49 protein-coding genes, 1 tRNA gene and 1 pseudogene (1 of these 51 only partly in view) are annotated in these 56760 nt (G+C 72.2%); 17 read left to right on the forward strand and 34 right to left on the reverse strand.

Features of this window, described 5'->3' with window-relative positions; all coding sequences use genetic code 11:
* Positions 1-148: 148 nt before the first annotated feature.
* From AB0435_RS20585 to AB0435_RS20600, 4 genes are all read right to left on the reverse strand, one after another.
* Positions 149-1264, reverse strand: a complete 1116-nt coding sequence (locus tag AB0435_RS20585) for an alpha/beta hydrolase-fold protein (RefSeq protein ID WP_366427623.1) — start codon at positions 1262-1264, stop codon at positions 149-151.
* Between the two features lie 154 nt (positions 1265-1418).
* Positions 1419-2102 (reverse strand): response regulator transcription factor, encoded by a 684-nt coding sequence (locus AB0435_RS20590; RefSeq protein WP_366006048.1) that lies wholly within the window; start codon positions 2100-2102, stop codon positions 1419-1421.
* Entirely contained in the window at positions 2099-3364 is a 1266-nt protein-coding gene (locus AB0435_RS20595; protein ID WP_366006047.1) for a PspC domain-containing protein, read from the reverse strand. Before AB0435_RS20595 ends, AB0435_RS20590 begins: the two co-directional genes overlap by 4 nt.
* Before the next feature lie 95 nt (positions 3365-3459).
* Complete coding sequence (locus AB0435_RS20600; protein WP_366006046.1) at positions 3460-5202, reverse strand: serine/threonine-protein kinase; 1743 nt, start codon at positions 5200-5202, stop codon at positions 3460-3462.
* 133 nt (positions 5203-5335) lie between these two features.
* Between AB0435_RS20600 and AB0435_RS20605 the strand changes: the two genes are divergently transcribed.
* Positions 5336-6640 carry a PspC domain-containing protein gene (locus AB0435_RS20605; RefSeq protein ID WP_366006045.1) on the forward strand — a complete coding sequence of 435 codons (1305 nt, stop codon included), beginning with the start codon at positions 5336-5338 and terminating at the stop codon, positions 6638-6640.
* Entirely contained in the window at positions 6627-6866 is a 240-nt protein-coding gene (locus AB0435_RS20610; RefSeq protein WP_366006044.1) for a hypothetical protein, read from the forward strand. Before AB0435_RS20605 ends, AB0435_RS20610 begins: the two co-directional genes overlap by 14 nt.
* Positions 6867-6906: 40 nt before the next feature.
* Here AB0435_RS20610 and AB0435_RS20615 read toward each other — a convergent pair whose 3' ends face one another.
* From AB0435_RS20615 to guaA, 6 genes and pseudogenes are all read right to left on the reverse strand, one after another.
* Complete coding sequence (locus AB0435_RS20615) at positions 6907-7440, reverse strand: DoxX family protein (RefSeq protein ID WP_366006043.1); 534 nt, start codon at positions 7438-7440, stop codon at positions 6907-6909.
* A gap of 127 nt (positions 7441-7567) precedes the next feature.
* Positions 7568-8593, reverse strand: a complete 1026-nt coding sequence (locus AB0435_RS20620; protein ID WP_366427624.1) for a L,D-transpeptidase — start codon at positions 8591-8593, stop codon at positions 7568-7570.
* Between the two features lie 177 nt (positions 8594-8770).
* Positions 8771-9562 (reverse strand): annotated as a pseudogene (locus tag AB0435_RS20625) (class II aldolase/adducin family protein); the annotation flags it as partial.
* An 85-nt stretch (positions 9563-9647) separates the two neighbouring features.
* Positions 9648-10520: an alpha/beta hydrolase gene (locus tag AB0435_RS20630; protein ID WP_366427625.1), complete on the reverse strand. Its 873-nt coding sequence runs from the start codon at positions 10518-10520 to the stop codon at positions 9648-9650.
* Between the two features lie 104 nt (positions 10521-10624).
* A complete protein-coding gene (locus AB0435_RS20635) occupies positions 10625-11209 on the reverse strand; it encodes a Uma2 family endonuclease (RefSeq protein ID WP_366427626.1) in 585 nt (194 codons plus the stop codon).
* Between the two features lie 135 nt (positions 11210-11344).
* Complete coding sequence (gene guaA / locus AB0435_RS20640) at positions 11345-12949, reverse strand: glutamine-hydrolyzing GMP synthase (protein ID WP_366427627.1); 1605 nt, start codon at positions 12947-12949, stop codon at positions 11345-11347.
* Positions 12950-13263: 314 nt separating this feature from the next.
* Here guaA and AB0435_RS20645 point away from each other — a divergent pair, with 314 nt between their 5' ends.
* Positions 13264-13551: a chorismate mutase gene (locus tag AB0435_RS20645; RefSeq protein ID WP_366006038.1), complete on the forward strand. Its 288-nt coding sequence runs from the start codon at positions 13264-13266 to the stop codon at positions 13549-13551.
* Between the two features lie 639 nt (positions 13552-14190).
* Here the strand turns inward: AB0435_RS20645 and AB0435_RS20650 are convergent.
* From AB0435_RS20650 to AB0435_RS20665, 4 genes are all read right to left on the reverse strand, one after another.
* Positions 14191-15981, reverse strand: a complete 1791-nt coding sequence (locus AB0435_RS20650; RefSeq protein WP_366427628.1) for a GMC family oxidoreductase — start codon at positions 15979-15981, stop codon at positions 14191-14193.
* 24 nt (positions 15982-16005) lie between these two features.
* Positions 16006-17649: a succinic semialdehyde dehydrogenase gene (locus AB0435_RS20655; RefSeq protein WP_366006036.1), complete on the reverse strand. Its 1644-nt coding sequence runs from the start codon at positions 17647-17649 to the stop codon at positions 16006-16008.
* Between the two features lie 166 nt (positions 17650-17815).
* Positions 17816-19477 (reverse strand): serine/threonine-protein kinase, encoded by a 1662-nt coding sequence (locus AB0435_RS20660; RefSeq protein ID WP_366006035.1) that lies wholly within the window; start codon positions 19475-19477, stop codon positions 17816-17818.
* Positions 19478-19701: 224 nt separating this feature from the next.
* The gene (locus AB0435_RS20665; RefSeq protein WP_366006053.1) at positions 19702-19923 is read right to left on the reverse strand and encodes a DUF6255 family natural product biosynthesis protein; all 222 of its coding nucleotides are present in this window, start codon (positions 19921-19923) and stop codon (positions 19702-19704) included.
* Positions 19924-20394: 471 nt separating this feature from the next.
* On the opposite strand from AB0435_RS20665, the gene AB0435_RS20670 reads away from it, so the two are divergent.
* The 3 genes from AB0435_RS20670 to AB0435_RS20680 all read left to right on the forward strand — a co-directional run bounded on the left by AB0435_RS20670 (position 20395) and on the right by AB0435_RS20680 (position 21928).
* Positions 20395-20934, forward strand: coding sequence for a UTRA domain-containing protein (locus tag AB0435_RS20670; RefSeq protein WP_366006034.1), 540 nt, complete (start codon positions 20395-20397; stop codon positions 20932-20934).
* Positions 20935-20942: 8 nt separating this feature from the next.
* Complete coding sequence (locus AB0435_RS20675; protein ID WP_366427629.1) at positions 20943-21710, forward strand: GntR family transcriptional regulator; 768 nt, start codon at positions 20943-20945, stop codon at positions 21708-21710.
* A gap of 145 nt (positions 21711-21855) precedes the next feature.
* Positions 21856-21928, forward strand: a tRNA-Arg gene (locus AB0435_RS20680).
* Between the two features lie 180 nt (positions 21929-22108).
* Here AB0435_RS20680 and AB0435_RS20685 read toward each other — a convergent pair.
* On the reverse strand, positions 22109-22819 hold the full coding sequence (locus AB0435_RS20685) for a helix-turn-helix domain-containing protein (protein ID WP_366427630.1): 711 nt from the start codon (positions 22817-22819) through the stop codon (positions 22109-22111).
* Positions 22820-22921: 102 nt separating this feature from the next.
* On the opposite strand from AB0435_RS20685, the gene AB0435_RS20690 reads away from it, so the two are divergent.
* Positions 22922-24421 (forward strand): MFS transporter, encoded by a 1500-nt coding sequence (locus tag AB0435_RS20690; protein ID WP_366427631.1) that lies wholly within the window; start codon positions 22922-22924, stop codon positions 24419-24421.
* 14 nt (positions 24422-24435) lie between these two features.
* Positions 24436-24861 carry a VOC family protein gene (locus AB0435_RS20695; RefSeq protein WP_366006030.1) on the forward strand — a complete coding sequence of 142 codons (426 nt, stop codon included), beginning with the start codon at positions 24436-24438 and terminating at the stop codon, positions 24859-24861.
* Positions 24862-25006: 145 nt separating this feature from the next.
* Here AB0435_RS20695 and AB0435_RS20700 read toward each other — a convergent pair whose 3' ends face one another.
* From AB0435_RS20700 to AB0435_RS20710, 3 genes are all read right to left on the reverse strand, one after another.
* On the reverse strand, positions 25007-26182 hold the full coding sequence (locus AB0435_RS20700; RefSeq protein WP_366427632.1) for a winged helix DNA-binding domain-containing protein: 1176 nt from the start codon (positions 26180-26182) through the stop codon (positions 25007-25009).
* Positions 26183-26249: 67 nt separating this feature from the next.
* Positions 26250-27542: a M64 family metallopeptidase gene (locus AB0435_RS20705; RefSeq protein ID WP_366006028.1), complete on the reverse strand. Its 1293-nt coding sequence runs from the start codon at positions 27540-27542 to the stop codon at positions 26250-26252.
* Positions 27543-27749: 207 nt separating this feature from the next.
* A complete protein-coding gene (locus AB0435_RS20710; RefSeq protein ID WP_366006027.1) occupies positions 27750-29090 on the reverse strand; it encodes an alpha/beta fold hydrolase in 1341 nt (446 codons plus the stop codon).
* Positions 29091-29259: 169 nt separating this feature from the next.
* Between AB0435_RS20710 and AB0435_RS20715 the strand changes: the two genes are divergently transcribed.
* The 3 genes from AB0435_RS20715 to AB0435_RS20725 all read left to right on the forward strand — a co-directional run bounded on the left by AB0435_RS20715 (position 29260) and on the right by AB0435_RS20725 (position 32907).
* On the forward strand, positions 29260-30621 hold the full coding sequence (locus AB0435_RS20715) for a helix-turn-helix domain-containing protein (RefSeq protein WP_366427640.1): 1362 nt from the start codon (positions 29260-29262) through the stop codon (positions 30619-30621).
* A gap of 389 nt (positions 30622-31010) precedes the next feature.
* Positions 31011-31706, forward strand: coding sequence for a response regulator transcription factor (locus AB0435_RS20720; protein WP_366006026.1), 696 nt, complete (start codon positions 31011-31013; stop codon positions 31704-31706).
* 76 nt (positions 31707-31782) lie between these two features.
* Entirely contained in the window at positions 31783-32907 is a 1125-nt protein-coding gene (locus tag AB0435_RS20725; protein ID WP_366006051.1) for a histidine kinase, read from the forward strand.
* 44 nt (positions 32908-32951) lie between these two features.
* Here the strand turns inward: AB0435_RS20725 and AB0435_RS20730 are convergent, their stop codons facing one another.
* Positions 32952-33320 carry an STAS domain-containing protein gene (locus tag AB0435_RS20730; RefSeq protein ID WP_366006025.1) on the reverse strand — a complete coding sequence of 123 codons (369 nt, stop codon included), beginning with the start codon at positions 33318-33320 and terminating at the stop codon, positions 32952-32954.
* A 395-nt stretch (positions 33321-33715) separates the two neighbouring features.
* On the opposite strand from AB0435_RS20730, the gene AB0435_RS20735 reads away from it, so the two are divergent.
* Both AB0435_RS20735 and AB0435_RS20740 read left to right on the forward strand, forming a co-directional pair.
* The gene (locus AB0435_RS20735; RefSeq protein WP_366006024.1) at positions 33716-34279 is read left to right on the forward strand and encodes a sigma-70 family RNA polymerase sigma factor; all 564 of its coding nucleotides are present in this window, start codon (positions 33716-33718) and stop codon (positions 34277-34279) included.
* Complete coding sequence (locus AB0435_RS20740) at positions 34276-35415, forward strand: maleylpyruvate isomerase N-terminal domain-containing protein (RefSeq protein ID WP_366427633.1); 1140 nt, start codon at positions 34276-34278, stop codon at positions 35413-35415. Before AB0435_RS20735 ends, AB0435_RS20740 begins: the two co-directional genes overlap by 4 nt.
* A 281-nt stretch (positions 35416-35696) precedes the next feature.
* On the opposite strand, the gene purU is transcribed toward AB0435_RS20740, so the two are convergent.
* The 3 genes from purU to AB0435_RS20755 form a co-directional block, all read right to left on the reverse strand.
* Positions 35697-36581 carry a formyltetrahydrofolate deformylase gene (gene purU, locus AB0435_RS20745; protein ID WP_366006022.1) on the reverse strand — a complete coding sequence of 295 codons (885 nt, stop codon included), beginning with the start codon at positions 36579-36581 and terminating at the stop codon, positions 35697-35699.
* Between the two features lie 59 nt (positions 36582-36640).
* Positions 36641-37078, reverse strand: a complete 438-nt coding sequence (locus tag AB0435_RS20750) for a hypothetical protein (protein WP_366006050.1) — start codon at positions 37076-37078, stop codon at positions 36641-36643.
* A 127-nt stretch (positions 37079-37205) separates the two neighbouring features.
* Positions 37206-38642, reverse strand: a complete 1437-nt coding sequence (locus AB0435_RS20755) for a hypothetical protein (protein WP_366006021.1) — start codon at positions 38640-38642, stop codon at positions 37206-37208.
* A gap of 376 nt (positions 38643-39018) precedes the next feature.
* Here AB0435_RS20755 and AB0435_RS20760 point away from each other — a divergent pair, with 376 nt between their 5' ends.
* Positions 39019-39321: a hypothetical protein gene (locus AB0435_RS20760; RefSeq protein WP_116213435.1), complete on the forward strand. Its 303-nt coding sequence runs from the start codon at positions 39019-39021 to the stop codon at positions 39319-39321.
* Positions 39322-39940: 619 nt separating this feature from the next.
* Here the strand turns inward: AB0435_RS20760 and AB0435_RS20765 are convergent.
* A complete protein-coding gene (locus tag AB0435_RS20765) occupies positions 39941-41332 on the reverse strand; it encodes a transcriptional regulator (RefSeq protein ID WP_366006020.1) in 1392 nt (463 codons plus the stop codon).
* 320 nt (positions 41333-41652) lie between these two features.
* Here AB0435_RS20765 and AB0435_RS20770 point away from each other — a divergent pair, with 320 nt between their 5' ends.
* Positions 41653-42333, forward strand: a complete 681-nt coding sequence (locus tag AB0435_RS20770; RefSeq protein ID WP_366006019.1) for a bifunctional DNA primase/polymerase — start codon at positions 41653-41655, stop codon at positions 42331-42333.
* Positions 42334-42366: 33 nt separating this feature from the next.
* Here AB0435_RS20770 and AB0435_RS20775 read toward each other — a convergent pair whose 3' ends face one another.
* The 3 genes from AB0435_RS20775 to AB0435_RS20785 form a co-directional block, all read right to left on the reverse strand.
* Positions 42367-43776 (reverse strand): FAD-dependent monooxygenase, encoded by a 1410-nt coding sequence (locus tag AB0435_RS20775; protein ID WP_366427634.1) that lies wholly within the window; start codon positions 43774-43776, stop codon positions 42367-42369.
* A gap of 122 nt (positions 43777-43898) precedes the next feature.
* The gene (locus AB0435_RS20780; protein ID WP_366427635.1) at positions 43899-44771 is read right to left on the reverse strand and encodes an alpha/beta hydrolase; all 873 of its coding nucleotides are present in this window, start codon (positions 44769-44771) and stop codon (positions 43899-43901) included.
* A 476-nt stretch (positions 44772-45247) separates the two neighbouring features.
* Entirely contained in the window at positions 45248-45940 is a 693-nt protein-coding gene (locus tag AB0435_RS20785) for a metal-dependent transcriptional regulator (RefSeq protein ID WP_366006016.1), read from the reverse strand.
* Positions 45941-46136: 196 nt separating this feature from the next.
* On the opposite strand from AB0435_RS20785, the gene AB0435_RS20790 reads away from it, so the two are divergent.
* On the forward strand, positions 46137-46892 hold the full coding sequence (locus tag AB0435_RS20790; protein ID WP_366006015.1) for an SIS domain-containing protein: 756 nt from the start codon (positions 46137-46139) through the stop codon (positions 46890-46892).
* Between the two features lie 70 nt (positions 46893-46962).
* Here the strand turns inward: AB0435_RS20790 and AB0435_RS20795 are convergent, their stop codons facing one another.
* Positions 46963-48360: a PAS domain-containing protein gene (locus AB0435_RS20795; protein WP_366006014.1), complete on the reverse strand. Its 1398-nt coding sequence runs from the start codon at positions 48358-48360 to the stop codon at positions 46963-46965.
* Positions 48361-48824: 464 nt separating this feature from the next.
* The gene (gene pdxH, locus AB0435_RS20800; RefSeq protein WP_366007710.1) at positions 48825-49448 is read right to left on the reverse strand and encodes a pyridoxamine 5'-phosphate oxidase; all 624 of its coding nucleotides are present in this window, start codon (positions 49446-49448) and stop codon (positions 48825-48827) included.
* 441 nt (positions 49449-49889) lie between these two features.
* On the opposite strand from pdxH, the gene AB0435_RS20805 reads away from it, so the two are divergent.
* On the forward strand, positions 49890-50999 hold the full coding sequence (locus AB0435_RS20805; RefSeq protein ID WP_366007708.1) for a citrate synthase 2: 1110 nt from the start codon (positions 49890-49892) through the stop codon (positions 50997-50999).
* Positions 51000-51056: 57 nt separating this feature from the next.
* Here AB0435_RS20805 and AB0435_RS20810 read toward each other — a convergent pair whose 3' ends face one another.
* From AB0435_RS20810 to AB0435_RS20835, 6 genes are all read right to left on the reverse strand, one after another.
* Positions 51057-51491 carry a DUF1772 domain-containing protein gene (locus AB0435_RS20810; RefSeq protein ID WP_366427636.1) on the reverse strand — a complete coding sequence of 145 codons (435 nt, stop codon included), beginning with the start codon at positions 51489-51491 and terminating at the stop codon, positions 51057-51059.
* A gap of 110 nt (positions 51492-51601) precedes the next feature.
* Positions 51602-52252 (reverse strand): TetR/AcrR family transcriptional regulator, encoded by a 651-nt coding sequence (locus tag AB0435_RS20815; protein ID WP_366007706.1) that lies wholly within the window; start codon positions 52250-52252, stop codon positions 51602-51604.
* A complete protein-coding gene (locus AB0435_RS20820) occupies positions 52240-52980 on the reverse strand; it encodes an enoyl-CoA hydratase family protein (protein WP_366007705.1) in 741 nt (246 codons plus the stop codon). Before AB0435_RS20820 ends, AB0435_RS20815 begins: the two co-directional genes overlap by 13 nt.
* A gap of 18 nt (positions 52981-52998) precedes the next feature.
* On the reverse strand, positions 52999-54156 hold the full coding sequence (locus tag AB0435_RS20825; protein WP_366007704.1) for an acyl-CoA dehydrogenase family protein: 1158 nt from the start codon (positions 54154-54156) through the stop codon (positions 52999-53001).
* On the reverse strand, positions 54153-56120 hold the full coding sequence (locus tag AB0435_RS20830; RefSeq protein WP_366427637.1) for a biotin carboxylase N-terminal domain-containing protein: 1968 nt from the start codon (positions 56118-56120) through the stop codon (positions 54153-54155). The genes AB0435_RS20825 and AB0435_RS20830 overlap by 4 nt, the downstream gene beginning before the upstream one ends.
* 23 nt (positions 56121-56143) lie before the next feature.
* Positions 56144-56760: the 3' end of a carboxyl transferase domain-containing protein gene (locus tag AB0435_RS20835; RefSeq protein WP_366427638.1), read on the reverse strand. The gene runs 982 nt beyond the window's last position; the window shows 617 of its 1599 coding nt (coding positions 983-1599); its start codon lies off the right edge, out of view; its stop codon occupies positions 56144-56146.

Consider the following 56760-nt stretch of genomic DNA (forward strand, 5'->3'; position numbering starts at 1 on the left):
GAAACTGGGGGCAAGCCCCCAGACCCCCTGTCCTCAAACGCCGGACGGGCTGATTTCAGCCCGTCCGGCGTTTGAGGACGCGACCGAAGGGCGCCCCCGCCGCAGGCGGCAACGGACCCGCACCCGGAAACGGCCCGCACCCACCGGCCTACGGCCGGACCCGCTTTGTCAGCCATCGGAAGACGTCCGGCACCTGCCGCTCCCACACCGCCGTGCCGTGGCCGCCCGCCCCCGCCGGTACCTTCACCACGTCCACCGTCGTCGGCGCCTTGGCCGCCTGCTTGAGTGCCACGCCACCCTGGTAGCCGTCGTCCTCCGCGCCGGAGACGAAGAGGGCCACCCGGGGCGGCGTCTTGGCGCGCTGGAGCATCTTCCAGGGGTTGTTCTCGTCGCGCAGCTCGGGCGTCTTGGCGGTCAGGGAGGCCGACTCGCCGGCGGGGTCGTTGTAGCCGGACAGGCTGACGCCGGCGCTGTAGCGGTCGGGGTGGGCGATGGCCAGCTTCGCGGCGCAGTGCGCGCCCGCCGAATAGCCCGCGACGGCCCAGCCGTCCGGCTTCTCCTCCGCGCGGAAGTTGTCGACGACCATCTTGCGGACGTCGACGCTCAGCCAGGTGTCGGCGTTGACCTTGCCCGGGACGTTGGCGCAGCCGGTGTCCACGTCACCGAGCAGGGTGGTGCGCGGGGCCACGATGATGAAGGGCGCGACCTCGCCCTTCTCCATCATCGGCTTGAGCTGCGTGTTGACCTCCAGCGAGCCGAACCACGCCTTCGCCGACCCGGGGAAGCCGGGCAGCACCTCGACGACGGGGAACTTCTTGTCCCGGTAGGCGGGGTCGTCGTACTGCGGCGGCAGCCAGACGTAGACCTCGCCCTCCACTCCCGATATGTGCCCCTTGAGCTCGGTCTGCCGCACGCCGGCGCCCATGCGCTTGTCCGACACGGGCGTGAACTTCTGGAGCACCTTCGGCTCGTCCTGCACGGACCTGCCGCCGGTGCCGTCGGGGCCGAGGTCGGCCGCGGCCCGGACGTGGTTGCCGGTGCCGAGGAGGTCGGCCCAGTTGTCGAAGAGCCCGTTGGCGTTGTTGACGATCACGAACACCAGGGTGATCGCGGTGGCCTGCGCGAACAGCAGCATGAGGAACCGCGTGACGTGGCGTACGGCCTTGGGCCCGCCGATCCTGCCCCAGAGGGCCAGCGGCAGGGCGAGGGCCACCACGACCAGCACGATCGTGGTGAGGAGGAAGGGCGTACCCGTCAGGCTCATCGGGCTCTCGTTTCGGATCGTAGGGCCCGGTCCGGGCCCCGGCCCTACGGGAGTGAGAGCCTCTCGTCCGTTTAGATGGCCTGGGGGCCACGCAGGTTCCCGCCCGCCCGGCCGCCGGGCGACGGCGGACGGACGGCCGGGCGGGGCAGCCGCCTCAGACCAGCCTGCGGGCGGTGGCCCAGCGGGTCAGCTCGTGGCGGTTGGACAGCTGGAGCTTGCGCAGCACCGCGGACACGTGGGACTCCACCGTCTTCACCGAGATGAAGAGCTGCTTGGCGATCTCCTTGTACGCGTAGCCGCGCGCGATCAGGCGCAGCACCTCGCGCTCGCGCTGGGTGAGGCGGTCCAGGTCCTCGTCGACCGGCGGGGCGTCGGTGGAGGCGAAGGCGTCGAGGACGAAGCCCGCCAGCCGCGGGGAGAACACCGCGTCGCCGTCCTTGACCCGGAAGACGGCGTCGACGAGGTCCGTGCCGGTAATGGTCTTGGTGACGTAGCCGCGGGCACCGCCGCGGATGACGCCGATGACGTCCTCGGCGGCGTCCGAGACGGACAGCGCGAGGAAGCGCACCGGGCGCTCCGGGTCGGTCATCAGCGGGGCGCTGCGGCGCAGCACCTCGACACCGCCGCCGCCGGGGAGGTGGACGTCCAGGAGGACGACCTCGGGGCGGGTCGCGGTGATGACGGTGATCGCCTGGTCGACGTCGGCGGCCTCCCCGACCACCTCGACTCCCGTGCGGTCGGTGGCGCCGATCTCCGCCTGCACTCCGGTCCGGAACATCCGGTGGTCGTCCACGAGCACCACCCGCACATGGCGCTCCGCCGTCTCTTCGGTCGTCATGACGCCCTCTCCATTTCCAGCTCCACTTCGGTTCCCCCGCCGGGCACGGACCGCAGTCTCGCCGTGCCGCCGTTGCGCTGCATCCTGCCGATGATGGACTCGCGGACGCCCATCCGGTCGTCCGGCACCGCGTCCACGTCGAAGCCCGGGCCGCGGTCGCGCACGGAGACGAAGACCGTACGGCCCTCGACCTCGGCGTAGACCTGGACGGCGCCGCCCTCGCCACCGTACTTGGCGGCGTTGACCATGGCTTCACGGGCGGCCTGCATCTGCGCCGCCAGCCGCTCGTCCAGCGGACAGTCGCCGACCACGACGACCTCGATGGGAACGCCGTGGTGGTCCTCGACCTCGGCGGCGGCGGCCTTGACCGCGTCGGCGAGGGTGGTGGGCTCCTCCGCCTCGTCCCTGCCGCGGCCCTCGGGCCGGTAGAGCCAAGCGCGCAGCTCGCGCTCCTGGGCCCGGGCGAGGCGGGCGACCTCGCGGGGGTCCTCGGCGTTGCGCTGGATCAGGGTGAGGGTGTGCAGGACGGAGTCGTGGACGTGGGCGGCGACCTCGGCCCGCTCCTGGGCCCGGATACGCATGGTGCGCTCGGCGGAGAGGTCCTGGGTCATCCGTACGACCGAGGGTCCGGCCAGCAGCGCGATGCCGACCAGGACGGCCAGTGCCGCCTGGAGGACCGTGCCCAGGTGCTCGGCCGAGCCCTGGAGTACGACGATGCCGGTGACGCCGACGCCCGCGAGCACGACGCCGGCCGCTCCGCGCGCGAGCGGCAGGACACGCTTGCGGCGGCTGACCTCCATCCAGTGCGCGCGCCGGGCGTTGTCGGCCTGCCGCCAGACGAGGGCGACGCCGGCGCCGACCAGAAGCATCGGCCAGATGTAGGCGTTGGCGCGGCCGAGGTGGAGGTTGTCGACGAAGATCGCGGCGCCGATGACGAGCGCGATCAGCGCGAAGACCTGCCCGCGGTCGGGCTTGCGGGCGAAGAGGCGCCGCGGCCCGTCGGGGGAGGTCTCCACGGGCACGGGGCGGGGGGCGTCGACCCCGCCGACGCCGAGCGGGACGACGAACCAGAAGACGGCGTAGAGCACCGCGCCCATGCCCTGGGCGAGCAGCAGCGCCAGGAAGACGATGCGCACCCACGAGACCGGCACGCCGAGGTGCCCGGCGAGACCGCGCGCCACGCCGCCCAGCATCCGCCCCTCGGCGCTGCGGTAGAGCTTGCGCAGGGGGCGGTCCTCGGTCTGGGGGGTGGCGGTGGTCATGGTCCGATCGTCACACGGGGAGGCGGGCGGGAGCATCAGGGTCGACCCTGACAAGACCCGGGGTCGGGCTGCCGCTGTCGGGCTGCTGCCGTCGGCTACCGCTCGGGGCGGAAGCCGTCGCGGACCACGTCGAACACGGGCCGGTAGCGGTCCCAGTCGGCCGAGGGGGCCGAGAGGTAGATCGCGTACTCGTTGCCGCCCTCCCGGCCGAAGCCGAGGTCGATCGCGCGGTACTCGCGCGCCCGGCCCTGGAAGGTGAACTCCCAGACCGCCGCCGGCTCCCCCCGGAAGGACGTCTCCTGCATGCGTCCCCGTTTGTAGCCGTTGACCTCGGTCTTGATCTGGCCCTCGACGTCCTTCCAGTGCTGGAGGTGGTCGGGCCCCGCGAAGTCCAGCACGTTGATCTTGATGCCGACGCGGGTGGTGCTGTCGAGGTAGTCGACCTCCACCGCCGACTTCTCCTGCCGGGTCCAGCCGTTGGGCACGGGGAAGGACACGCCGAGCTTCTTCTCCTCCACCAGGTGATAGCCCGCCGGCACGGGCGGCGGCGAGAAGGAGGAGGCGGACGGGGAGGGTTTCGGCGTCGTCCCCGTCCGGGGCCCGTCGGACGGGGACGACGCGGCATCCTTGCCGGGCTCGTCACGGGCCACGGCCTCGTCGGAGGTCCCGCCGTCCTGGAAGTAGGCGTAGAGGCCGCCGGCGCCCCCCGCGAGGGCGACCACGGCCACCGCGCTCCACAGGAACGCGCGCCCCTTACGGGCCTTGCCGGCGGAGGGCGCGGGCGGTCCGGCGGGCGCGGCCTCCGTCCTGACCTCGGTCGCCGCCTCGCTCGCGGCGGGAGCGCCGTCCGTGCGGTGCCCGGTCCACGTACGTGCCGCGTCGTCCGTACGGGTCCAGGGACCGGCGGTGTCCGCGAGCGGCGGCTCCTCTTCACGGGCGGGCGGGACCACCGGCTCCGAGACGGCCGGGTGCGTCGCCGTCTCCGACTCCGCGGCCGGCTCCCGCAGGATCTGCTCGGCCAGCTCGGCCGGGGGCCGCAGCGCCGGGTCCTTGGCCAGCAGCGTCTCGACCAGTCTGGTGAGCGGCCCCGCGTGGCGCGGCGGCGGCAGCGGGTCCATGGCGATCGCGTAGGCCGTCTCCACGGCGGTGTCCTTGCGGAACGGCGGGCGGCCCTCCAGCGCCTGGTAGAGCGTGGCGCCCAGCGCCCACAGGTCGGAGGCGGGGCCCGGCTTGGCGCCCTTGACCCGCTCGGGCGCGATGTAGTCGATGGAGCCGACCATCTCGCCGGTCTTGGTCAGCGTCGAGGTGCCGGTGGAGTGCGCGATGCCGAAGTCGGTGAGCACGACCCGCCCGCCCTCGCCGAGCAGGACGTTGCCGGGCTTGACGTCGCGGTGCAGCACCCCGGCCGCGTGGGCGGCGCGCAGGGCGGCGATCATGCCGCGGCCTATCCGGGCGGCCTCGTCCGGGGTGATCGTGCCGCTCTTGAGGACGTCGCCGAGCGTCGTCGACGGCACGTACTCCATGACGATGCAGGGCAGGCCCCGGTCCTCGACCACGTCGTGGACGACGACCACGTTGGGGTGGTTGATCCGGGCGGCGCTGCGGGCCTCGCGGCGGGTGCGCTCGTAGAGCGTGGCGAGCTCGTCCTCGTCCAGATAGAGCCCGACGTGCAGCTGTTTGAGGGCGACCTGACGGTCCAGCAGCGAGTCCTCGGCGCGCCAGACGGTGCCCATGCCGCCCCGGCCTATTCGCTCGAGCAGCCGGTACCGGCCGGCGACCAGCCGTCCCCGGTCCTCCCCCGGCCCGGCCGCCGCGGACCCGGACGCTGACTCAGACACCGTGCACCCCTCCGCTTCCCCCATAGGCGTTCGACCCGCCACGATATCCGGCGCCGTCTCAGGGGTGATCTCAGGGAACGGCCAGGGTCGAGAGGTGTGCCGAAAGCGCGTTCCGGTTGACACCATGTTCTGTATGACCGACACACCCACCACCGAGGACGCGCAGCAGGGCGGCGCGGTTCACGGCTCCCCGCCGGAAGTCCGGCCACCGCTGCGGCGCAGCCGTGAGCACAAGGTGGTCGCGGGCGTGTGCGGCGGTCTCGGCCGCTGCTTCGACCTCGATCCCGTGATCTTCCGAGTGGTGCTGGGCGTGCTCGCGGTCACCGGCGGGCTCGGCCTGATCGTCTACGGTTTCGCGTGGCTGCTCATCCCGCTGGAGGGCGAGGAGGAGAACGAGGGCAAGCGGATGCTGTCGGGGCGCGTCGAGGGCCCGGCCCTCACCGCCGTGCTGTGCGCCCTGGTGGGCTGCGGCCTGTTCCTCTCCATGCTCAACAACAGCGCGGTGATGTCCTTCGCGCTGATGCTGACCGTCGCCCTGGCAGGCGCGGCCTACTGGTCGAGCCACCGCCACGGCCCGGAGGCCCCCGAGGAGACGGCCGCCGCGCAGAAGACGCAGAAGACGGTGGAGGCTCCCCCCGAGACCAAGGCGCCGCCCGCCCCGGGCACACCGTCCTGGTGGCGCGACCCGATCGTCAAGGACGGCACCACGGGGCCCATGGGCACGCAGTCCGGCTATCTGTGGGGCCCGGACGACGGTCCGTACGACAAGGAGACCGCCGAGCGCACCCGCTCCCGCCCGGTCCGCCGCCCCCGCCCGCTCGGCGGCTGGATCTTTCTGCTGGCCCTCCTCCTCTTCGCCCTCGGCACCGGCCTGGCCTGGCACCACCAGCCGCTGGGCACCAGCCTGGAGATCGGCCTGGCCCTCGCCCTGGGGGTCTACGGCCTCGGCATCGCGATCAGCTCGCTGTACGGCCGCACGGGCGGCGGCACCGTCGTCATGGCCGTACTGACGGCGGTACTGCTGACAGGCGCGGCCGCGCTGCCCAAGTCGGTGACCACCGACTGGACGCGGTCCACCTGGCACCCGGCGAACGCTGCCTCCGTGCAGGGCGCCTACCGGGTGGGCAGCGGCGTGGGCGTGCTCGACCTGACCGGCCTCCAGTGGCCGAAGGACACCCCGGTCCGCACGGCCGCCGAGGTCGGCGCGGGACAGCTCAAGCTGGTGGTCCCGGAGGACGTGACGACGAAGCTGACCGTCGACGTGGGCGTCGGCGACATCCGGATGCCCGGCGAGGGCCGCGACAACATCGACGTCAGGCCGAACCAGAAGCAGCACCTGACACTGGAGCCCCGCGTCGGGCAGTCCTCGCGCGGCACCTTGGAGATCCGGTTGAAGGTCGGCATCGGCCAGGTGGAGGTGGACCGTGCGAAGGCATGAATTCGAGCCGGGCAAGGCCGTCGTCGGACTGGTGCTGCTGGGCGGCTGCTTCGCCTATCTCGCCCTGGCCCACGGCTCGTGGCACTTCCCCTCCTACGCTCTGCTGCCCGCGCTGGGCATCGGCCTCTGCGCGGCCGGTCTGGTCTCCTCCCTCGCCTTCGCGGTGCGCCGCCACCGGGCCCGCGGCGGCGACTCTCCCGACCCCCTGGACCGGACCCCGCGCTGAACGCGTCCGCGCGCGGGAAGGGCACAAGGCTGACGCCCCGTCAGCTGAAGAGCCTCCCCCGCCGCCCGTGCTCCCGGCGGCCGCGGGACCATATGGCGTCGACGGACAGATAGGGCGCGCCCGCGAGCACCAGGGGCAGCCAGGCCATGAGATAGGCGAGGTCGTTGCCGTAGTAGTACGGCGTGGACGACCAGCTCACCGTCATCCACAGGCTCAGCGAGATCAGGGCGCCGCCCGCCGCCGCGACCCGGGCGAGCACGCCGAGGAGGGTGCCTATGCCCACCGCCAGCTCGCCGAGGGCTATCGCGTAGCCGAAGCCGACCGGGCTCTTCAGCGCGAGGTCGACCAGGGCCGGGATCGCGCTCGAATCCCGCACCGAGTGCAGCAGCTCGCCGAGGGAGCCCGCCCCGCTGCTCGCGAGGAAGGCCGAGTCGGTGAGCTTGTCGAGCCCCGCGTAGATGAAGGTGACGCCGAGGAAGATCCTCAGCGGCAGCAGGGCGTACCGCGAGAGCGTGGACCGGCGCCGCTCGCCACCGCCGCCGCCCACCGCCTCCCCGCGACCCAGGAATGACATACCGTCCGCCGCCTCTCCGTCTCTGTCGTCATCCGACCATACGTACGGGAGGCGGTGCGTGTTCACCCCTGTGGATAACCCGCCTGTGGACAACGCATCGGCGTCACCCACAGGGCTGGCGGATTTCTCAGCCGGTGCGGACGCCCAGCGCGCTGCCGTCCAGCCACTCCTGCCAGCCGAGGTTCCAGTCGCCGTAGCCGTTGCCGAAGCGGTCCATCGGCTTCGGCTTGGAGCTGCCGGTGACCTGCACGACGTCGCCCTTGAGGCTCAGCCCGTACAGCCACTTGGCGTCCGCGGTCGACATGCCGATGCAGCCGTGGCTGACGTTCTCCTTGCCGAAGGACTCGGCGTTGTCGGGGGCCGCGTGCACGAACTCGCCGCTGATCGTCTCGCGCATGCTGAAGTCGTACGAGCCGTAGAAGCCGTCGGGGTGGCTGCGCGGGATGCCGATGGACAGCGAGTCCATGACGACCCGGCCCTCCTTGGCCAGGATGGTCTTGATGCCGTCGCGGGTCTGGAAGTCCTTCGACTCGTCGCCGCCGCTGATGGGGATGGTCCGCAGCGTCTCGCCGTTGCGGACGACCGTCATCCTGTGAGCCTTGAGGTCCACGGTGTTGATCATCGAGTCGCCGACGGTGAAGGACACCGTCCGGTCGCCGCCGCCCGCGGCCGTCCCCTCGGCGAGCTTGACGCCCGCGAGGCGCGCGTCGAGCGTGACCTTGGTCCCGGCGGGCCAGTACTTCTCGGGACGGAAGTGGACGCGGGTGTCACCCTTGGTCTCGTTCCAGTGCCAGGCGCCGGGGACCTTCGGCGAGGTGGAGACCTTCAGCCGGCCCTCGATGCCCGCGCGCAGTTCCTTGGAGACCTTCTGCTGCTTGAAGACCAGGGCGATGGGCTGGCCGACGCCGACCTTCTCACCGTTGGCCGGGGCTATCTCCGGGCGTACGACCTTCGCCGCGTTGGTCAGCGTCTGAGCGGCCGGCGCGGGCTTCTCCGTGACGGGCGTCGCGGAAGGGGACGGCGAGGCCGGTGCCGACGAGGAGGACTTCGCGGCGGGCCGCTCCTCGGCCTCGGCTCCACCACCGCAGCCGGTGACGGCCAGCCCTGCCAGGGCCAGGGCGGCGGACAGCCCGACGGAACGGGAGAGGCGCATGGTTCTCCAACCGGTTCATTGCTTCCAGGCATGGCGGAGCCGAGGCGGTGAGGCCCCGGCTCGCGACCATCGTAAGCAGGGCGAATGCCCTGAAAAGGCGCCCGGAAGTACGAGTGACCCCCACCTGTCGGCGGGGGTCAGGCCACCGGCCGTCGACGGCTGCCTCAGCTCGCGGCCTCAACCCAGCAGCTCGGGCTCGCTCCGCGTGATCTGCTCGTAGAGCGGCTGGTAGTTGATCCACGCGGCCAGGTCGTTGCCCAGCCTCTCCCGGGTCTCCTCGGCGTGCGCGGCGTCGATGTGCACCGGCTTCCCGGCGGCCTTGGCCAGGAGCTGCACCTGGCACGAGCGCTCCATGGTGATGAACCACCAGGCCGCGGCGTCCACGGAGTCCCCGACCGTGAGCAGCCCGTGGTTCCGCAGGATCACGGCCTTGTGCGGCCCCAGGGTGGCCGCGATGCGGCGGCCCTCCTCCAGGTCCACGACGACTCCCGTGTAGTCGTCGAACAGCGCGTGGTCCTGGTAGAAGGGGCAGACGTCCTGCGTGATCGGCTCCAGCAGCTCCCCCAGGGCGGACAGCGCCCGTCCGTACGTGGAGTGGCTGTGCGCGGCGGCCACGACGTCCGGGCGGGCCAGGTGGATCTGCGAATGGATCGCGAACGCCGCCTCGTTGACGTGGTGGCGTCCCTCCACGACCCGCCCGTCGTGGTTGACCATGATCAGGTCGCTGACGGTGATGTGCTTGAAGGACATCCCGAAGGGGTTCACCCAGAAGCAGTCCGTGAACTCCGGGTCCCGCGCGGTGATGTGGCCCGCGACGCCCTCCTCGAAGCCGAAACGTCCGAAGATCCGCAGCGCGGCGGCCAGCCGTTCCTTACGGTGCTGCCGCTCGTCCTCGACGTTCTCGTGCTTCGGCGGCAGCGCGAACCGGAGCTGATCCGTGGGCACGGGCTCGGGCCTTGGCGACATGGGCTTCTCCTTACGACGCGCGCGATTCCGTACGCCTCGGAAGCTACCTCCGGGTAAGCGAGGAGAACAGGGTCACGGCGCCACTGGATCACGCGCCCGCCGTGTGCGCCAGGATCGCGTCGGCGAGCGGCCCGAGGCACTCGCGCGGCAGCGCGTGTCCCATGCCCGGTATCCGCACCAGGCGGGCGGCGCCGATGCCCTGCTGGAGGTGGCTCGGGTGCGGCGGCGGGAAGACGGGCTCCGCCGGGGCCTCCACGACGAGCGTGGGGACGGCGTTGCGCGCCAGCTCCTCCGTGCGCAGCATGCCGGAGTGGTCGGCGCGGCCGTGGGCGAGAGAGACGTCGTAACGACCGGAGTGTTCGATGATCCGGCGCTCCCGTTCGCGCATCTCGTCGGCGTGGAAGGGAAGTTCACTGCCGCTGAGCACCCGCCAGTGCTCCACTCGCCGGTCGAGCTCGGCCTCCAGGCCGTGATCTTCGACGGGCCGCGCCCACATCTCCAGCACGCGGGGGTCGATGGCCGGCAGGTCGGCGGCGGCGGTTTCCGTGCCGTCGGGAGCGATCAGCGGCTTCTCGCTGAGGGCGCAGGTGCACATCAAGGTCGCGCTGAGGATGCGGTCCGGGCGGTCGGCCAGCAGCAGTTGGGCCAGCATGCCGCCGAGCGACATCCCGACGACGTGGGCGCGTTCGACGCCGTGCGCGTCCAGGACGGCGAGCGCGTCGTCGGCGAGATCGGTGACGCGGTAGGGGTGTTCGTCGTACGACCAGGTCGAGCGCCCGGCGTCGCGGTGGTCGTAGCGGATGACGCGATGCCGCGCCGCCAGCGCGTCGACCAGCTCCTCGGGCCAACCCAGGCCGGACGCCTGCGCGCCCATGATCAGCAGCAGCGCGGGCGCGCCGACCGGGCCTCGCGCTTCGCTCCACAGGTGTACGCCGGGGGCGATGTCGACGGTTCGCTGCATGGTGGTTCCTTCCGTAGGGCCTCACTCCAGAGGTGGAACGATACGTATCGTCTCGTTGTCCTGCAAGAGAATTGGCGGCGTCCCCGCGCGGACGCCGCCGACGGCTACAGCTGGTTGATCTCCGTGAGGTCGATGTCGATGTCGAACGGGACGGACAGCTTGAGCGTGTCGCGGTACGTGCCGGTCGGGACGTAGGTACGCGACTCCTTGTCGAGCTCGAAAACCTGGACGATGGGCTGAAGGTCCGTACTGGCCATCTCGACGCGCCAGAAGTGCGGGATGCCCGCGGCGGCATACTTGTGCGGCTTGGTGTCACGATCACGGGCCTCCGAGCTCGGAGAGACCACCTCGACCGCGAGGAGTACGTCCCTGACCTGGAAGTAGGTCTGATCCAGGCTCCTCACGGCGTCGGCGTGGACAACGGAGATGTCCGGCTCCGGACCGTTCCTCTTGTCGATCACCACAGTCATTTCCCGCCGCACGCGGAGTTCGGCGGGGACTGTGGCGCGCAGCCCTCGTTCGAGTAGGTACATGACGAGCGTGTGAAAGTCTCGCTGCGGACTCACGAAAACCAGGCTCCCGTCGATCAGCTCCGTGTGCGGCGGGAGGTCGGGCAGCGTCAGCAGGTCGTCCACGGTGTAACCGTCCTGCGGCGGCACCGGCCAGGGGTGCGCGATCTCAGCGGTCATAAGTCCTCCCATGAACGGGATTCTGGGCCGTACGGTCAGCGTACCCACCCCCAAATGACAGTGCCGCCACTCAAACGAATGAGCGACGGCACTGGCGTTTGACCCCGGCGGGTCTCAAGGGGTCTCAGGGGAGGACTACTCCCACTCGATCGTCCCCGGCGGCTTGCTGGTGATGTCGAGGACGACGCGGTTCACGTCGTCGACCTCGTTGGTGATGCGGGTCGAGATCTTCCCCAGGACGTCGTACGGCAGGCGCGACCAGTCGGCCGTCATGGCGTCCTCGGAGGAGACCGGGCGCAGCACGATCGGGTGGCCGTAGGTGCGGCCGTCGCCCTGGACGCCGACGCTGCGGACGTCCGCGAGCAGGACGACCGGGCACTGCCAGATCTCGCGGTCGAGACCGGCGGCGGTCAGCTCCTCGCGGGCGATGGCGTCGGCCTCGCGCAGCAGGTCCAGGCGCTCCTTGGTGACCTCGCCGACGATGCGGATGCCGAGGCCCGGGCCCGGGAAGGGCTGGCGCTGGACGATCTCGTCCGGCAGACCCAGCTCCGAGCCGACCATGCGGACCTCGTCCTTGAAGAGCTGGCGGAGCGGCTCGACGAGCTCGAACTCCAGGTCCTCGGGGAGGCCGCCCACGTTGTGGTGGGACTTGATGTTGGCGGTGCCGGTGCCGCCACCGGACTCGACCACGTCGGGGTAGAGCGTGCCCTGGACGAGGAACGCGACGTCCTCGCCCTCGGCGCCGGCCTCGGCCACGATCTCGGCCTGGGCCTGCTCGAAGACGCGGATGAACTCCCGGCCGATGATCTTGCGCTTGGCCTCCGGCTCGGAAACGCCGGCGAGGGCGGTCAGGAAGCGCTCCTGCGCGTCGACGACCTTCAGCTGGACGCCGGTCGCGGCGACGAAGTCCTTCTCGACCTGCTCGGTCTCGCCCTTGCGCATCAGGCCGTGGTCGACGTAGACGCAGGTGAGCTGGTCGCCGATGGCCTTCTGGACGAGGGCGGCGGCGACTGCGGAGTCCACGCCGCCGGAGAGGCCGCAGATCGCGCGCTTGGCGCCGACCTGGGCACGGATCGCGGCGACCTGCTCCTCGATGACGTTGCCGGTGGTCCAGCTGGGCTCGATCCCGGCGCCGCGGTAGAGGAAGTGCTCCAGCACCTGCTGGCCGTGCGTGGAGTGCATGACCTCGGGGTGGTACTGGACGCCGTAGAGCTTCTTCTCGTCGTTCTCGAAGGCGGCGACGGGCACGACGTCCGTGGACGCGGTGACCGTGAAGCCCTCGGGGGCGGCCGAGCAGGCGTCGCCATGCGACATCCACACCGGCTGCTCGACCGGGGTGCCCTCGAAGAGCGTCGAGCCCGGCTTGGCCACGGTCAGGGGCGTACGGCCGTACTCACGCGCGCCGGAGTTGTCGACCGTGCCGCCGAGGGTGGTGGCCATCAGCTGGAAGCCGTAGCACATGCCGAAGACCGGGACGCCGGACTCGAAGAGGCCGCGGGCGTCGTCGAGGCGGGGAGCGCCCTCCTCGTAGACGGACGACGGGCCGCCGGAGAGGATGATCGCCTTGGGGTTCTTGGCGAGCATCTCGGCCACCGGCATGGTGGACGGGACGATCTCGCTGTAGACCCGCGCCTCACGGACTCGACGGGCGATGAGCTGGGCGTACTGCGCACCGAAGTCGACAACGAGCACCGGTTCCGCGGTGTTGTCGTGGGCGGCGGCGGGGGGTGCTGCTGACACGGGGCGGCCTTCCGGCGGTCGGTGAGGGGGTCTCTATTTGTCGATTCTACCGGGGCGCGGGAGCTTGCTTTTGTCTCACCATCCGAATCCGCGTTGGCCCCGGGGCCTCCGCCGGGCCATACTGTGCGCCATGCGCAAGCACCTGACCTACGTCTTTACCTATGGCAACCGGCCCGTCCGGCTGCCATGGTCGTGCTGCTTGAGCCACTGACAAGCGACTTCGACAGGCGCCCCGGGCCGACAAGGCCCGGGGCGCCTGTCGTTTTCCCGGGTCTCGCCGCTCCGGGGGGCCGCGCCCCTTTGGAGGAACACACATGAGCACTCGGACCGTCGCCGAGACCGGCGCCCGTACCGACCAGGCCGCCGGCGTCATCACCGACGAGCGCAAGCGGATCGACGACCTCGACGGCCGGATCATCGGTCTCGTGCAGGAACGGATGGCCGTCTCCGCGGTGATCCAGCGCGAACGCATCGCCTCCGGCGGACGGCGCGTGAACCTGGCGCGCGAGATGGAGGTCCTCGGCCACTACAGCGACCAGCTGGGCAAGCCGGGCACGGCCTTCGCCATGACGCTGCTGGAGCTCTGCAGGGGGCGCGTCTGAGCCGGTGGTCCGCTCCCGCACCACCCCCTCGTCACCCGTACGGCGCGTGACCGCCCTCCGGAACCCTTCGTTGGACCCGGTGCCGCGCCGGCCAGGAGCGGCCCGCCGAAATGCACGTGTGGCTTCCGTCCCTGTTCACCTGGGCGCCCGGCGCGACAGGGCGGATCCGCCGGAACGCGAGACGTACGCGTACGTACGTCGTGGGACCGCGTTCCGGTGGCGAGGCGACCGGTCAGCAGGGGACAGCAGCCCGGCCGCCACCCGAAGGACGGTCGGTTCCGGGGACGCCTGGAACCGACCGTATCCGGTCGAAACGGTTGCGCTCGGAGCGGCGCATCCCGCACGATGCCAAGAGAGCGCCGAAGCCCCGGCTCCGTACCGCCATTGGTTCAACCACTGCCGTCGGTGAGGCGCCCGCACGAGTCGCGCGGCGAGCGCGAACGCACCACCCAGATGCCAGCGGCGCTCCCCCCGGCGCCGCTCCGCGGCACCGACCCTGCCCCGACCCTCGGTGCCGGCAGTCAAGGGCCCCGTGGCCGCCCGCACGCCCCCGCGGAGGCGGCCCGGGGCCCTTCGCCGTGCACTGCCGGTCCCGGACACGTGAGGCCGCTCGCCGATCCGTTCCGAAAACGCCCGCGGCTACAGCAACCGCAGCTCCGCGAACGCACCCTTCGGGACCGCCGGTCGGTGCGGTGCCACCGCCGGCACGCGCTCGTACGCGCCGCCCTGCGGCGGGCGCGCGTCCCGCTCGCCCTTGTTGGGCCAGAAGGACATCGCGCGTTCCGCCTGTGCCGTGATCGTCAGCGACGGGTTGACGCCGAGGTTCGCCGAGACCGCGGCGCCGTCGACGACCGAGATCCCCGAGTGGCCGTACAGCCGGTGGTACGGGTCGATGACGCCCTGCGTGGCGTCCGCGCCGATCGGGCAGCCGCCCAGGAAGTGCGCGGTGAGCGGGGTGCCCATCAGCTCGCCGACGTTGCTGCCCGCGAAGCCGTTGATCTCCCGCGCGATCAGCGTCGCCGCCCGCGCCGCCTCGGGGATCTGCTTCGGGTTCGGCGCTCCGTGGCCCTGCCGCGCGGTGAGCAGTCCCCTGCCGACGCCCTTCTGCTTCCGGTACGTCGTCAGGGAGTTGTCGAGCGACTGCATGACGAGCCCGATGATCGTGCGCTCGGACCAGCGGTGGTTGGACAGCGACCGCAGCAGCCGCACGGGGTGCCGCGCGCAGTGCGCCGCGAACGCCACGGCGCGCGGCGCGCGCGTGCCCACCGGCACCTGGAGGATCGACAGGGCGCCCATCGCGTTGGAGCCCTTGCCGTAACGGACGGGCTCGATATGCGTGTTGGCGTTCGGATGGATCGACGACGTGATCGCGACGCCCCGGGTGAAATCGACCTCCGGAACGCCGTGGGCCGCGCGGTAGCGGCGGTTGTCGGTCTGGGCGCCGACCAGCGCCTCCGAGTTCGTCCGCGTCAGCCGCCCGAGCCCGTCGGGGACGCGGGGCAGCAGCCCCTTGTCCTTCATGGTGTGCAGCAGCGTCTGCGTGCCGTACGTGCCGGCCGCGATCACCACGTGCCGCGCGCGGAGCACCCGGGGGCGGGCCTTGCGCCGCTTGTCGGTGGGGACGGTGACGACGCGGTGGCCGCCCTCCCGGTGTTCCGTGACGGCGACGACCGTCGTCATCGGGTGAATGACCGCCCCGGCCCGTTCGGCGAGGTGGAGGTAGTTCTCGTTGAGGGTGTTCTTCGCACCGCGACGGCAGCCGGTCATGCACTCACCGCACTCGACGCACGCCTTGCGCGCCGGTCCCGCGCCCCCGAAATACGGGTCGGCGGCCTCCTCACCGGGCCGCACGCGTGCCGTGCCGTCCGCGTCCTGGCCGTCCCCGAAGAACACGCCCACCGGCGCGCGGTGGAAGGTGTCCCCCACGCCCATCTTCTCGGCCGCCGCCCGCAGATGGACGTCCGAGGGCGTCATGGTCGGGTTGAGCCGTACTCCGAGCATCCGCTGCGCCTGCGCGTAGTACGGCTTGAGCTCTTCCTGCCAGTCGGTGATGCCGGCCCACTGCGGGTCGTCGAAGAACGCCTTCGGCGGGACGTACAGCGTGTTGGCGTAGTTGAGGGACCCACCGCCGACGCCGGCGCCCGCCAGGACCATCACGTGCCCGAGCAGGTGGATGCGCTGGATGCCGTAGAGGCCGAGGGCGGGCGCCCACAGGTAGTTGCGCAGGTCCCAGGAGTTCCTGGGCAGGGTGTCGCGGGTGAAACGGCGGCCCGCCTCCAGCACGCCCACCCGGTAGCCCTTCTCGGTCAGGCGCAGGGCGGACACCGCCCCGCCGAAGCCCGAGCCGACGACGATCACGTCGTAGTCGTAGGGGTCCTTCTCGTCGCGGTCTTTCCCGTCACGGTCCTTCTCGTCGGCAGACGCCGCCACCTGTACCTCCGTAAAAGCGTCCGGTCAGCGCAGGCGCAGTGCCTTCAGCGCGCGCAGGCTGCGGGTCATGAACTCCGCGTACTTCTCGTCCGTCATCCCGAAGGACGGTGCGAGCGGCATGAGCCGCTGCTGGGCGACGGTCTGGGACTCGGTGTACTTCAGGATGCCCTCGGAGCCGTGCCGGCGGCCGAGCCCGGAGTCGCCCATGCCTCCCATGGGTGACTGCGCGCTGCCGTAGGCCGCCGCGTACGCCTCGTTGACGTTGACGGTGCCCGCCCGCAACCGGGCTGCGACCGCGCGGCCGCGCCGTCCGTCCTGGGTCCAGACGGACGCGTTCAGACCGTACGGAGTGGCGTTGGCCATCGCGACGGCCTCGTCCTCGTCACGGAAGCGGTAGACGGAGACGACCGGCCCGAACGTCTCCTCCGCGCAGACCGCCATCGGCGCCTCGACGCCTTCGAGGACGGTCGGTTCGAAGAAGAGCGGGCCGACGTCCGGCCGGGGGCGGCCGCCGGTGAGGACGGTGGCGCCCTTGGCCACGGCTTCCTCGACGTGCCGGGTCACGGTCGCCAACTGCCTTGCGGAGACCAGCGACCCCATGTCGGCGCCGTAGGCGAGGCCCGTGCCGAGCCGCATCGCGTGGGTCCGGGCGACGAAGCGCTCGACGAAGGCGTCGGCGACCGACTCGTGGACGTACAGCCGCTCTATGGAGATGCACAGTTGCCCCGCGGACGAGAAGCAGCCGCGGACCGCGCCCGCCGCCGCCTTCTCGATGTCGGCATCGCGCAGGACCAGCATGGCGTTCTTGCCGCCGAGTTCGAGCGAGCAGCCGACCAGCCGGGCGGCCGCTCCTCGCGCGACCTCGCGGCCGGTGCGGGTGGAGCCGGTGAAGGAGACGTAGTCGGCGTGCGCCACGACGGCAGGCCCGACGACCGGCCCCTCCCCCAGCACGATCTGCCAGACCGCCGGGGGCAGTCCCGCCTCGATCAGCAGCTCCCGGGCCCACAGGGCGGTCAGCGCGGTCTCGGTGTCGGGCTTGGTGACCAGTGTGTTGCCCGTGACCAGGGCGGGCAGCGCGTCGCCGACGGACAGCTCGAAGGGGTAGTTCCACGGCGATATCTGGCCCACGACACCACGCGGCTGGCGCAGTTCGGTGACCTTGGTCAGGGTCGGCACGACACCGGTGTGCCCCTTGGGCCGCAGATAGGCGGGAGCCTTGCGCCCGTAGTGACGGGCGGAGACGGCCACCGCCTGCACCTCCTCGTGCGCGTGCAGCCGGGCCTTGCCGGTCTCCACCTGGATCAGGTCCAGCACCTCCGCCTGGCGGGCCAGCACGAGGTCGTGGAAGCGCAACAGGACGGCGGCACGCTCCCGTACGGGCACGGCCGCCCACACGCGCTGCGCCTCGCGTGCCCGCCCGAACGCGGCGGCCACGTCCTCCGGGCCGGACTCCGGCAGGTCCGCCAGCTTCCGCCCGGTGAAGGGCGTGTGGCTGACGGTCGTCCCGGATCCGGTGAGCCCCCGGGTGAGCCGGGCGACGAGCGCGGGCGTGACGACGTCCGCGGCGGTACGGGCTCCGGGCGGGGCGACCGGGTTCCCGCCCGGAGCCCGTACCGCTGCTTCCGCCGCCGTTCCCTCTGCTGCTGCGCTGTGCCGCGAGTCGGTCATGGGGGCGAGCGTAGGCGGGCTCGCACTCTTTGGGTACCCGGCAGTAACCACTTTCCGCCGGGCCGCCGCCCGACGCCGCTTCCGCGACGGTCGTCAGGGAAATCCCGGTGACTGCCGTGACGAGGTTTCCGGACGACCGTCCGTGGACGAGGTCCTCTGACGACCGTCAGGGGACCGACACGGGCCGGACGCGTACGAAGGTGTCGAGCGCCGTCCGCGCGTAGCGGCGGCCCTCGTCGGCCTGGCCGTCGGGGGAGGCCACCCAGACGTCGTATCTCTTGTCGCCCTCGTCCCAGCAGACGTCGTACATGTGCCGGGCGCTCCCGTCGCCCGTGTTCTCGTCCCAGGTGAACTCCCAGAGGGCGGCGAAGTCGTCCTTGTGCGTGGCGGGGGTGACCGTGGCGTCGCGGTAGCCCGGGTAGCGGCCGGGGGCCGCCTCCGCGGCGGTGCGCAGCGCGCCCATCGGACCGTCCTCCTGCCGGTCCTGGATCGTGACGCCGATGACGAATTTCGCGCCGGGCGAGTGGTAGACGACGCGCGGTGGCTCGAAGGAGCGGATGAAGCCGTCCGGGACGGCGAGGGCGAACCCCGCGGGGTCCTGGACCGCGTGGTAGCCGTCCGGGGCGTCGACGGTGGCGGTGGCGGGCGGCGCGGAGGGCGAGTGGGGCGAGGGCGACAGCGGACCGCTCGCCACGTGACTCGGTTTGTCGTCCACCCCTCCGGTGTTCGAGCCTGTCAGCAGGGCGGCGAGCCCGGCCCCCATCCCGGCCAGCGTCATCATGGCGACACCGGTCATCAGGGCGAGTCGGGTGCGGCCTTGGGGAGCGGGCCCGAAGGCCGGTGGCGGAGGCAGCGGCGAGGTGGCGGCCGACCTCAGAGTGAGCGGACCGGTGTCGTGAGCGCGCTTCCGGGCACACAGCTTGCGACGGCGGCGGGGCCGCCGGCGCGCGCGGGGGCCGGCCCGGTCCCCGGTCCCGGGCATGCGCCCCGACGCGAGGTAGGTCAGCAGCAGCCATTCCGCCTCGTCCACGCCCATACGGCGCTCGGGGTCGCGCTCCAGCAGTCCCCGGACGACCGGCAGCAGGGGATCGGCCGCCGCGGGTGGCCGGATCTCGTCCTGGACGACAGCTTGCAGGATGCCGCCCAACGAGTCGCGGCGGAAGGGGGATTCACCACTGAGCACCACACAGAGCAGCACCCCCAGGGACCACAGGTCGGACGCCGGTCCGGTGCTGCGGCCGGCGATCCGCTCCGGCGCGGTGTATTCGGGCGAGCCGACGAACGCGCCGGACTCGGTGATCGTCGTGGCCCCGGAGACGCGGGCGATGCCGAAGTCCGTCAGCACGACACGCCCCGTACCGGCCTCCAGCAGGACGTTCGGCGGCTTGATGTCACGGTGCAGGACTCCCCGGGCGTGCGCGGCCCGCAGCGCGCCCAGCAGCGCGGCCCCGATGCGGGCCGCCTCCCGTGCCCCGGCGGGCCCGTCCGCCGCCAGGACCTCGGACAGCGCCCGCCCCTCGATCAGCTCCATCACGATCCAGGGGCGCCCCTCCTGGATCACTATGTCGTGGAGGGCGACCACGTTCGGATGGTTGATCAGCGCGGCGGCGCGCGCCTCTCTGAGCGTGCGGTCGACGCTGGACGTCGGAAGGGTGGTGGCTCCGGAGAGCGAACGGTCGTCGTCCATGTGCAGCTCTTTGACCGCGACTTCGCGGGCGAGCAGCTCATCGGTGGCACGCCAGACGGTGCCCATGCCACCGCGCCCGATCTTCTCCCTCAGGCGGTAGCGGCCGACGATCAGACCATCGTGCGCGGCGAAGGTCCCCATGAACACATCTTGCCCCTCCTCCCCCCACCTCACCGCGCCTGTACCGGCCGGTTGTGCGCTTACGGGGGACACGCTGGGGGTTGCACTACCGGAAGCCCTCCACGATCAGCAGCACGCCCTCGCTGCTGGGCCGTACTGCGTGCGGGGCGCGCCGGTACGACGGACGCCGGACACCGGCGACGTCCGTCACACCGTTGGCTGACCGTTGGGCAAGATTTCCGGATTCAGGGATGGAACCACCGCCCCGGACGCCGAGTGTTCCATGCCACCCGTGCCGCGACCGCGAGATCCACGCGGCGGGTGTGCTCCTGCGAGGCAGTCACGGCGTACGGCAATCCGGGCGGCCGCAGAGCGGCGTAATCCGTGAAGCGCACGACACCGCAGCCTTCACACCGTGCGGCGCCGCGAGCTTGCGTCCACTTCGCCCGGTGCGGGCACGCGTTCATCACGCTCCCCCCACGAGCGTGTGCGCGCTCGTCCAGTGCTTACGCTGTGCGACGAGGGCGTACTCTGCCTCCGCTTTGTCCTCTCCTGCCTCTGCCCGCCTCAGCGCCACTTTCAACTCTTCGCACTCTGCGCAACCGGCTGCCGCCGACCCCACGGACCACAGCCCCGCCGCGACCCGCTCCTCCCGCGTCGCCAACCGCAGCGCAACGAAAGGCACTTCCCATTCCGCCCCACCACCGGGCTCCCGTACGTACACGCGCTGCCCCCGACCCCCGATCACCTGCGCGATACGACCTTCCCGGACATCCACCACGAACGCGCCATTCCTGTACGTCATCCCAAGCACCCCCTCGGCAGGCCATATCGCTATTCGCGAATAGTAGCTATGCCCCGGGAGGGTGGTGTTCCCCGAGGGGTCGCATACCGTGTGAGGCAGCACGGTGGAGGGCAACGGTCGGTGGGAGGACATCGTGAGCAACAGCCATTGGATCAGCAGCTCGATGCCGTATTTGAAGCCGGATGCCGATCGGCCGGATGCCTGGAGTGCCGAAGCCGCCGATCGGGGCCACAAGGGGAGCCAGAGCATCGTCCACGCCGGGGAGGTGCCCGCACCGCCGGATGTCGCGTCCTTGCTCGGGCTGGCCGAGGGCGAGACCGTCGTCGTACGTCGCCGGATCATGTATCTGGACGACAGGGCGAACGAGTTGACAGACACTTACTACCCCGCCGACATTGCCCGCGGCACGCCTCTCGCCGGGACGGCCAGGATTCGCGGCGGTGCGGTGAAACTGCTCACCGCGCTCGGATACGTGGGCGCAAGGGTTCGCGAGGACGTCATCGCCAGGATGCCCGGCCCAGAAGAACGTGCACTGCTTCAGACCGCGCAGGACGAGCCGGTCCTGCACTTGACCCGGGTCACCCTCGACGACCGGAACCGGCCGATCCAGGTCGACATGATGACCATGCCCGCACACCGCCAGCGCCTGCGTTACGAGCTCACGATCGGATGACCGCGCCCATGACCGAATCCGACATCCCCGACCGCCGCTGCCTGCACGAGCGGATCGCCGCCGATCTGCGTGACGAAATCATGAGCGGCGATCTGGCCCCAGGGGCCAACTTGCCGTCCACCGTGCAGCTCAAGGCAAGGTTCGACGCCTCCAGCGCGACAGTGCAGAAAGCGTTGCAGCTGCTCAAGGACGAGCGCCTGGTCATCGGACGAGCAGGCGCTGCCGTCACCGTCCGCGAGCGGCGGCAGCGGACCATGCGACCGGCCGCTTACATGGCTCCGTCAGCCGCAGGCGAACCGTACCGCTGGCTGACCGAGGCAGCGCGCCACGGCGGTCAAGCCCGGAGCAGGCTGCTCGGCGTCTCCGAAACCACGCCGCCCGCAGACGTCTCCGCGGCTTTGAGGCTCCCCGAGGCAGGCACGGCGCTGGTCCGCTCCCAGGTGCTGCTGATCGATGACGAGCCGGTGGAACTTGTGAAGTGCTACTACCCGCTGGACATCGCCCGCGGCACACCCATGACGGAACGGCGCAAGATCAAGGGTGGGACACCGACCCTTCTCGCCGATCTGGGGTTCCCCCTCCGGCTCAGCGTGGACAGGGTCTCCGCACGGGTGCCCACCCAGGAGCAGTACAGCGCGCTCCGGCTGCCCACCAGCCTTCCGGTCCTCCGGACCCTCCGGGTCGCCTACAGCGCCGACGACCGACCGGTCGAGGCCACCGTGATGGTCAAGGCCGGACACCTGTACGAGCTGCAATACGAGTTCACACCGGAGTGACCCCGATGAACCGGAGCTCGCGAACCGCGTTCCGGCAGCGCCTCCGCACCCCGCATCACCAGCGGGAAGGATCACGGAAATGTTCGGGTAATATTGCTCCCGCAACGCCGACCCGGCAGCCCCGCGAGGGCCACCGGAGCGACGAGCACTCGTAGCTCAACGGATAGAGCACTTGACTACGGATCAAGAGGTTGCAGGTTCGAATCCTGCCGAGTGCACAACCACCGCCCCGGACGATGATTTCGTCCGGGGCGGTTCTGCGTCTCCGGTCGACGCCGCGGCGCCTCCGGTCGACACTGCGGTCCCGCTTGCGCGAAGCATCCGTCTGCACCTTCCCCTGACGCATGCAGCGGATGTCCGGCCCCTTATCTCTTCGCCCGGGAGTGAAGGCGAAGGTCCTACCCCGCGTCCAGCACGTCCGAGTCCTCGTACGCCCGTGCCAGCCGGGCGGCGGCGCGGTCGAGCGTGTCGCTCACCGCCGCACGGATGCGGGCGGGCGGCTCGCCCTCCGCGAGTTTCGCGTGCAGTACGTCGAACACCAACTGCCGGACGGCGACGGCGAGGGCGGCGAAGATCTCCAGTTCCGCGCGGAGCCCCGGCACGGCGCGCAGGCGTGGGCCCGCGCGTTCGACGAGCAGATCCAGGAGGCGCTCCTGGCGGCGCTGCATGAAGTGCATGTAGCTGCGGCCGAGGGTCGAACTGCCCAGCAGGACGCGGGAGAAGACGCGCCCCTGGGCGACTGCCTCCTCGTCGCCCAGGATCAGTTCACAGGCGTCCGTGAACGAGACACGCAGGGCGTGGAGGAGCTCGGCGCCGGCCGGGCCGGAGCGCACCGCTTCCCACAGCTGCGCGTCGAACTCCTCACGGCGGCCGAAGAAAATGTCCTCCTTCGAGGCGAAGTGCGTGAAGACGGTGGCCGGCGCCACGTCCGCCTCGGCCGCGATCCGGGTGAGGGTGACGGCGTCGAACCCCTCCTCGGCGAAGAGCCGGAAGGCCGCGTCGGAGATCGCGCGGCGGGTGCGCTCGCGCTTGCGGCCGCGCAGCCCGGTCACGGGCGCGCAGGCGGGCGGCGCGGCACAGGGCGCGGAGGCGGCGGCGGGCGTGGTCATGGGCCCAGGATACGTCCCTGGGGAAGCAGAAATAGAGGTGCTACATTTTTAGACAGCCTCTAATTCAGAGAGGTGTCCAGCGCTCGTGAGGATGTCTCCGCCATGCCCGACCCCTCAGCACCGACGACCCGGACCCCGGCCCCACGGGACGCGCTCCACCCGGCCGCGGCGCACGCCGGTCCCGAGCCCGACCGGAGACCCCGGTCCACCGCGGCGGTCCTCTTCATCGCCTGCGCGGCCCAGTTCATGGTCATCCTCGACGTGTCGATCGTGAACGTGGCCCTGCCTTCCATACGGGCCGAACTCCACCTCAGCGGCGCCGGTCAGCAGTGGATCGTCAACGCCTACACCCTCGGCTTCGCGGGGCTCCTGCTGCTCGGCGGCCGGGCGGCCGACCTCGTGGGCACCAAGCGCGCCTTCCTGACCGGCCTCGCGGCCTTCACCGCCGCCTCACTCGCGGGCGGACTCGCCACCGACGGCGCGCTGTTGATCACCGCCCGCGCCGTGCAGGGCATCGGCGGCGCGGTGCTCGCCCCGGCCACCCTCACCCTGATCATGACGACGTTCACCGAGCCCGCGGCCCGGACCCGCGCGATGGGCGCCTGGAGCGCCGTCATGGCCGCGGGCGGCGCGGCGGGCGCGGTCATCGGCGGGGTGCTGACGGAGTACGCGGGCTGGCGCTGGGTACTGTTCGTCAATGTGCCCATAGGCGTCGCCCTGCTGGCCGCGGCCCTGGTGTACGTCCCGGCCACCGCCTCCGGGCGGGGCGGGCTGCGCCGCCTCGACCTTCCCGGCGCCGTGTCCGTCACCGCCGGTCTGACCGCGCTCGTCTACGGGATCATCTCCACCGAGACGCACCGCTGGGACTCCCCCACCGTGTGGGCGCCGCTCGCCGCCGGGGTGCTGCTGCTCCTGGCCTTCCTCGCCGTCGAGTCGAAGGTCGCGCATCCGCTCGTACCGCTCGCCGTCCTGCACCGCCGCGGCCTGGCCACCGCCAACCTCGTCGTGCTCGGGATGGGCGCGGCCTCCTTCGCGATGTGGTTCCTGCTGTCGCTCTACTTCCAGCAGATCCTCCACTACAGCGCGGTCGAGGCGGGCCTGTGCTTCCTGCCCGGCTCACTCGCCATCATCGTCGGCGCGCAGCTCGCCACCCGGATCATCGCCCGCACGGGGGCGCGCCCGCTGCTCGTCGTCGGCATGGCGCTGAGCACGGTCGGCTTCGTCTGGCTCTCCTGGATCCGGGCCGACGGGAATTATGCAACTGATGTGGCAGCACCGTTCGTTCTCGCCACCTTCGGTACGGGACTCGCGACGATGCCCGCCACCGTCGCCGCGACCAGCGGCACCGACCGCGCCGAGGCAGGGCTCGCCTCGGGCCTCGTCAACACCTCGCGCCAGGTTGGCGGCGCGGTCGGGCTCGCCCTCCTGGCGACCATCGCCTCGCACATCACCACCGGCCGCCTGGCCGCCCACCCCCAAGACGTCCAGCAGGCACTGACCGCTGGATACGGCAGGGCCCTGCTGATCGCCGCCGTGTTCACGGCGTGCGCCGCCCTCGGCGCGCTCGCCGTGCCCGGCAGGGCGCGCGGGGTCACCTCATGAAGGAAGGATCCGTCATGGCCAACGAGTTGAACCACATCATCGTCCACGTCAGGAACCGCCGGGAGACGGCGGCGTTCATCGCCGAGCTGATGGACGGCGAAGCACCCCTCGACTGGGGCCCCTTCACCCAGATCACCAGCTCCAACGGCGTCGGCATCGACTTCGCGGACGACCACGTGGCACAGGACGCGATCAACTTCAGTCACCTCGCGTTCCTCGTGACGGACGCGGAGTTCGACGCCATCTTCGGCCGCATCGGGAAGAAGGGCCTGTCCTACTGGGCGGATCCGGCGATGAAGCGGGAGGGGCAGATCAACCACGAGTACGGCGGGCGCGGGGTCTACATCAAGGACCCGGGCGGCACGTGCGCGATCGAGTTCATCACCGCGCCGTACGGCGAGATGCCGTCCCCGAACGTGGAGCGCCCAGAGCCCGCGTGATCCGACCGAGGGGCGCCCGGCGGGCCGAATCGCGCACCCGCATCAGCCACAACCAGCCCGCCCGCCGTTCGAGGACACCGCCGCACAGCGGTGATGCGGACGACACGGCCCGCACCCGGCCACAGGGGCCGGCCCCGGACACCTGCTAACGCGAGAGCTCCCTCTCCAGCGGCGTGCGGAAGCGCGGCGTGACCCGCACCTCACCCAGCCACGCCGACAACCGGGCGGCCTCCGCGGCGATCGCGGAGGCCGCACCGGCGCCCGCGTCCGACAGCGGCCGCCAGACGACCTCGCCGTCCGGGCGCTGCGCCCAGCCGCCGACGACGCGGCCGTTCCACCACACGGTGGGGCCGATGTTGCCCGCGCGGTCGAAGAGGGCGGGCACGTGGTCCGGGTCCAGATACCAGTCCCGGCCTCGCCAGCCCATGGCGGTGGGGTCGAGGCCCGGGAGGAACGCCGCCCATGGCTCCGCCGCTTCGACGTCCTCCAGATCGTCCGGCAGGGCGAGACCGGCGCCGTGCGCCAACTCCACGTCCTGGACGCCCACATCGGCCAGCGCCCGGCGCGTGTCGCCGAGCGTCCAGCCCGTCCACCACTTCAGATCCGCTTCCGTCGCCGGGCCGAAGGACGCCAGCCACCGCCGGGCCACTTCCGCCTTGGACTCGCGCACAGGGAGTTCCGGCAGTCGATGCACAGGCGCCCATGCATACATGCTGCTGGTCCACGATCCTCTCGGACGGGCGCGGCGTACGTGTCCGTCCGAGGCCAGCAGCCTCAACATCCGGCTGCCGACGCTCTGCCGGGACGCGTACGGCTTGTCCGCCGAGACCAGGATCGCTTCCCGCAGGGCGGGCACGTCCTCGGCGAGCTGGGCCGTGGTCGCCTCCCCGCGGGCGGCGAGGGCGGCGAGCACCTCCTCCTCCGTCCGGGCGAGCCGCTGTTCGTCCCAGCTGCTCCCGGCGCCCTTCTGGAGGAACTTCATGAACGCCGCCCGTTCCCGCACCGCGATGGCCCGCGCGGTGGAGGCTTCGACGTACGGGGCGAGCCCGGCGCTCACGGCGAAGATCGTGTGGCGCATGGACAGCAGCTTCCACAGCGTGACGTCCTCGTACAGCGCGCGCTCCACCTCCGCCGCCGACGGCTCCGACAGCCGCGCGCACGCGGAGAGATACACGGTCGCGGCGTCGGTCGCGTGCAGCCCCACGAGGGCGTCCGCCACCTCCTCGACGGACGCGGCGCGGTGCGCGGGTGCGAGGAGGTGCCGGCGGCCGAGGCGGGCGCGGCGCTGTTCATCGGTGATACGGGGGCGGAAGCTGCTCATGGGGTGAGCGTAGGAGCGATATAGGTCGGATCCTGTCCTATGGCGCCACGCCGGGCCGGGCACCGGATCAGCGCGCGGTCTCCCAGGTCAGCGAGCCCCGCATCCGCTCCCGGAGCAGGGGGTCGCGCACCGCGTCCGTGCCGTCCGCCGCCCGCGCCGACACCGTGTGCGCCCGGTGGTCGTCGGGGACGCCGAGCGACCGGGGCGTCACCGACAGCCGCCCGCGCGCGCCGGTGACCTCGCGCCCGTCGACGTACCACCGGACCGTCACGCTGCGCGCGGACAGCCGCAGCGTGAGGCGTTCGCCCCGGCCGACGGCGGCGTCCGTGCGGCGGTCGCTCGTCAGCGCGCTCGCGTGCCGGTAGAACCCGGCGATCATGGCCTCGCGGCCGGGCAGGTTGAACTCGTGCCCCAGGGTCCGCATGATCGAGTTCTCGGTGGGGCGGAAGAGGCCCTTGGGGTAGTAGCCGCCGCCTTCGTACGCGCCGACCGTGCCGCCGTCCGGTGAGGTCCGGCCGATCCAGCGGTACCACTTCTGCCGCTGCGCGGTCATCTCGTCGGCGCTCAGCTTCGTGATGTTCGCCTGGTCCGGTTCGGCGCCGGTGTAGGTGCCGTAGTCGTCGTACTGGTACTCGTCCGCGAGCTTCCCCAGGGAGTGGCCGCTCTCGTGGACGGCGATCTGGTCGGACTTGGCGTTGTCCGAGGAGGCCGTGGCGATCCCGTCGTAACCCACCTTGGAGACGACGTCGTTGTAGCCCGCGCCACCGTATTTGGTGGAGTGGGACAGGACCACGACGAGGTCGGCGGCGGGCGCCTTGGCGGCGTACGACTCGACCCTGCCGGTGTCGACGCACAGCAGCCGCTCGATGCCGTCGCAGAAGAAGGCGGAACGCAGCGCGGTGTCCTTGACGACGTCCTTGCCCGGGTCGCCGGAGACGCCGGAGTCGTGGGAGACGGCGTCCACGGCCCATACGTTGAAGAGGTTCTTGTACGAGGCGTACGGCTCGACGGCCGACATCTTCGCCCACTTGGCGCGCACGGCGGTGTGGAAGTCGCCCTGCTGGGCCGCGGTGTAGCCGTCACCGATGAAGACGACGTCGAGCTTGCTGCCGACCGGGCCGTTCCGGACGACCGAGGTGACGTCGCCGTCGCCGCGGACCGACGGCCGCAGGGAGCGGGGCGGGGTGGGGGACGCGGGGACCGTGGTGTGGCGGGGGTGGCTGTCGGGGCCGGTGAAGTATTCGACGTGCTGGGAGCGTCCGGGCTGCGGTGTGGCGGCGGAGGCCGCCGGCGCGGCCGTGGCGGCCAGGGCGGCCGTCAGGGCGGCCGCGCCGACCGCGAGGGATATTCGTCTGCGCATGGGGGGTTCCTCCCGAGTTCCCGCCACGCGTAAGTGGCGGGTTAAGTCGAGTTGAGGCGCCGCTCAACGTAGGGGTCCGGGAGGGCCGGGGCAATGGCTGTGACGCAAGTGATGGCTCGAAACGACGCGGGAACTTCCGCCGGGTCACGGGGAGTTATCACTCCGGTACGGCCACCCGCCGGTCCGTATCAGCCTGCAGCGGCTCGGTCACCCGTCGTCCCGCACGAGCGTCAGCAGCCGGTCCAGCACCACGCGACCGCTCGCCCGCACGCCGTCGTGCTCGAATTCGTCGGTGACCCAGGTGCGCAGGCCGCCGATGGCGCGGGCGGTGCGCAGGGAGTGTCCGGTGTCGACGTAGAGGTCGTCGTGGTAGATCGCGGCGGCCACGGGGACGGTGTTGCGGGCGAGGCGCTCGGGGTCGTAGAGGGGCGTCCAGCCCTTGCGTTCGGCGAGGAGTTCCGCGGTGTGCCGCAGGGGGCGCAGCGCGGGGTGGGTGCGCAGCATCCAGGGGTGGACGGTCTCGCCGGTGAAGAGGAAGCGCGCACCGGGCTCGAAGTGCTGGTCGAACTGCGGGAATTCGGTGCGTACGCGCTCGGCGGACCAGTGCGTCGCGCGCCCGTCCTGGGCATAAATGGCCTCATGGAGGATCGCGTAGAGCGGGCAGTGCGCGCGGGAGAGCACCGCGGCGACCGCTTCGGCGAACGCGTCGGACAGGCGCGGCCCGGCGACCGTGTCCACGAAGGCGTCCTCCAGGAGGTAGTGCAGCCGGTGGGAGCCGTCGCCGGTGCCGAGCAGGATGCCGAGCTGCTGGAACGCCTCGACGGTCAGGAGGGTGCCGTCGGGCAGCACCTCCTCGCGCTCGGCGAGGTGGGCCGCTACGCGCCGGGCGGCCGCCTCGTCGCCGGGGTAACGCGCGTAGTGCGCGAGGTTCTTGCGCTCCATGCGCGGATAGGCGGCGCGGTAGACGGCGTCCGGGTCGGCGTCGAGCGAGGGCAGGCCACCAGTGATGATCACCTCGGCGAGCCCCTCCGGGGCGTAGGAGAGGTAGGTGACCGCGCAGAATCCGCCGAAGCTCTGGCCGAGCACGGTCCAGGGGCGCCCGCCGGTCAGCCGGGGGCGGATGAGCTCGCAGTCGCGGACGATGGAGTCGGCCCGGAAGTGGGCCAGATAGTCGGCCTGTTCGGCGGGGGTGCCGCGCAGCGGCAGCGTCTGGCGGTCGGCGGGTGTGGAGCGTCCGGTTCCGCGCTGGTCGAGCAGCAGGACGCGGTAGTCCTCCAGCGCGCGGTCGAGCCAGTTCTCCCTGCCGACCGGGCGGCCCGCCGCGCAGCCCGGCCCGCCCTGGAGGTAGACCAGCCAGGGCAGGTCGTCGTGCTCGTGCCGGGTGGCGACGACCTCGCGGGCGTAGAGGCGGATCGTCTCGCCACCGGGGTCGGCGTGGTCGAGGGGCACGTCGAAGTGGTGGTCGGTGAGGACGAGTCCGGGCTGCCGGAAAGTGGCCGTGCCGGCTGTTCCCGTCGTGACAGCCGACCCTCGGACGGTCTCCGGCATGCTTTCCACCCTCATGTGAACGGGCCCGCCGGATGTCGGCCGGACATCGGACAGGCATCAGTAGGACATCGGACAGCCGTGAGCGGGCCCGGAAGGGTTTGACTCACCGCGTGCATCACACGGCGTAACTTATCGAGGGGCACCAGTGGCCGAGAACAGCACCCAGGGCATGCGGGCGGACGAGCCCTCGGACATCGGGCGGCGCGTGCTGCGGCTGCGCACGGAGCGGGGCCTCACCCAGCGCCAGCTGGCGGAGCCCGCCTATACCGCCGCGTACGTCTCCACCCTGGAGGCCGGGCGGGTGCGCCCGTCGGAGAACGCGCTGCGCCACCTCGCCGAGCGGCTCGGCACCACGGTCGAGGAGCTCGCCACCGGCCGGCCGCCGCACCTGGCGACCGCGCTGCGGATGCGGCTCACGGACGCCCGGCGGACGCTGGCCACGGGCGCCGCGCGGGACGCCGCGGAGCTGTTCGGCGCGCTGCGCGAGGAGGCGGCCGGGCTGGCGCTCGGCCCCGAGCAGAGCGCCGCGCTGCTCGGCCTCGGGGACTGCGCCCTGGAGACGGGCGACCTCGTCGAGGCGCGCGACCACTTCACGTCCGCCGAGCGGCTCCTCGCGGACGAGCCGTTGCCGCGCCGCGTCCCCGCCCTCCGGGGGCGCGCCACCGCGCACCTGCTCGCCGGTGAACTGCGCTACGCCTGCTATCTGCTGGAGTCCGCAGTCGACGAACTGAACGCCTCGGGGCTGCACGACCCGGACGCGCTGCTGCTCCTCTACACGGCGTCCATCGCGCCCTATATGGACATGGGGGCGCACGCCCGGGCCGCGCACGCCGCCGAGCTCGCGCTGGCCCTCGCGCCCAAGGTGGAGGACCCGGCGCTCGTCGCGGGGATGCACCGCGGGGTGGCCCGTACGCTGATCGCCGAGGGGCGCATCACCGAGGCCGACGCGTCCCTGGCCAAGGCGCAGGAGCTCTACCTCCAGCTGCACATCCGTACGGAACTCGCCCACTGCCACTGGATGCGCGGTTACGTCCGCGCGCAGGACGGCGACCTGAAGGGTGCCGAGAGCGAGCTGCGCACGGCCCGGGACATGCTGGCGTCCAAGCGGGCCGCGCTGTTCACCGTGCAGGTCGAGGTGGAGCTGGCGGACGTGCTGCGGCGGCGTGGCCGGACGGACGAGGCGGAGCGGCTGCTGCGGCCCCTCCTGTCGCCCTCTGCGCTCGGTGCCGAGCGGGGCGCCGTCCACGCGGGCGGCGCGCACCGGCTGCTGGGCCTCATCGCGGAGGAGCGCGGGGAGCACGAGACGGCGGAGGAGCACTACTGCTCCGCCCTGTCCCTCCTGGAGCGCACGGGAGCCGCTGGCGACCTCGCCGACCTGTGCCGTCTGCTGGGTGATCTGCTGCGGCGTACGGGCCGTACGGAGGCGGCGCTGGACGCGTACCGCACGGGGCTGGGGCACCGCGCGGCGCCGGGGACGACGACGCTGGGCCCCGCGCCCAAGGAACCGCCCTTCCGGAGCGGCGCGCTGTAGCGGGCCACCGGTGGCAGCGGCACGCGGTGCACAGGCCGCCGCTTGTGGGGGACGCGGCGGTCCGTGACCGCGTGCTGCCGGGCCCTGGCGCGCGGGCGCGCCGCGGGCGGCCGGGCGCGCGGGCACGGCCCCCGGCATGGTGCAGCATGGACGTCACTCTGCCGGGTGGTGTGCCCGGACGGTATCCGCCTCGGGTCCCGGCGGACCCCCTCCGGTCGGCGGGGGTGCCGCACGGAGCGGACAAACCGACGACTGGAGCCTTACGCTCCGTTTCTGGCCGTCCTCGTCGGGCGGTGCGGCAGGCTGGAGACCGGCCGGCCCGCCGGAAGCCCCCGGGCGATCCGGCCGAACAGAGCTGACAGGAAGCTGACAGAAAGAGGTAGCGGTCGGTGATCCGTGTTGCGGTGGTGGACGACGAGCAGCTCGTCCGGTCCGGGCTGCGGATGATCCTGGGCACGGCCCCGGACATCGAGGTCGTCGCGGACTGCGGCGGGGGCGAGGCCGTGGACACCGTGCTCGGCTGCGCCCCGGACGTCGTCCTGCTCGACATCCGGATGCCGGACGTCGACGGCCTGACCGTGCTGCGCGCCCTGCGCGACCTCCCGCGGCCGCCCGCCGTGGCCATGCTCACCACCTTCGACGCCAACGAGTACCTCGCCGCGGCGCTGCGCGGCGGGGCCACCGGCTTCCTGCTGAAGGACACCGACCCGGAGCAGCTCGTCCAGTCCGTACGCACCCTCGCGGCCGGTGGCAGCGTCCTCGACCCGGGCGTGACGCGCGCGGTCATCGGCGGCTACCTCGCCGCGGAGGCCGAGTCGACGGCCGCGCGTGCGGTGGCCACGCTGACCCCGCGCGAGCGCGAGGTCCTCACCCACCTCGGAGCGGGCCTGGCCAACCCTCAGATCGCCGAACGCATGGGCCTGGCCCCCAGCACGGTCAAGGACCACGTGCGGGCCGTCCTCGGCAAGCTGGGCGGCCTCAACCGCGTCCAGGCCGCGATCGTCGCCGACCGCGCGGGCCTGGTGGCGACCCCGCACCCCACGCCCGGCGGCGGTCCGCGCCCGGCGCCGGGGAGCCGGCGATGAGGCACGCCGCGGTCCGCGCCGGTGACGCGGCCGCGGCGGGGCGGGGCGCGCGGTGACCGGGAGAGCGGGGCACCGGATGCCCGCCGCGGTGCGAAGGGCCGCGCCCGTCCTCGTGCCCGTGCTGCTGGCGACGGTGGACGCGCTGCTCGTCAACGGCGCCGGGCTCGGCCGGGGCATGGGCGTCTCGCTGCTCGCCGCGGTGGCACTGCTGTGGCGGCGGCGGTTCCCCGTCACCGTCTTCCTGGCCACGCTGCCGGGCATCTACATCGGCTACATCTGGTTCGCCCCGATGATCGCCCTCTACACCGTGGCCGTCCGCCGCACCGACCGCCGGCTGCTCGCCGTCACCGGGCTGTTGCTGGCCGTCGCGCACTTCCTGCCGTTCCCAGTCTCCGAGCTCTCCTTCTCCGACCGCCGCCAGGCCGCTCTGCTGCTCGTCGACGCGCTGGTCACCGCCGCGACCCCCATCGCGCTCGGCCTGCTCACCCGCACCCGCCGCGAACTCGCCGCCCGGCTGGACGAACTGACCCGCAGCCGCGCCCGCGAGGACCGGCTCCTCGCCGACCAGGTGCTGGCCACCGAACGGGCCCGGCTGGCGCGGGAGATGCACGACGTCGTCGCCCACCAGGTCAGTCTGATCAGCCTCCAGGCGGGCGCCGTGCAGATCAGCACGCGGGACGCGCAGGCGCGCGACGGCGCCACGAAGATCCGCGAACTGTCCGTGCGCACCCTGGAGGAGCTCCGCCACATGGTCGGCATCCTGCGCGCCGCGGGCGCGGACACCGAGGAGCTCACCCCGCAGCCGAGCCTCGCCGATCTGCCGCGGCTGATCGAACTGAGCGCGCTGGACGTCACGTACGACAGCGGGTGCGACCCGGCGGCGGAGCGCTCGGAGGCCGTGGAACGCGCGGCCTTCCGCACGGTCCAGGAGGCGCTGACCAACGCCCGTAAGCACGCGCCCGGCGCGCGCGTACGCGTGCGCGTGGCCGAGACCGGCACGGGGACGGCTGCGCCCCGGCTGCTGGTCGAGGTCCGCAACGGCCCGCCGGACGCGGCCGCGCCCGCGCCGGACCTGCCGGGCGGCGGCCACGGGCTGGTGGGCCTGCGCGAGCGCGCGCAGAGCCTCGGCGGAACGCTCCTGGCGCACCGGACGGAGGACGGGGGATTCGTCGTACGGGCGGAACTCCCCCTGGAAGGGTAGGGCCGGTGACACCGGGCGCCCGGCTCCGGGCAGCCGGACAACCGCTATGCGGAAAGCGGCTCTTCGTGCGTCGCCGCCGCGAGGTCGGGGTAGATGTCGAAGAGACGGCGCACCCCGAGCGCCGCGAGGACCCTGTTGATGTGTGATCCGTCCGCGCCGCCCTGCTCGGGCAGGATGAGTCTCAGCCGGCCCTGACAGGAGCGCATCAGACGGCGCGCGGCGATCAGCACACCGACGCCGCTGGAGTCGCAGAAGCGCACCTCGGCCAGGTCGAGCACCAGACTGCGGCGGCCGTCGGCGACCGCGTCGTGCACGCGTTGCCGGACCACCGGCGACGTCACCAGGTCCATCTCACCGGAGACCAGGAGGACTGCCCAGTCCCCCTGCTCGGCGTCCTTCACCTTCAGCGTCACGCGCTCGAAGCCCCTTCGCTCGGTTTCTCGTTCCCCGGAACGGACCCTTCCTCGGTTGCGGCTGCCCGACCGCTCCCCCGCGAAACGCCACAGCGCCAACCGGCCCTCATCGAGCCTATGCCCAGCTCGAACCCTCAATTCTCATAGATCCGGTCACACACGCATAACACATCGGCACATTCGCGCACGCACGATCTATAACGATCGGACAATGGTGCGGAACGTGACCGCGGCAATACCATCCGCAGCCATCGCGAGGCCGCCTTTGCCGCAAACGCGTCTGCGATGTCACACCCGCCGACTACATTCGTAAAGCATGTGACGCCGCGCACAAGCGCGAGCGATCATCAGTACGAGCCACGCGGGACGGCCGGGCGTACGTAAGGAGGGGCGGCATGACGACCGACGCACCACCCAGGTGGGACCGCAAGATGCAACAGCGGCTCGCGCACGGTGAGGCGGCGGCGCTCGGCGAGCTCTACGACCGCTTCGCCACGCTCGTCCACACCCAGGCCCACCGGGTGCTCGGCGACGAGAGCGGCGCCGACCGGGTCACGCGCGAGGTCTTCGGCTACGTCTGGGAGCACCCCGGCGCCTACGACCCCAAGCAGGGCTCCCTGCGCTCCTGGCTCGCCTCCCTCACCCACCAGCAGGCCGTCGAGCGGCTCCGGCAGTCCCAGAGCGACGGCAGGAGCAGCCCGGAGGAGATCGAGGAGAAGGTCCGCGCCGCCTCCGCCGCCGCCCGCGCCGACTACATCGTCACTTCCATGCCCGCCCCGCTGCGCGCCGCCCTGGACCTCGCCTACTTACGCCGTCTCGACTACCGCCAGGCCGCCGCCCAGCTCGGCGTCACCGAGGACGAGGCCCGCCGCCGGCTGCGGCTCGGGCTGCAACTGCTCTCCACCGCGCACCACGGGCCCCGCGTAACCGCGCCTCGCACGCACGGAGGAGCGCGATGAGCGACGCCGCGGCCGCGTCCCGTACGACCCACAAGGTGCTGAAGTCGCTGCTCGGCGCCTGGGCGCTGGCCGCCTGCTCCTGCGAGGAGACGGCCGCCGTCGAGGAGCACCTGACCGACTGCGCCACCTGCGCGGACGAAGCCGTGCGGCTGCGCGACGCGGTCGCCCTGCTGCACCCCGAGGACAGCCTCGACCTCGACCCGAGGCTGCGCTCCCGGGTGCTCGCCTCCTGCCTGGGGCGCCGCCCGGCCCGCGTCCCCGTGCCGGAGTGGGCCGCGCCGTACGACGCGGAGACGGCCCGGCTCGATGCCCTGCTGCGTGACATCGGCGAGGCGGAGTGGCGGGCTCCGGTGCGGCTGAGGTGGTTCGACGGCGAGCGGCCCATGGCCCGCGACCTCACCGCGGCCGCCGTGATCGGCCACCTGACGGCCGTGGACGGCCTCGTCTCCGCCGCACTCGGCCTCCCGGACCCCCTGGGTCCCGGAGCCACCCGCTCGCCCACGGAGCGCACCGAGGCGTTCTGGGCACAGCAGGCGGCCGCCGGCGCTCCCGACCGGCACAGCCCCGGCACGGCGCGCGGCGCCTGGCGCGACCAGAGCACGGCGCTGATCCGCGGCGCGTCCTTCGCCGCCGACGAGGTGGCGGAGCTGCCGGTGTCCTACGGCGCGTTCAGCCTGCCCCTGCGCGACTCCCTCGTCGACCGGGCCTTCGAGTGCTGGGTGCACGCCTCGGACATCGCCGAGGCCGTCGACTATCCCTACGACCCGCCCGCGCCCGGCCACCTCAAGCACATGGTGGGCCTGGCGGCCCGGATGCTGCCCACCGCCCTGGCCGGCCGCCGCCGCGCCGGGCTCGCCCCGCCGGCCCGCACCCTGGTGGCGACGGGCGCCCCGGGCCGCACGCTCCACCTGGAGGTCGAGGGCAGCGGCGGCGGTCATTGGTACGTCCCGCTGGACTCCCCGGGCGCCCTCGGTTCACCCGAAGGGGCGGTCGCCCACGTCGCACTGGACGGGATCGAGTTCTGCCGGCTGGCCGCGGGCCACATACCTCCGGAGGACGTGGCCGTAGGCCGCACCGGCGACAGCGAGGCGATCGACGACGTCCTCCTGGCCACGGCTTCCCTCTCCCGGCTGTGAGGGGAGAAGGGGAAGCCGTGGGCCGCGGGACCAGGGCCTGTCCGGCGGATCGCTGCCAGGCTGCGGGCCGCCTGCGGCGAAGGCGCCCTTGGGGGTCCCCCCGGACAAAGTCTGGCGGAGCGTCCTCAAACTCCCCCAGCTACCTCCCCCAGACTCCGTCCGGGGGTGCCCCCAGAGGTGCCCCCAACGGGCTGAATCGTGCACCCCCGAAGGGGCGCGGGGAACTGCGCGACCAGCCACGGCCCACCCGCAGGTGACACACCGGACTTCCAGCGGAGCGCTCAGGCGAAGACGACCGTCCGCCGGCCGTTGAGGAGGACGCGGTGCTCGCTGTGCCACTTCACCGCGCGGGCCAGCGCCTGGCACTCCACGTCGCGGCCGATCGCGACCAGCTGGTCGGGCGTGACGCCGTGACCGACGCGCTCGACCTCCTGCTCGATGATCGGGCCCTCGTCGAGGTCGGCGGTGACGTAGTGCGCGGTGGCACCGATCAGCTTCACACCACGCGCGTGCGCCTGGTGGTACGGGCGGGCGCCCTTGAAGCTCGGCAGGAAGGAGTGGTGAATGTTGATGATCTTCCCGGAGAGCACCTTGCACAGGTCGTCCGAGAGCACCTGCATATAGCGCGCCAGCACGACCAGCTCGACGTTCTCCGCCTGCACGAGCTCCAGCAGGCGGGCCTCGGCCTCCGCCTTGTTCTCCTTCGTCACCGGGATGTGGTGGAAGGGGACGCCGTAGGAGCCGACGAGCTCGGCGAAGTCGGTGTGGTTCGAGACGACCGCGGCGATCTCGACCGGCAGCGCGCCGATCCGCGAGCGGAACAGCAGGTCGTTGAGGCAGTGTCCGAACTTGGACACCATCAGCACGATGCGCATCTTCTCTTCGGCCCGGTGGATCTGCCAGTCCATCGCGAAGGAGTCACCGATCGCCGCGAAGCTGGCCCGCAGCTTCTCCAGCGTCACCGCCACGTCCGCACCGAAGTGCACGCGCATGAAGAAGAGCCCGGTGTCCCGGTCGCCGAACTGCTGGCTGTCCTCGATATTGCAGCCGGTCATGAAGAGATAGCTGGACACCGCGTGCACGATGCCCTTCTTGTCCGGGCAGGAGAGGGTGAGGACGTACTGTTCCGGGGCCCCTTCGGTGACAGGGGACTGCGAGGCGTTCATAGCCCAATAGCGTCGCACACCCGGCGGCCCCTCCTGACCGCGCCGGCCGCGGGGCCCGCTCAGCGGGCGCCGGTGGCCAGGGCCAGGACGTCCAGCGAACGGGGCGGGACGTCCGGGTCGTCACCGTCGTTCGCCGCCAGCCGGACGTGCGCCTCACGGGCGGCCCGGACGGCGTCCGGCCAGCCGTGGTGCTCCAGATACGCCGAGACCGGGGCGTCGGCCCCCACCTGGTGCATGATCCGCAGCACCCGCAGCACGGCGACGTCGACGACGGCGACCTCTGCGGAGTCCCGGAAGATCGTCCCGAGGTACTTCTCGGCCGACCAGTTGTCCAGCCAGGTGTCCTCGACCAGCCGGTAGACGGCGTCGGTCACGTCCCCGAAGCCCGCGTGCCCGGCCAGCCAGCACTCCTGCTGGAACACCGGGTCGGAGAGCATGTGCAGCGCGGAGCGTACGTTGACGCGCCAGCGCCACCATGGCATGTCATTGAGCGGCATGCCGTCCATGGTGGTCGAGCGGCGGCCGCGGCGGGGAGACTTCTCCGAAGCTGTCACACGCTCGATCGTACGTTCCCCCCTCCGCGTCCCCGGCCGGGGGCCCGCGCCCGGAGGCGTCCCGGCGCTGCTACAGCTGCGTCCACTGGTGCTGGGACAGGTGGTATTTCTTCGCGATCGGGTTCCACAGGTCGGCCGCCTTCTTCTTGGCCGCCGTGGCGTCGCCGCTCGCCTTGTCCCCCGCCGCGCTGTCACCCGTCGGCTTGGCATGGCCCTTGACGCAGCCGCCCTTGCCGCCCGCCTGACCCGCCCACGCCGCGTAGTGGCTGTCCGCCGCCGAGGAGGACTGCCACGCCTTCGTCAGCTGCGCCGACAGCTCCGCGTTGTCCGGAAGCTTGTCGATCGTGGTCTGCTGGAGCCGGGTCACCAGGCCGTCGCGCTGCTTCGCCGCGTCCCGGAGATCGCTCCCCGACTTGTCGAGGTCCTTGCAGCCGCGGGTCGCGTCGACCGCCCTGATGACGGCGTCGCGGCTGTTGTTGCTGTCCTTCAGGAGCGCGTCGAGCGCCTTCGCCTGCGCGAGCGCCGGGTCGTCGGCCTTGGCCTCCGGGTCCTTCTTGCCGTCGTCGGCCGCCTGACCGGAGTCGGGTGCGGACGAACTCGACGCCGTGTTCTGCTGATCGCTCTTCTTGTCGTCGCCACCACCGCTGAGCAGCGCACCGGCACCGAGCCCGGCCACGGCGCAGGCCCCGACGACGATCCCGACGATCGCGGCCGTCGGCAGCTTCTTCTTGCGCCGCGGCTGCTGGGGCTGAGGCTGGGGCGGCGGGCCCGCCTGGGGGCCACGCGGTGGCGGCACCTGCCGGCCACCGTGGGGCGCCTCCGCGGCACCGCTCTCACGGAACAATCCGTCGAACTCGGCCGGCGGCGGCCGCTCCCCCGCCTGCGCGAAGGCCGCCCCGCCGGCCGGGGGTATGTGCGGGCCGGGCGGGACCGGAGGGCCGGACGACACCGGCGGGAGGTACTGCGTGGCGGCCTCGTTGGTCACCGGCGGCAGATACTGCGTCGCGCCCGCCTCCTGCACCGGCGGGAGGTACTGCGTGGCCGTGCCGTTGTCGACCGGCGGCAGGTACTGCGGAAGCTCCGGCCCGCCCGTCTGCGGGGGAAGCAGCTGCGTGGCCTCACCCTGCGGGCTCGCGGGCACGGGCGGCAGGTACTGGGTCGCGGCGGACCCGGCGTCGGGCAGCGGCCCGCCGCCCACGGGCGGTATGTACCGCGTCGCCTCGTTGTCCGGGGCCGGGTCCTGGACCGGCGGGAGGTACTGCGTGGCCTCCGAGGCGCCCGGCGCCTGGGCGGGCGGCAGCGGCGCGCCCGGCGGCATCTCCGGCGGCAGCGGCGCACGCTGCGCGTCCGGCCCCCAGGGCTGCCCCCACGGCCGCCCCGGCGCCGGAGCCTGGTGCTGATCGGCGCCGCGCCGCTCGGCGGATTCCTGCTGAGCGGGCAGCACAACACCCTCGCGCGGGGCCTGCGCGGGAGGCTGCGGCACGTTTCCCTGTCCGCTCTGCGTCACCGGGACTCCTAGTTGTACGGGACTTGGCGTCGGCTCACGCTACCGGGTCGCCGGGCGGCGGTGCCATGCCCGCTGGGTGCGGGGGCGGGGGTTGGGTGCGGCTCGTTCTTTCGGGTACGGGTCCGTTCACGCCTGCGACGGGCGGCCTCAAGCGCCAGCCGGGCTGAAAAGTCCGGACCGGCTCGCCACTTCGGGCAGAGGCCCGTTCACGCCTGCGGCGAGGGGCCGTAAGCGCCTTCCGAGCTCGAAGAGTGATCCCGCTTTCCCCGGCGGGGGACTGTGCGGGTACGGGTTGTCAAGCCGGAGTGCGTGGGGTTGCGGGGTGCCCTACGGTGCTCCCAAGTAGCCAGGAATCATGCGCAGAAGGAGGGGAAGAGTGGACGAGGAGGAGGACCGGCGGCTGCGGGCGATCGCACCGGAGATCTCCCACACCACGATCGGCCTGATGCGAAAGGTCGTCGGACTCGAACCGGCCGAGCGGGTGCCCGAAGAAGCCATGCGGGTCGCCGACGAGGTGCTCGCCAAACACGGCACCGACGGTCTGCGCGTGCTCATCATGAGCCTGTCGGGATGGATGGCGGTCGGTATCGAGAACGTCGCCCATCTCACCCATCAGACGAACGAGGCCGTGATCGACAGCATTGAGCTGACTTGTCTGGAAGCGAATCCTGACGGCTGACCGGGGTGGGGCTACGGCCCGTCGCGCCTGCGGCGGGCTTTCCCTTTCTGTTGCTGGCGGCGCCTGCTTGTGCGGCTCCGCCGCGCGGGGGATTCGCCCCAGGCCCCTTGTCTGCGGGTCGGTTGACGCCTGCGGCGCTTGTTCCCCAGCCCCGCCCCTTCCCGGCTGCATCTGATCTGCGGCTCCGCCGCGTGGGGGGCGCTGCCCCAGACCCCCGGCTGCGGGTCCGTTGCCGCCTGCGGCGGGAGCTCCCCCAGCTACCGCTGGGAGGTGCCCCCAACGGGCTGAAAAGAAAAGGACGGCGCACCCGGCGGAAAAGAAAGTCGCCACCGACCCCGATGTTGCCCACCGGCGGAGGGGGTGGGGCCGGAGGGTGGGGTTCTGGAACGCGGTGCGTCGTCACGGCACGCAATACGGATCAGGGCGCCCGCACCGCGTTCCAGGTCCTCAGCCCGGAGGCCACACCCCCGGTCCAGCCACCACCAAAGCCCGGCCGGCGATTGAGGCCACGCCCGAAGGGCGCAACGCTCGGCCTGGCCCGGCCCGGCCCAGCCACAAACCAAGCCCGGCCGGCGATTGAGGCCACCCCACAAACAGCCAGAACCCAGCACCCCGCCGGCTACGCCGCCACCTCCAGCCTCGCCCCGAACTCCCGTACCACCGGCTCCTCCCGGTAAGGCGCCAACCGCTGCTGGAAGTCGTCCAGATACTCCGCCCCCCGGTTGGACCGCAGCGTGCCCAGCAGTTCCAGCGCCCGGGTGCCCGTCGCGCACGCCTCGTCCACGTCGCGCTGCTGCACCTGCGCCGTGGCCAGGAGCAGCATCCCGATGGCGCGGCGCCGCACCCGTCCCTCGGGGTGGCCCGCGATGGCGTCCTCCGCCTGGCGCCGCGCCTGGTCGGCCTGGCCGAGGTCGCGGTGGCAGTGGGCGAGTTCATCGGCGAGGTAGGCGTGGTCGAAGTGGCTGATCCACGGCGGGTCGTCGCCGTTGCCCTTGCCGGCGTCGGCCCCGGCCTGTTCGAGGTGGTTCAGGGCGCGCCCGGCGGCCGTCTGGAAGGCACGCGCGTCCCCCATCAGCGCGTGCCCCCGGGCCTCGGCCGCGCAGAACATCGCCTCGGCGCGCGGGGTGACCTGCCCCCGCGCCCCTTCCTGCGCGGCCTTGGCGAGTTGGGCGATCTCCCGTGGGTTGCCGAGGGACGCGGCGAGGTGGCTCATGCCGGCGGCCAGCACATAGCCGCCGTAGCCGCGGTCCCCGGCGGCCTGGGCGAGCCGCAGGGCCTGGATGTAGTAACGCTGCGCGAGCCCCGGCTGGCCGGTGTCGACGGCCATGTAGCCGGCGAGCTCGGTCAACCGGGCGACGGCGGCGAAGAGTTCCCGCCCGACGGATTCCCGGTACGAACCGGCGAGCAGCCCGGAGACGACGCTGTTGAGGTAGTGGACGACGACGGGCCGGACGTGTCCGCTGCCGTAACGGTGGTCGAGTTCGACGAGGGCGTCCGTGGTCGCGCGTACGGCCTCGACGTCCGAGGCGCCCACGCGGGCCCCGGCGTTGCGCGCGACCTGTGGGTCGGCGCCGGTGATCAGCCAGTCACGGCTGGGCTCGACGAGGGCGGAGGACGCCACGGACGTGCCGCTGAGGAAGTCCCGCCGTCCGACGTCACTGCGCCACAGTTCGCAGACCTGCTCGATGGCCCCCAGTACGGTCGGGGAGAACTGGAGGCCGACGCCGGACGCGAGGTTCTTGCCGTTGGCCATGCCGATCTCGTCGATCGTGACCGTGCGGCCGAGCTTGCGGCCGAGCGCCTCGGCGATGATGCCGGGAGCGCGGCCGCGGGGTTGCTGGCCACGGAGCCAGCGGGCTACGGATGTTTTGTCGTACCGCAGGTCGAGGCCGTGCTCGGCACCGCACATGTTGACGCGGCGCGCCAACCCGGCGTTGGAGCAGGCTGCTTCCTGGATGAGTGCTTGCAGCCGTTCGTTCGGCTGCCGCGCCACGAGTGGCCGTGCGGCCATGCTGTACCCCCTGAGACTGCTAAGCGTTCACGGCTCGCGCCGCGAGGTGCGGAGAAGCTGAGACAGCTGCTGAGAGCGTCTTCCCCTGTGATCTTTGCCCCCTGAATGTCCGGAGAATGCGGACTTAACGGTAATGACAGCAAAGGCGGTAATGGCCAAACAATGACTGTCTCGCCCTTTCGCCTCGCAGGTGGCTACCCACCTGCGGCGGGGGACCCGCACCTGCGCCCCCGTACATGCATCCGTGCGCCCCATGTGCATATCCGACCGCGACGGACAAGCGTGACCCTGAGCCGTAACCCCTCGTGACGAGGGGAGTTGTGAAGGACGTGGAAGAGACCATCGGAGTAGTAGGAGCACCGCTCGTCCCCCAACAGCGCGGCGAGCGGCTGCTCGACGCGGCTGTCCGGTACGCGGAAGAACGGCACTGGGACGTCTTCGCCGGCACCTGGCTGGAGGCAGAGGAGGGGCGGGAGCGCTGCTCGTGCGGCGAACCGGGCTGCCCCGCCCCGGGTGCGCACCCCGCCCGCCCCGACTGGGCGACCCAGGCCACCGGGAGTGCCGTCGCCGCCCGCCGGATGTGGGCGCGGCAGCCCGACTCCTCGGTCCTGCTGCCGACGGGGCGCACGTTCGACGCGCTGGATGTGCCGGACACCGCCGGGTGTCTGGCGCTGGCCCGCATGGAGCGCATGGGCACCCCGCTCGGCCCCGTCACCTGCACACCGTACGGGCGGATGCTGTTCTTCGTGCTGCCCGGTGGGGCGTTGAAGGTCGGCGATCTCGCACGGAAGCTCGGCTGGCACCCCTCCACACTCGATCTGGTCGCCCGCGGCGAGGGGGACTACGTCGTCGCCCCGCCGACCCGGATGGGTTCGCGCGGCTCGGTGCTCTGGGCGCGCGAACCCACCGCCGCCAACCGCTGGCTCCCCGACGCCGAGGAGTTGGTCAGCTCGCTGGCGTACGCGTGCGGGCGGGACGCGGCGGACGCCCGGCGCAGGTGAGGTCCCCCGTTCCGCGCCCACGCCGGGTGCCGGTCAGGAAGCCTCCGCCACATGTCCGTCCGGCCGCACGAGCAGGGTCAGCGGGAGCGGGTCGGCCCGGGTGACCGTGGTGACGTCCGGCTCGGGCCCGGCCTTCGCGCCGCGCGGCAGGACGCGCACGTGCCGTCCGGCGCGCAGTGCCTCGTAGAGCCTCGACGGGCCGTCGGTGGTCTCGGCCAGCGGCAGGTCGGGGGCGCGGCGGCCGGTCATCGGGTGGGCGCCGGGCGGGGCGGGATAGTCGATGCCGATGCCGGACACCATGCTCGCGCCGCGGTCGACGGTGAAGGGCAGGACGCCGACGGCACCGGCCGCGACGTCGCGCAGGGCCCGGGAGGCGGGCGAGCGGAGGAGGGCGGCGCGCAGGATGCCGCCGCTGAGGCGCAGGGTCAGCTTGCCGACCGGGTGGCGTTCGTCGTGATAGCTGTCGAGCAGCGCGCCGTCGGCCCGTCCCTGGAGGACGGCGGCGAGCTTCCAGCCGAGGTTCGCGGCGTCCTGGATGCCGGCGTTCATCCCCATGCCGCCGGCGGGCGAGTGGACGTGCGCGGCGTCGCCCGCGAGGAGGACCCGGCCGTCGCGGTAGCGCGGCACCTGCCGCTCGTCGCTGTGGAAGCGCGAGGTCCAACGGGCGTCGCGCATACCGAAGTCGGTGCCGAACGCGCTGCGGGTGACGGCCCGCAGGGTGTCCATGTCCACGGGGGCGTCGGAGGGGAGATCGCTGCCGCGCTCCCAGGCGATGGCGCGGTACCACCCGTCACCGAACGGCACCAGGAACGCGAAGCCGCCGGCCCCGGCCTCGAAGGCGGGCAGTCCGTCGGGCTCGGTGTCGACCTGGACGTCCGCGAGCATCACGGACCGCAGGACGGCCTTCCCCGGGAAGGGCGTCCCCAGCGCCTTCCGCACGGCGCTGTGCACCCCGTCGGCCCCCACCACGTACGCGGCGCGCAGCCGGCTCCCGGCGCCCTCCTCGCGTACGTCCACCTCCACGCCGTCGGCGTCCTGGCGGAGGCCGGTGACCTCGGCGCCCCGCCTGATCACCGCACCGAGGGCGAGGGCGCGCTCCTCCAGCACGCGCTCCGTCTCGTACTGCGGGGTGAACAGCACGCCCGGGAAGCGGGTGGGCAGCCGGGAGAGGTCGATCCGGGCCCGGCCGAAGAGGCGCAGGGTGGCGGTGAACACCCCTGTTTCCAGGAGCGGTTCGGCGATGCCCCGGGCGTCGAACTGCTCCAGGGTGCGCGCGTGCACCGCGAACGCCCTGGTCAGATTGGACTCCTCGGCCCGCCGCTCCAGCAGCGTGACCCGCACTCCGGCGGCGGCGAGATCCCCGGCGAGCAACAGGCCGGTGGGACCGGCGCCGACGACGAGGACGTCGGCGGACAGGGAGCCGGAAGGCAGCTGGGAGGACATGGCATCTCCTCGGTGTGCGCGGTCGGTGCTCGATGAGCCCTTGCTTCCAGTGGACACCCGGCACCCGAATTATGTCAACGCTTGTTGAATTAATTGCGGGAGCGTGGCGCGACGGGGCCCGGCTACGCCGGGAGCGCCGTCTCCAGGAAGCGCTCGACCTCGCGCCGCCAGGCGTCGGGCTGGTCGTAGTGAACGAAGTGCCCCGCGTCGTGGACCTCCGCGTAGACCCCGCGCGGGAGCACCCGCACCATCTCGTGCGCCTCGGCCCGCCCCAGCTCGCCGTCGAGCCCGCGGACCACCAGCGTCGGGCACTGCACCAGCGCCAGGTCCTCCCAGTGCGCGTCGCGCGCGTACGTCTCGCGGGCGAGCAGCATCTGGCGGCGGGAGAAGACCGGGCGCCAGCCGTCCGAGCGCTCCGCCATCACCTCGGCGTAGAAATCGCCGCGGGCCGGCTTGGGGCGCTCCAGGGCCGGGTCGTCCTCCCCGAACCACTTACGGACGTCCGCGAGCGTGGCGAAGGGCACGGGCCAGGACTTGAACCACTCGCCCCACTCCCGCCGCCCGGCGACACCCAGCGCGGAGGCCCGCATCTCGCAGATCACCAGGGCCCGCACCAGATCGGGGCGGCGGGCGGCGAGCTGCCAGGCGACGAGGGCACCCATGGCGTGACCGACGAGGGTGACGGGCGCGAGCCCGAGCTGCTCCACGGCGGCCTGGGCGTCGGCGACGTACACCTCGCGGGTGAAGGGGCCCTCGACGGGGCGCTCGCTGCGGCCGTGGCCCCGCAGGTCGAGGGCGACCGCGCGATGGCGGGTGGAGAGCCAGCGGGCGGTCTCCGCCCAGTGCGCGGCGCGGCCCATCAGGCCGTGGAGCAGCAGCACCGCACCGGGGCCGCCCGCGCCCTCCGGGCCGCCCTCCGCCTTCGGCGGGTCCGCGAACTCCCAGGCGGCGAGCCGAACTCCGCCGCCTCCACTCACGTCGATACGCCGCACCATGAGCCTGGCACCCCCTCTTCTCCCCCGAGCAGCCCCACTGTATAGAACTGGTATTCGAACACTCGGCTGTCGCGTGCAACACCCCTCGTTCGAGTGACCTTGCTGAAGGGTTGACCGGCGGCGCCCAGGGGAGTAATCGACCTGGGCGTGGACCGCTCGGGGAAGAAGGTCCACGGGGCGGACCCTGGGAGCTCGGGGCTCCGGGTCGCCACGGGGGTACATGGGGAGGCAGGGCCCCGGCAGCTCGTGAGAGCGCCGGGGCCCTCGCCATCTCCGGCCACAGACCCCATCGCAGCCCCTCCCCAGGACGACGGCGCAGCGCGCATATGCGTCAGCGCCAGCGTGGCATGAGGCGGGGCGCTTTGTGCCCTGTACGGGGAGTCCGGGCCGGAGTTGACCCTTGACCGCGGTCCCAGGTGCGCGCAGCCGGCCGGACCGCACGGACCGGCCGGACGTACCCCGAGCCGCGGCCGGGACTACCTCTTCGCCACGAACACGTGCGTGGCGATGTCCGCCTCCAGCTCCGCCGCCTCGCCGCCGCTGCCGACGAGCACGCCGCCCGCGGACTCCGTCACGCTGACGACCGCGCCCGGCTGCACGCCCGCCCGGCGCAGCGTGTACATCAGCTGGGGGTCCGTCTGGATGGGCTCGCCGATGCGGCGGACGACGACGGTCTTGCCCTCGGCGCCCGGCTCCAGGTCCATCAGGCTGACCATGCCGTCGTTGAGGAAGGGGTCCGGCTCGGGCTTCTCGCCCAGCTCCTCCAGACCCGGGATGGGGTTGCCGTACGGCGACTCCGTGGGGTGGCGCAGCAGCTCCAGCACGCGCCGCTCCACCGCCTCGCTCATCACGTGCTCCCAGCGGCACGCCTCGGCGTGCACCTGCTCCCACTCCAGGCCGATCACGTCGACGAGCAGGCACTCCGCGAGCCGGTGCTTGCGCATGACGCGCGTGGCCAGCCGGCGGCCCTCCTCCGTGAGCTCCAGGTGCCGGTCGCCCGCGACCGAGACCAGGCCGTCCCGCTCCATGCGGGCCACCGTCTGGCTCACCGTCGGGCCGCTCTGGTCGAGCCGCTCGGCGATGCGGGCACGCATGGGGACCACACCCTCCTCCTCGAGCTCGAGAATGGTGCGGAGATACATCTCCGTGGTGTCGATCAGTCCGGACATGCGTGCCCCTTGATAAGTCGTGCGCTGGCCCTGGACTCAATTCTGACGCATATCACTGACAACGGTGCCGCGGACGGCGGCGCCCGCCGCCGTCGTATTGACAGGGCCGAGGTCCAGACCGCAACGTGATCCGCGCCACGAGCGTACGCCCAGACCGTACGCGCCACCGGATCCCTAGCTAAGGAGCCCCGCAGCGATGAGCGAGAACAAGCTGGCCGGGCAGTTCTTCGACGCCGCGATCGGGCTTCTCCAGCGGGTGCGCGACGAGGAGGCGGAGCACATCGCCACCGCGGGCTCCATGCTGGCCGACGCCGTGGCGGCCGGGGGCCGGATCTTCGTCTTCGGCGCCGGGCACTCCTCGCTGCCCGCCCAGGACGTCGTCTACCGCGCGGGCGGCCTCGCCCTGGTCAACCTGCTCGCCGTGCCCGGTGTCATCGGCCTCGACGTCATGCCCGCCACCCTCGGCAGCGCCCTGGAACGGGTCGACGGCCTCGCCGGCGCGGTGCTGGACACGAGCCCCGCGCAGGCGGGTGACGTGCTGGTCGTCGTCTCCCTGTCGGGCCGCAACTCACTGCCCGTGGAGATGGCCATGAACGCCCGCGCGCTCGGGCTCCGGGTCGTCGGCGTCACGTCGCTCGCCTACGCCGAGCACACCCGGTCGCGGCACACGTCCGGGACGTTCCTCAAGGACCACTGCGACCTCGTCATCGACAGCAAGATCGAGATCGGGGACGCGGAGCTGACCGCCGACGGCATCGCCGCGCCCTTCGGTCCGGCGTCCACCGTGGTCACGAGCGCGCTGATGCAGGCCGTCGTGGCCTCCGCCGCGGGGGCGCTCGCCGAGCGGGGGATCGACCCGCCCATGCTCCGCTCCGGGAACGTCGACGGGGGCCACGAGTGGAACGGCCGCGTCATGGACGAGTACGGCGACCGCATCTTCTTCCGGCACTGATCCCGGGACCGATTCCGGCACGATCCCGGCGCTGCTTCCGGCACTGGCGCTCCGCTCCCCCGGCCCCGCCCTAGCCTCCTGTCACCACCGCCAGGTCGACCGACGCCGCCACCCGTGACGCGATGTCCTCCGCGTACGTCGCGTCCGCCCGGTCGAACGGCCGCCGGGACGGGCCGCGGAGGAAGGTGACCACGCCCACTGTCCGGCCCCTGCTGCGCAAGGGCGTCGACAGGGCGTGCAGCGTGCCGTCCGGCCACTTGCGCGCCGCCGCCCACCCTTCCGAGCAGTCCGAGACCGCCCGCACGGAACCACAGCGCTCGACCGCCTGGAGCGCCGGATGACCCTCCGCGTACGGCACCGGGATGCCGCCCCGGACGGACGCCAGGGAGGCGGCCGGGCCGGGCGTACCGGCCGGCGTGGCCGCGGCCCGTACGACTCTGACCGGCTCGCGCGGGGTCGCCTCCGGCTCCGGCAGCAGGTCGACCAGAGCGTGGTCGGCGAAGCCGGCGAGCGCGAAGTCCAGATAGAGGGTGGCGGCCTCCATCGGGTCCTCGCACTCGGCCACCGCCCGGCCCGCCCGGTGCAACTGGCTGCTGCGGAAGCGCAGTCGAGCGCTGTCCTGCTCCGTCAGCCGGGCCGCCGTCACGTCCAGGAACAGCCACGCCACCCCCAGCGGCACCGGCTCCTCCGCCAGCGGCGAGGCCAGCCGCAGGAAGCCGCTGCGCCAGCAGCGCCGCTCGGGCGGGGCCCCGCCCTGGTCGCGCAGGGTCACCCAGAGGTCGGTGGGGGCGGGCGGCGCGCCGGCGGCCAGTACGTGCTGGAGGGCGCCCTCGATCTCCTCCACGCCCTGGTCCAGCAGCTCACCGAGGGGGCGCCCCAGCAGGGCCGTGCGCCCCGAGCGCAGGGCGCGCGCCGCGTGCGCGTTGGCGAGCGCCGGGCGCAGGTCGGCGTCCACGAGGACCACGCCCCACGACGCGTCCCCGAACAGCGCCTCGCTCAGCGCGATCGACCGCTCCAGGTCGATCTGCGTGTGCACCTCGCTGAAGGCGCAGTACGCGCCTGCGGGCCTGCCGTCCGCGCCGGGCACCGCCGACAGCTGCGTACGGACCAGGACCCGCCCGCCGTCCTTGGTGAGCAGCGCGAACTCGTGCACCTGGCGGCCGTGCGCCCGCATCGCGGCCATCAGCCGCGCGGTGACCTCCTCGGCGTCCGCCGTGCGCACCGCCCAGCCGGCCAGCCCGTGCCGTCCGACGGCCTCGGCCGCGGTCCAGCCCAGTATCCGCTCGGCCTCGCGGTTCCAGTGGGTGACCGTGCCGTCGGCGTCGAACGCGCACAGGGCCGCGTCCATCCCGTCGAGGAGCGCGGCGAGGAGGCCCGAGTCGTCGCAGTCGGCGCCGGGGGCGGAGCCGGAACCGGGCCCGGCGAGTGCTTCCGGGCGGACCGGCCCGGACTGGTGTGGTGCGGTCACGAGGTACCCCCAGCTGGACGCGTCTGCATGTCCTGCACGACGGGTCATTCAACTCGACCGTGCTGTGCACCACACCGTCTTCGGGGAAATCGTTGCCCACAGGAAATTGGGTTGTGGGCCTCCGGCGCGCTTCCTAGGGTGGTGCGCACACGAGAAGGGAGGTGGTTCGGGACATGATTTCAGTCCGGACGCGTGAGGTGACTGCGGGCTAGCGCCCGTCGTCGCGCACAGCGCAACGCCGGCTCCGCCGGCCAATCCCAAGCAGTCACCCGATCCGTGGGCTGCCGAGTCGTCCGCTCGGCGCTCGTCACCATGACGAGCAGTGGCCCACGGATCGCTGCGTTTTCCGCATGCGCTCGGCCTTGGGGCCTGTACGGCGGGCCTTGTCGGTCGACTGCGGGTGCTTTCGTCCGCACCACCGCTGCGCGGCGGGACACTCCCGAAGGGCGCCCCGCCGGACACGGCTAAGGACAGAGCCGCTCCACTCGCCAGGCACCGTCCGTCAGGACATACCGCAGGCGGTCGTGCAGCCTGTTCTCGCGGCCCTGCCAGAATTCCACCGATTCCGCGGTCACCCGGAATCCGCCCCACCCGGTGGGGACCGGCACCGGTTCGCCCTCCGGATAGCGCGCGGCCAGCCGCTCGTACGCCGCGTCGATCTCCGCGCGGGAGCCGACGACCGCCGACTGCGAGCTCGCCCACGCGCCGAGCTGCGAACCGTGCGGCCGGGAGTGGAAATACGCGGCGGTCTCCGCCGGGTCCACCCGCCGCGCGGTGCCGGTCACGATGACCTGCCGGGCGAGCGGGTGCCAGGGGAAGAGCAGGCAGACGTGCGGATTGCCGTTGATCTCACCGGCCTTGCGCGAGCCGTAGTTGGTGTAGAAGACGAAACCGCGCTCGTCGTAGCCCTTGAGCAGCACGGTCCGCGCGCTGGGCCGCCCTTCGGCGTCCGCGGTCGACAGGACCATGGCGTTGGGTTCCTGGAGGCCGCTCGCGAACGCCTCGGCGAACCAGACGGCGAACTGCTCGTACGGGCCGGTGGCCAGGTCCGCCTCCAGGAGGCCCCGGGAGCCGTACTGCTCGCGCATGGCGGCGGGGTCGAGCGCGCCCGCGTGGAACTCCGGCTGGTGGAACTCCGGTGCGTGGAACTCATCGGGATGGGTCACGCGCTCATCTTGCAACACCGGCCCTCTTCGCCCACTCGGGCGTAGCCGATCAGTCTGCCCCTCGTGTTCCCTCCGGACCCCGTGATCGCGGAATTCCGCGGTGTGCCGGACATCACCCTTCCCCGCGTCTGTCCGGACACCCCAAAATCGCAGGGCGGGAGGCTGTGGGACCCGCACATCACCAGCTATCGTGTCCGGCCTGAATCCGGTACCCGGCGCTTGGGACAAGGCCGGGCGCGGAACCGGGTGAAAGACAGCCGCACGGGGCATGACCGGGTTGACCGATCCGGACCGCGAGCCGCGCCTTGCGGCCGCGTAACCGGCCCGGACCCGCTCGTCGCACACATCATGAGGAGCCGCCTGATGTCCGACTTCGTACCCGGACTCGAAGGAGTCGTCGCGTTCGAGACGGAGATCGCAGAACCCGACAAGGAAGGCGGCTCGCTCCGCTACCGCGGTGTGGACATCGAGGACCTCGTCGGTCAGGTGTCCTTCGGGAACGTCTGGGGTCTGCTGGTCGACGGTTCGTTCAACCCCGGTCTGCCGCCCGCCGAGCCGTTCCCGATCCCCGTGCACTCGGGTGACATCCGGGTCGACGTGCAGTCGGCGCTGGCGATGCTCGCTCCCGTCTGGGGCCTCAAGCCCCTGCTCGACATCGACGAGGCGACCGCCCGCGACAACCTCGCCCGCGCCGCCGTCATGGCGCTCTCCTACGTCGCCCAGTCGGCGCGCGGGCAGGGCCTGCCGATGGTCCCGCAGCGGGAGATCGACAAGGCGGAGACCATCGTCGAGCGCTTCATGAAGCGGTGGCGCGGCGAGCCCGACCCGCGGCACGTCAAGGCCGTCGACGCGTACTGGACCTCCGCGGCCGAACACGGCATGAACGCCTCGACGTTCACCGCCCGCGTCATCGCGTCGACCGGCGCGGACGTCGCCGCCGCCCTGTCCGGCGCGGTCGGCGCGATGTCCGGCCCGCTGCACGGCGGGGCGCCGTCCCGCGTGCTCGGCATGATCGAGGAGATCGAGCGCACGGGCGACGCCACGGCGTACGTCAAACAGGCCCTGGACCGCGGTGAGCGCCTGATGGGCTTCGGCCACCGCGTCTACCGCGCCGAGGACCCCCGTGCGCGCGTACTGCGGCGCACGGCCAAGGAGTTGGCCGCGCCCCGCTTCGAGGTCGCCGAGGCGCTGGAGAAGGCAGCGCTGGAGGAGCTCCACAACCGCCGCCCGGACCGGGTGCTGGCCACGAACGTCGAGTTCTGGGCGGCGATCGTGCTGGACTTCGCGGAGGTCCCGGCGCACATGTTCACGTCGATGTTCACCTGCGCCCGCACGGCGGGCTGGAGCGCGCACATCCTCGAACAGAAGCGGACGGGCCGCCTGGTCCGCCCGTCGGCCCGCTACGTGGGCCCCGGCCCCCGCAACCCCAGCGAGATCTCCGGCTACGCCGACATCCCGGCGGTACGGAACTGAACCCCGGCCCCCGGACCCGCGCACGGCGGGTCAGGGGGCTTCACGGGGGGGGCGGGGTCAGCGGACGGCGACGGCCACGGCCAGCGCCGCGAGCAGGTAACCCTGCAGGACGACGCGGAGGTTGATGACCCGGTCCCAGCCCCGCTGCAGCGAACGGGCGTCCTCGGGCTGCCGGTCCGCAAGGACGGCTTCGACGAACGCCCGGTTGATCGGTGCGCTGACCTTCGCGTAGACGACCAGCCAGATGCCCGCGGCCACGGCCGCGGTCCCCGCCAGCACGGCCGAGGCGTACGAGCCGGCAAGTGCGGTCGTCACGATGCCGAGCACGATCGCCACGACACTGACCGCACCCGCGACGGGCATGCGGCGGTCCCCGTAGAGATGGACATAGCCCATGGCGCGGGCCAGGGTGACGTCGTCGGCCCGCGCCATGGCGGAGCGCTGGACGAGCGCGCAGAAGACGTCGGTGCCGTAGACGATGGCATTCGACATGACGGCTATCAACAAGAAGGCCAGACCGGCTGTTTGCATGGTTCTTCCTCGTCTTCGGATGACAGACATGCGCACCATGACAACGCCGGAGAACCTCCGGTCGAGCCCGTTCATTCCACACTGCCGCGCTCTTCGCCCCCCTCCCCCTCCCGCCCCCGTGTCCGCAGCATCCCGTCCAGGACGTCCGACCAGTGGGCCACCACGCGTTCGCGGCGCGCGCTGTCGTCCGTCAGGAGGTTGGCCAGGCCCATGCCGCGGGCCATGTCGAGGACGCCCTGCACCGTTTCCCGTACGCCCTCGTGGGTCTCGTCCGCTCCCAGGAGTTCCACGGTCATCCGGTGCACTTCCCGGCCCACTCGTGTCTCCAGGTCCGTGACCCGGGCGCGGAGGGTCTCCTCGTTCGCGGCGACGACCCAGAGCTGGAGGGCCGCGCTGAAGAGCGGGCCGGTGAAGACGCCGACGAGTTCGCGGACGACCGCGTAGGTGCGGGCCGGGCCGGAGATCAGGCCGGCCGGGGCGAGGGCGGCGCGCAGGGCGGCCGAGCGCTGTTCGGCGACGTAGCCGACTGCGGCGGTGAACAGGTCCTCCCGCGTACGGAAATGATGCTGCGCGGCGCCCCGCGACACCCCGGCCCGCTCGGCGACCACGGAGACCGTCGAACCGGCCCAGCCGTACTCCGCGAGACACTCCACGGCCGCCTCCAGCAGCCGCTGCCGGGTGACGCGGCTGCGGTCCTGCTTGGGCACGCTCACCGGACCCATGCGGGATCCCTCCGCTCCAGGAACGCCGTCATGCCCTCGCGCGCCTCCTGCGAGGCGAAGAGCCGGGCGGACCGCTCGGCCAGCGCGTCCGTGTCGCGGTCGAGTACGCGCCGCACCTCCGCCGTCACCAGCCGCTTGGACTCGGCGAGCCCCTGCGGCGAGCCGCGCCGCAGCCCGTCCAGCACCGGCGCGAGCACCTCGTCCGGCTCGCCGGCCAGTGTGACGAGCCCGGTCCGCGCGGCCTCCGCCGCGCCGAAGCGCTCGCCGGTCAGGAAGTAGCGCGCGGCCGCGCGGGCGTCCAGCCGCGGCAGCAGCACCATGGAGATCACCGCGGGCGCCAGCCCCAGCCGGGCCTCCGTGAAGGCGAACGAGGACCTCTCCCCCGCCACGGAGATGTCGCAGGCCCCCAACAGCCCCAGCCCGCCGGCCCGGACGTGCCCGTCGACGACGGCGACGACGGGCTTGGGCAGCTCCACGACCGCGCGCATCAGCCGGACGAGCCCCAGCGGGGCCGACGCGTCCGATCCCGCCTCGCTCAGGTCGGCACCGGCGCAGAACGTGTTGCCGGTGTGCGTCAGGACGACGGCCCGGACGGCGGAGTCCTCCGCCGCCCCGGCGAGGGCGTCGTGCAGTTCGCCGACGAGCCGTGCGGACAGGGCGTTGCGGTTGTGCGGGGAATCGAGCGTCAGGGTGGCTATCCCCTGCTCATGGGAACGGCGGACGAGCATCGGGCAACTCGATTCTTGTCAGTAGGACTTGGGGAGTCCCAGCGTTCGGTGCGACACGTAATTGAGGATCATCTCCCGGCTGACCGGCGCGATCCGCGCCACCCGGGACGCCGTGACCAGCTGCGCGAGCCCGTACTCGGTGGAGAGGCCGTTGCCGCCCAGCGTGTGCACGGCCTGGTCGACGGCGCGCACGGCGGCGTCGGCGGCCGCGAACTTCGCCATGTTCGCGGCTTCCCCCGCGCCGGCGTCGTCGCCGGAGTCGTAGAGATGAGCGGCCTTCCGCATCATGAGCCGGGCGAGTTCGATCTCGATGTGCGACTGCGCGAGGGGGTGCGCGACGGCCTGGTGGGCGCCGATGGGCTCCTTCCACACCTGTCGCGTACGGGCGTAGTCCACGGCCCGGCCCAGGGCGTACCGCGCCATGCCGAGGGCGAACGCGGCGGTCATGATGCGCTCGGGGTTGAGCCCGGCGAAGAGCTGGAGCAGACCGGCGTCCTCGTTCCCCACCAGGGCGTCGCCCGGCAGCCGGACGTCGTCCATGAGAAGCTCGAACTGTGCTTCCGGCGAGGCGAGTTCCATGGGGATCCGCCGGAACGAGAAGCCGGGTGTCTCCCGCTCGACGATGAAGAGGCAGGGTTTGAGCTTGCCGGTCCGCGCGTCCTCCGTACGCCCGACGATCAGTGTGGCGTCGGCGACGTCGACTCCCGAGATGAAGACCTTCCGCCCGCCCAGCACCCATCCGTCACCGTCCCGGCGGGCGGTCGTGGTGATGCGGTGGGAATTGGAACCGGCCTCGGGCTCGGTGATGCCGAAGGCCATCCGGAGCGCGCCGGAGGCCAGTCCGGGCAGCCATTTCCGCTTCTGCTCCTCCGTGCCGAATCGGGCGATCACAGTGCCGCAGATCGCGGGCGAGACGACCATCAGCAGAAGCGGGCTTCCAGCGGCACCCAATTCCTCCAGGACGATGGAGAGTTCGGCGATTCCGCCACCGCCGCCCCCGTACTCGACGGGCAGGTTCACGCCCAGGTATCCGAGTCTGCCGGCCTCCGCCCACAGTTCGTCGGCGTGCTTTCCCTCGCGTACGGCCTGGGCGACGTATTCACGTCCGTAGCGCCGCCCGAGCGCGGCGACGGCGGCGCGGAGATCGGCGTGTTCCGTGCTCTCGACAAGGGTCATGGCATCGGCTCCTCGGTGACGACGGCGAGCAGGGCGCCGACCTCGACCTGACGACCGGGGACGGCGTGCAGGGCGGTGAGCGTGCCGTCGGCGGGCGAGACGACACGGTGTTCCATTTTCATGGCCTCGATCCACACCAAAGGCTGTCCGGTGCGCACGACTTCGCCGACGGCGAGGCCTTCGGCGAGCCGCACGACGACACCGGGCATGGGCGCGAGAAGGGAGCCGGGCGCCACATGAGTGCGGGGCTCGGGAAAGCGCGGCAGGGCGACGAACGCGTGCGGGCCCACGTGCACGCGGTCGCCGTACACGGCCACTTCGTACGTACGGCGAATGCCGTCGGTCTCCAGCACGACTTCCGTGGGGCGGGAACTCAGCAGCCGGACGTGCGGGAATTCCTCCGCGGTCAGTCCGTCGCGCCCGAGCCGGTAGCGGACCTCGATCTCCTCCCCGCCGGGCTCGGTGCGATAGCGCTTGACCTGTGTCCGGGACGGGAGATTGCGCCACCCGCCCACGTGGCGGGGCACGGGAGGAATCTCCGCCGTCCGGCGCGCGGCGGCGTCGGCGAGCGCGGCGACAAGGGCGGCTATCCGTACGGATCGGCCGTCCCCGGGTTCTGTGAGTTCGGGGAGATACCGGTCGAAGAATCCGGTGTCCATCTGTCCGGCGACGAACTCCGGGTGCCTGAGCGAGCGTACGAGCAATTCCTGGTTGGTCACCAGGCCGTGGACCTGGGCGCGCTCCAGTTCGTGGGCGAGCCGCCGTACGGCCTCGCCCCTTGTGGGGGCCCAGGCGATGACCTTGGCGAGCAGCGGGTCGTAATGCGCGCCGACGGGATCGCCGTCCTCGACGCCGGAGTCGACGCGGAGGATTCCGCCGGCTGTGGAGTCGACGCGGAGAATTCCATCGGCCGTGGAGGAGGCGCCGGTCCCCACCGAAAGGCGCCGCATCACCCCGGTCTGCGGCAGCCAGCCGTTCGCCGGGTCCTCCGCGTAGAGCCGGGCGGAAACCGCGTGCCCGGACGCCACCGGCGGCTCGCCCAGGGCGATTCCCTCGGCCACCCGGAATTGCAGGGCGACGAGATCCACGCCGTACACGCATTCGGTGACCGGATGCTCCACCTGCAAGCGGGTGTTCATCTCCAGGAAGTACGGCCGCCCGTCCCGCCCCACCAGGAATTCGACGGTGCCCGCGCCCACATATCCGATGGCCCGTGCCGCGTCGACGGCGGCGGCCGAGAGGGCGGACCGAAGCTCCTCGGGGAGGAACGGCGCCGGCGCCTCCTCGATCACCTTCTGGTGCCGCCGCTGGAGCGAGCAGTCGCGGGTTCCCAGCGCCCATACGGTGCCGTGGCCGTCCGCGAGGATCTGCACCTCGACGTGCCGCCCGTCCTCCACATAGGGCTCGACGAACACCTCGCCGTCGCCGAACGCGGACAGCGCCTCGGTGCGGGCGGAGGCCAGCGCGCCCTCGAATTCGGCGAGTTGCCGCACCACCCGCATTCCGCGTCCGCCACCACCGGCGGCGGCTTTCACGAGCACCGGCAGATCGGCTCCGAAGACCTCGGCGGGGTCGAGGGCCGCGAGCAGGGGCACGCCGGCGGCGGCCATCAATTTCTTCGCCCGGGTCTTCGACGCCATGGCCTCGATCGCGGACGGCGGCGGGCCGATCCACACCAGCCCGGCCCCGGCGACCGCGCGGGCGAACTCCGCGCTCTCGGAAAGGAATCCGTATCCGGGGTGCACGGCGTCCGCCCCGGCGGCGAGCGCGGCTTTCACCACGAGGTCCCCGCGCAGATAGGTGTCGGAGGCGGCCGACCCCGGCAGCCGTACGGAGGATTCCGCCTCCCTCACGTGCCGCGCGGAGGCGTCGGCGTCCGCGTGCACGGCGACGGTGGCGATCCCCAGTTCACGGCAGGTGCGGAAGATCCGGCAGGCTATCTCGCCCCGATTGGCGACCAGCACGGAATGAATCGTCACGAGAGCCCTCACATCCGGAAGACGCCGAAGCCGCCACGCGCGCCCTCCACGGGCGCGGAGTGCACGGCGGAAAGGCAGAGCCCCAGCACGGTCCGCGTGTCGCGCGGATCGATGACGCCGTCGTCGTAGAGCCGCCCCGAGAGGAACATGGCCAGCGATTCCGATTCGATCTGCCGCTCAACGGCGGCCCGCAGAGCGGCGTCGGCCTCGTCGTCGTAGGGCTGTCCTTTCGCCGCCGCGGCGGCGCGGGCGACGATCGAGAGCACCCCCGCCAGCTGCTGCGGGCCCATGACGGCGGATTTCGCGCTGGGCCACGCGAAGAGGAAGCGGGGGTCGTACGCCCGCCCGCACATGCCGTAGTGCCCGGCGCCGTACGAGGCCCCCATGAGCACCGACAGATGCGGGACCCGGGAATTGGACACGGCGTTGATCATCATCGCTCCGTGCTTGATGATGCCGCCCTGCTCGTATTCCTGGCCGACCATATAGCCGGTGGTGTTGTGCAGGAAGATCAGCGGGGTGTCGAGGCGGTTGGCCAGCTGGATGAACTGCGCGGCCTTCTGGGACTCGGCGCTGAAGAGGACGCCCTGGGCATTGGCCAGCACGCCCACCGGATATCCGTACA

The sequence above is a fragment of the Streptomyces sp. NPDC051173 genome (genome assembly GCF_040689515.1).
GTDB lineage: Bacteria > Actinomycetota > Actinomycetes > Streptomycetales > Streptomycetaceae > Streptomyces.

Excerpts from the sequence above, each read along its gene's own strand:
- AB0435_RS20685 (WP_366427630.1), bottom strand. The coding sequence starts at position 22,819 with ATGACCACGCCCGCCGCCGCCTCCGCGCCCTGTGCCGCGCCGCCCGCC.
- purU (WP_366006022.1), bottom strand. The coding sequence starts at position 36,581 with ATGAACGCCTCGCAGTCCCCTGTCACCGAAGGGGCCCCGGAACAGTAC.
- AB0435_RS20805 (WP_366007708.1), top strand. The coding sequence starts at position 49,890 with ATGTCCGACTTCGTACCCGGACTCGAAGGAGTCGTCGCGTTCGAGACG.
- AB0435_RS20660 (WP_366006035.1), bottom strand. The coding sequence starts at position 19,477 with ATGGGGACCTTCGCCGCGCACGATGGTCTGATCGTCGGCCGCTACCGC.
- AB0435_RS20785 (WP_366006016.1), bottom strand. The coding sequence starts at position 45,940 with ATGTCCGGACTGATCGACACCACGGAGATGTATCTCCGCACCATTCTC.
- AB0435_RS20715 (WP_366427640.1), top strand. The coding sequence starts at position 29,260 with ATGCGGGCGGACGAGCCCTCGGACATCGGGCGGCGCGTGCTGCGGCTG.
- AB0435_RS20815 (WP_366007706.1), bottom strand. The coding sequence starts at position 52,252 with ATGGGTCCGGTGAGCGTGCCCAAGCAGGACCGCAGCCGCGTCACCCGG.
- AB0435_RS20675 (WP_366427629.1), top strand. The coding sequence starts at position 20,943 with ATGACCGAATCCGACATCCCCGACCGCCGCTGCCTGCACGAGCGGATC.
- AB0435_RS20615 (WP_366006043.1), bottom strand. The coding sequence starts at position 7,440 with ATGTCATTCCTGGGTCGCGGGGAGGCGGTGGGCGGCGGCGGTGGCGAG.
- AB0435_RS20585 (WP_366427623.1), bottom strand. The coding sequence starts at position 1,264 with ATGAGCCTGACGGGTACGCCCTTCCTCCTCACCACGATCGTGCTGGTC.
- AB0435_RS20775 (WP_366427634.1), bottom strand. The coding sequence starts at position 43,776 with ATGTCCTCCCAGCTGCCTTCCGGCTCCCTGTCCGCCGACGTCCTCGTC.
- AB0435_RS20810 (WP_366427636.1), bottom strand. The coding sequence starts at position 51,491 with ATGTCGAATGCCATCGTCTACGGCACCGACGTCTTCTGCGCGCTCGTC.
- pdxH (WP_366007710.1), bottom strand. The coding sequence starts at position 49,448 with ATGCGCGAGCAGTACGGCTCCCGGGGCCTCCTGGAGGCGGACCTGGCC.
- AB0435_RS20780 (WP_366427635.1), bottom strand. The coding sequence starts at position 44,771 with ATGGTGCGGCGTATCGACGTGAGTGGAGGCGGCGGAGTTCGGCTCGCC.
- AB0435_RS20635 (WP_366427626.1), bottom strand. The coding sequence starts at position 11,209 with ATGACCGCTGAGATCGCGCACCCCTGGCCGGTGCCGCCGCAGGACGGT.
- AB0435_RS20645 (WP_366006038.1), top strand. The coding sequence starts at position 13,264 with ATGAGCACTCGGACCGTCGCCGAGACCGGCGCCCGTACCGACCAGGCC.
- AB0435_RS20620 (WP_366427624.1), bottom strand. The coding sequence starts at position 8,593 with ATGCGCCTCTCCCGTTCCGTCGGGCTGTCCGCCGCCCTGGCCCTGGCA.
- AB0435_RS20725 (WP_366006051.1), top strand. The coding sequence starts at position 31,783 with ATGCCCGCCGCGGTGCGAAGGGCCGCGCCCGTCCTCGTGCCCGTGCTG.
- AB0435_RS20665 (WP_366006053.1), bottom strand. The coding sequence starts at position 19,923 with ATGAACGCGTGCCCGCACCGGGCGAAGTGGACGCAAGCTCGCGGCGCC.
- AB0435_RS20705 (WP_366006028.1), bottom strand. The coding sequence starts at position 27,542 with ATGCGCAGACGAATATCCCTCGCGGTCGGCGCGGCCGCCCTGACGGCC.
- AB0435_RS20710 (WP_366006027.1), bottom strand. The coding sequence starts at position 29,090 with ATGCCGGAGACCGTCCGAGGGTCGGCTGTCACGACGGGAACAGCCGGC.
- AB0435_RS20595 (WP_366006047.1), bottom strand. The coding sequence starts at position 3,364 with ATGACCACCGCCACCCCCCAGACCGAGGACCGCCCCCTGCGCAAGCTC.
- AB0435_RS20695 (WP_366006030.1), top strand. The coding sequence starts at position 24,436 with ATGGCCAACGAGTTGAACCACATCATCGTCCACGTCAGGAACCGCCGG.
- AB0435_RS20750 (WP_366006050.1), bottom strand. The coding sequence starts at position 37,078 with ATGCCGCTCAATGACATGCCATGGTGGCGCTGGCGCGTCAACGTACGC.
- AB0435_RS20825 (WP_366007704.1), bottom strand. The coding sequence starts at position 54,156 with ATGACCCTTGTCGAGAGCACGGAACACGCCGATCTCCGCGCCGCCGTC.
- AB0435_RS20735 (WP_366006024.1), top strand. The coding sequence starts at position 33,716 with ATGACGACCGACGCACCACCCAGGTGGGACCGCAAGATGCAACAGCGG.
- AB0435_RS20700 (WP_366427632.1), bottom strand. The coding sequence starts at position 26,182 with ATGAGCAGCTTCCGCCCCCGTATCACCGATGAACAGCGCCGCGCCCGC.
- AB0435_RS20790 (WP_366006015.1), top strand. The coding sequence starts at position 46,137 with ATGAGCGAGAACAAGCTGGCCGGGCAGTTCTTCGACGCCGCGATCGGG.
- AB0435_RS20690 (WP_366427631.1), top strand. The coding sequence starts at position 22,922 with ATGCCCGACCCCTCAGCACCGACGACCCGGACCCCGGCCCCACGGGAC.
- AB0435_RS20630 (WP_366427625.1), bottom strand. The coding sequence starts at position 10,520 with ATGCAGCGAACCGTCGACATCGCCCCCGGCGTACACCTGTGGAGCGAA.
- AB0435_RS20765 (WP_366006020.1), bottom strand. The coding sequence starts at position 41,332 with ATGGCCGCACGGCCACTCGTGGCGCGGCAGCCGAACGAACGGCTGCAA.
- AB0435_RS20655 (WP_366006036.1), bottom strand. The coding sequence starts at position 17,649 with ATGACCGACTCGCGGCACAGCGCAGCAGCAGAGGGAACGGCGGCGGAA.
- AB0435_RS20590 (WP_366006048.1), bottom strand. The coding sequence starts at position 2,102 with ATGACGACCGAAGAGACGGCGGAGCGCCATGTGCGGGTGGTGCTCGTG.
- AB0435_RS20605 (WP_366006045.1), top strand. The coding sequence starts at position 5,336 with ATGACCGACACACCCACCACCGAGGACGCGCAGCAGGGCGGCGCGGTT.
- AB0435_RS20740 (WP_366427633.1), top strand. The coding sequence starts at position 34,276 with ATGAGCGACGCCGCGGCCGCGTCCCGTACGACCCACAAGGTGCTGAAG.
- AB0435_RS20820 (WP_366007705.1), bottom strand. The coding sequence starts at position 52,980 with ATGCTCGTCCGCCGTTCCCATGAGCAGGGGATAGCCACCCTGACGCTC.